41 protein-coding genes, 1 tRNA gene and 5 pseudogenes (1 of these 47 running past the window's edge) are annotated in these 57671 nt (G+C 62.9%); 26 read left to right on the top strand and 21 right to left on the bottom strand.

Going from position 1 to position 57671, the window contains the following annotated elements:
* Positions 1-731 carry the 5' portion of a LysR family transcriptional regulator gene (locus tag OR16_RS08125; RefSeq protein WP_006157490.1) on the bottom strand. The gene continues 196 nt to the left of window position 1, outside the view, so only the first 731 of its 927 coding nucleotides appear in the window; its start codon is at positions 729-731; its stop codon lies beyond the left edge, outside the window.
* A 132-nt stretch (positions 732-863) separates the two neighbouring features.
* Here OR16_RS08125 and OR16_RS08120 point away from each other — a divergent pair, with 132 nt between their 5' ends.
* The 3 genes from OR16_RS08120 (at position 864) to OR16_RS08110 (ending at position 2792) form a co-directional block, all read left to right on the top strand.
* Positions 864-1835: a pyridoxal-phosphate dependent enzyme gene (locus OR16_RS08120; RefSeq protein WP_006157489.1), complete on the top strand. Its 972-nt coding sequence runs from the start codon at positions 864-866 to the stop codon at positions 1833-1835.
* Positions 1836-2122: 287 nt separating this feature from the next.
* Positions 2123-2473 carry a hypothetical protein gene (locus tag OR16_RS08115; protein WP_006157488.1) on the top strand — a complete coding sequence of 117 codons (351 nt, stop codon included), beginning with the start codon at positions 2123-2125 and terminating at the stop codon, positions 2471-2473.
* Between the two features lie 118 nt (positions 2474-2591).
* Entirely contained in the window at positions 2592-2792 is a 201-nt protein-coding gene (locus OR16_RS08110) for a hypothetical protein (RefSeq protein WP_006157487.1), read from the top strand.
* Positions 2793-2836: 44 nt separating this feature from the next.
* Here OR16_RS08110 and purU read toward each other — a convergent pair whose 3' ends face one another.
* The 4 genes and pseudogenes from purU to OR16_RS08090 all read right to left on the bottom strand — a co-directional run bounded on the left by purU (position 2837) and on the right by OR16_RS08090 (position 7174).
* Entirely contained in the window at positions 2837-3742 is a 906-nt protein-coding gene (gene purU / locus OR16_RS08105; protein ID WP_006157485.1) for a formyltetrahydrofolate deformylase, read from the bottom strand.
* Positions 3742-6248 (bottom strand): annotated as a pseudogene (locus OR16_RS08100) (GcvT family protein). Before OR16_RS08100 ends, purU begins: the two are co-directional and overlap by 1 nt.
* Positions 6249-6396: 148 nt before the next feature.
* A complete protein-coding gene (locus OR16_RS08095) occupies positions 6397-6828 on the bottom strand; it encodes a VOC family protein (RefSeq protein WP_006157484.1) in 432 nt (143 codons plus the stop codon).
* Between the two features lie 34 nt (positions 6829-6862).
* Complete coding sequence (locus OR16_RS08090; RefSeq protein WP_006157482.1) at positions 6863-7174, bottom strand: YybH family protein; 312 nt, start codon at positions 7172-7174, stop codon at positions 6863-6865.
* Between the two features lie 236 nt (positions 7175-7410).
* Between OR16_RS08090 and OR16_RS08085 the strand changes: the two are divergent.
* Positions 7411-8066 (top strand): annotated as a pseudogene (locus OR16_RS08085) (TetR/AcrR family transcriptional regulator).
* Positions 8067-8271: 205 nt separating this feature from the next.
* On the top strand, positions 8272-9303 hold the full coding sequence (locus OR16_RS08080; RefSeq protein ID WP_043418964.1) for a patatin-like phospholipase family protein: 1032 nt from the start codon (positions 8272-8274) through the stop codon (positions 9301-9303).
* On the opposite strand, the gene OR16_RS08075 is transcribed toward OR16_RS08080, so the two are convergent.
* Together OR16_RS08075 and OR16_RS08070 are read right to left on the bottom strand one after the other, a co-directional pair.
* Entirely contained in the window at positions 9284-9931 is a 648-nt protein-coding gene (locus tag OR16_RS08075) for an HD domain-containing protein (RefSeq protein ID WP_006157479.1), read from the bottom strand. The two genes, OR16_RS08080 and OR16_RS08075, sit on opposite strands and share 20 nt — an antisense overlap.
* A 37-nt stretch (positions 9932-9968) precedes the next feature.
* Complete coding sequence (locus OR16_RS08070; protein ID WP_050982918.1) at positions 9969-13433, bottom strand: adenylate/guanylate cyclase domain-containing protein; 3465 nt, start codon at positions 13431-13433, stop codon at positions 9969-9971.
* Positions 13434-14240: 807 nt separating this feature from the next.
* Between OR16_RS08070 and OR16_RS08065 the strand changes: the two genes are divergently transcribed.
* A complete protein-coding gene (locus tag OR16_RS08065; RefSeq protein WP_006157477.1) occupies positions 14241-14876 on the top strand; it encodes a response regulator transcription factor in 636 nt (211 codons plus the stop codon).
* A gap of 76 nt (positions 14877-14952) precedes the next feature.
* On the opposite strand, the gene OR16_RS48150 is transcribed toward OR16_RS08065, so the two are convergent.
* Positions 14953-15543, bottom strand: coding sequence for a response regulator (locus OR16_RS48150; RefSeq protein WP_081488718.1), 591 nt, complete (start codon positions 15541-15543; stop codon positions 14953-14955).
* 945 nt (positions 15544-16488) lie between these two features.
* Between OR16_RS48150 and OR16_RS08060 the strand changes: the two genes are divergently transcribed.
* The 5 genes from OR16_RS08060 (at position 16489) to OR16_RS08040 (ending at position 22163) form a co-directional block, all read left to right on the top strand.
* Complete coding sequence (locus OR16_RS08060; protein ID WP_006157476.1) at positions 16489-16854, top strand: response regulator; 366 nt, start codon at positions 16489-16491, stop codon at positions 16852-16854.
* A 232-nt stretch (positions 16855-17086) separates the two neighbouring features.
* The gene (locus tag OR16_RS08055) at positions 17087-17479 is read left to right on the top strand and encodes a YtcA family lipoprotein (protein ID WP_337459819.1); all 393 of its coding nucleotides are present in this window, start codon (positions 17087-17089) and stop codon (positions 17477-17479) included.
* 22 nt (positions 17480-17501) lie between these two features.
* On the top strand, positions 17502-18557 hold the full coding sequence (gene mdtN, locus OR16_RS08050) for a multidrug transporter subunit MdtN (RefSeq protein WP_006157474.1): 1056 nt from the start codon (positions 17502-17504) through the stop codon (positions 18555-18557).
* Between the two features lie 22 nt (positions 18558-18579).
* Positions 18580-20685, top strand: a complete 2106-nt coding sequence (locus tag OR16_RS08045; RefSeq protein ID WP_006157473.1) for an FUSC family protein — start codon at positions 18580-18582, stop codon at positions 20683-20685.
* Positions 20682-22163: an MdtP family multidrug efflux transporter outer membrane subunit gene (locus OR16_RS08040; RefSeq protein WP_081488717.1), complete on the top strand. Its 1482-nt coding sequence runs from the start codon at positions 20682-20684 to the stop codon at positions 22161-22163. Before OR16_RS08045 ends, OR16_RS08040 begins: the two co-directional genes overlap by 4 nt.
* Before the next feature lie 110 nt (positions 22164-22273).
* Here OR16_RS08040 and OR16_RS39590 read toward each other — a convergent pair whose 3' ends face one another.
* Both OR16_RS39590 and OR16_RS08030 read right to left on the bottom strand, forming a co-directional pair.
* Positions 22274-29389 (bottom strand): PAS domain S-box protein, encoded by a 7116-nt coding sequence (locus OR16_RS39590; RefSeq protein ID WP_006157470.1) that lies wholly within the window; start codon positions 29387-29389, stop codon positions 22274-22276.
* Between the two features lie 565 nt (positions 29390-29954).
* Positions 29955-30437 (bottom strand): MEKHLA domain-containing protein, encoded by a 483-nt coding sequence (locus OR16_RS08030; protein WP_006157469.1) that lies wholly within the window; start codon positions 30435-30437, stop codon positions 29955-29957.
* A gap of 1045 nt (positions 30438-31482) precedes the next feature.
* On the opposite strand from OR16_RS08030, the gene OR16_RS08025 reads away from it, so the two are divergent.
* From OR16_RS08025 to OR16_RS07970, 13 genes and pseudogenes are all read left to right on the top strand, one after another.
* Positions 31483-32871 carry a cytochrome ubiquinol oxidase subunit I gene (locus OR16_RS08025; RefSeq protein ID WP_006157466.1) on the top strand — a complete coding sequence of 463 codons (1389 nt, stop codon included), beginning with the start codon at positions 31483-31485 and terminating at the stop codon, positions 32869-32871.
* 80 nt (positions 32872-32951) lie between these two features.
* Positions 32952-33194, top strand: a complete 243-nt coding sequence (locus OR16_RS48145) for a heterodisulfide reductase-related iron-sulfur binding cluster (protein ID WP_006157465.1) — start codon at positions 32952-32954, stop codon at positions 33192-33194.
* 274 nt (positions 33195-33468) lie between these two features.
* Positions 33469-33681: a hypothetical protein gene (locus tag OR16_RS08015; protein ID WP_141639856.1), complete on the top strand. Its 213-nt coding sequence runs from the start codon at positions 33469-33471 to the stop codon at positions 33679-33681.
* 85 nt (positions 33682-33766) lie between these two features.
* Positions 33767-34996 carry a CaiB/BaiF CoA transferase family protein gene (locus OR16_RS08010; protein ID WP_043418958.1) on the top strand — a complete coding sequence of 410 codons (1230 nt, stop codon included), beginning with the start codon at positions 33767-33769 and terminating at the stop codon, positions 34994-34996.
* An 87-nt stretch (positions 34997-35083) separates the two neighbouring features.
* Positions 35084-35839 carry an acetoacetate decarboxylase gene (locus OR16_RS08005; RefSeq protein WP_006157461.1) on the top strand — a complete coding sequence of 252 codons (756 nt, stop codon included), beginning with the start codon at positions 35084-35086 and terminating at the stop codon, positions 35837-35839.
* A 23-nt stretch (positions 35840-35862) separates the two neighbouring features.
* The gene (locus tag OR16_RS08000; protein ID WP_006157459.1) at positions 35863-37068 is read left to right on the top strand and encodes an acyl-CoA dehydrogenase family protein; all 1206 of its coding nucleotides are present in this window, start codon (positions 35863-35865) and stop codon (positions 37066-37068) included.
* Positions 37069-37089: 21 nt separating this feature from the next.
* Entirely contained in the window at positions 37090-38022 is a 933-nt protein-coding gene (locus OR16_RS07995; RefSeq protein WP_006157457.1) for a 3-hydroxyacyl-CoA dehydrogenase NAD-binding domain-containing protein, read from the top strand.
* Positions 38023-38212: 190 nt separating this feature from the next.
* Positions 38213-39037 carry an enoyl-CoA hydratase-related protein gene (locus OR16_RS07990; protein WP_006157455.1) on the top strand — a complete coding sequence of 275 codons (825 nt, stop codon included), beginning with the start codon at positions 38213-38215 and terminating at the stop codon, positions 39035-39037.
* 303 nt (positions 39038-39340) lie between these two features.
* Positions 39341-40636, top strand: a complete 1296-nt coding sequence (locus OR16_RS07985; protein ID WP_006157454.1) for an NAD(P)/FAD-dependent oxidoreductase — start codon at positions 39341-39343, stop codon at positions 40634-40636.
* Positions 40637-40691: 55 nt separating this feature from the next.
* A complete protein-coding gene (gene cydB, locus OR16_RS07980) occupies positions 40692-41690 on the top strand; it encodes a cytochrome d ubiquinol oxidase subunit II (protein ID WP_006157453.1) in 999 nt (332 codons plus the stop codon).
* Positions 41691-41922: 232 nt separating this feature from the next.
* A pseudogene (locus tag OR16_RS48140) lies at positions 41923-42131 on the top strand (hypothetical protein); the annotation flags it as partial.
* A 127-nt stretch (positions 42132-42258) separates the two neighbouring features.
* The gene (locus OR16_RS07975; RefSeq protein WP_006157452.1) at positions 42259-42813 is read left to right on the top strand and encodes a cysteine hydrolase family protein; all 555 of its coding nucleotides are present in this window, start codon (positions 42259-42261) and stop codon (positions 42811-42813) included.
* Between the two features lie 100 nt (positions 42814-42913).
* The gene (locus OR16_RS07970; protein ID WP_006157451.1) at positions 42914-43219 is read left to right on the top strand and encodes an NIPSNAP family protein; all 306 of its coding nucleotides are present in this window, start codon (positions 42914-42916) and stop codon (positions 43217-43219) included.
* A gap of 46 nt (positions 43220-43265) precedes the next feature.
* Here the strand turns inward: OR16_RS07970 and OR16_RS07965 are convergent.
* From OR16_RS07965 to xsc, 7 genes and pseudogenes are all read right to left on the bottom strand, one after another.
* Positions 43266-44793: pseudogene (locus OR16_RS07965) on the bottom strand (PLP-dependent aminotransferase family protein).
* A gap of 148 nt (positions 44794-44941) precedes the next feature.
* Positions 44942-45601 carry a c-type cytochrome gene (locus tag OR16_RS07960; protein WP_158001336.1) on the bottom strand — a complete coding sequence of 220 codons (660 nt, stop codon included), beginning with the start codon at positions 45599-45601 and terminating at the stop codon, positions 44942-44944.
* A gap of 11 nt (positions 45602-45612) precedes the next feature.
* Positions 45613-46869, bottom strand: coding sequence for a molybdopterin-dependent oxidoreductase (locus OR16_RS07955; protein ID WP_006157447.1), 1257 nt, complete (start codon positions 46867-46869; stop codon positions 45613-45615).
* Between the two features lie 110 nt (positions 46870-46979).
* Positions 46980-48353, bottom strand: a complete 1374-nt coding sequence (locus tag OR16_RS07950) for an NAD(P)/FAD-dependent oxidoreductase (protein ID WP_237716990.1) — start codon at positions 48351-48353, stop codon at positions 46980-46982.
* Positions 48350-48760, bottom strand: coding sequence for a nuclear transport factor 2 family protein (locus tag OR16_RS07945; RefSeq protein WP_006157445.1), 411 nt, complete (start codon positions 48758-48760; stop codon positions 48350-48352). Before OR16_RS07945 ends, OR16_RS07950 begins: the two co-directional genes overlap by 4 nt.
* Positions 48761-49026: 266 nt before the next feature.
* Positions 49027-50388, bottom strand: a complete 1362-nt coding sequence (locus OR16_RS07940; RefSeq protein ID WP_192816414.1) for an amino acid permease — start codon at positions 50386-50388, stop codon at positions 49027-49029.
* A gap of 282 nt (positions 50389-50670) precedes the next feature.
* On the bottom strand, positions 50671-52503 hold the full coding sequence (xsc, locus tag OR16_RS07935) for a sulfoacetaldehyde acetyltransferase (protein ID WP_006157443.1): 1833 nt from the start codon (positions 52501-52503) through the stop codon (positions 50671-50673).
* A gap of 195 nt (positions 52504-52698) precedes the next feature.
* On the opposite strand from xsc, the gene OR16_RS07930 reads away from it, so the two are divergent.
* A complete protein-coding gene (locus OR16_RS07930) occupies positions 52699-53676 on the top strand; it encodes an AAA family ATPase (RefSeq protein WP_006157442.1) in 978 nt (325 codons plus the stop codon).
* Positions 53676-55252 (top strand): annotated as a pseudogene (locus tag OR16_RS07925) (cobaltochelatase CobT-related protein). Before OR16_RS07930 ends, OR16_RS07925 begins: the two are co-directional and overlap by 1 nt.
* A 79-nt stretch (positions 55253-55331) precedes the next feature.
* Here the strand turns inward: OR16_RS07925 and OR16_RS07920 are convergent.
* The 4 genes from OR16_RS07920 to OR16_RS07905 all read right to left on the bottom strand — a co-directional run.
* Positions 55332-55408 (bottom strand) — tRNA-Arg (locus OR16_RS07920).
* 84 nt (positions 55409-55492) lie between these two features.
* Positions 55493-56254 (bottom strand): sulfite exporter TauE/SafE family protein, encoded by a 762-nt coding sequence (locus OR16_RS07915; RefSeq protein ID WP_006157441.1) that lies wholly within the window; start codon positions 56252-56254, stop codon positions 55493-55495.
* Complete coding sequence (gene pta / locus OR16_RS07910; protein ID WP_006157440.1) at positions 56251-57300, bottom strand: phosphate acetyltransferase; 1050 nt, start codon at positions 57298-57300, stop codon at positions 56251-56253. The genes OR16_RS07915 and pta overlap by 4 nt, the downstream gene beginning before the upstream one ends.
* 77 nt (positions 57301-57377) lie before the next feature.
* A partial coding sequence (locus OR16_RS07905; RefSeq protein ID WP_006157439.1) for a thiamine pyrophosphate-dependent enzyme occupies positions 57378-57671 on the bottom strand: 294 nt, incomplete at its 5' end.

Below are 57671 nucleotides of genomic sequence, written 5' to 3'. Positions count from 1 at the left end.
CAACCCATGCCGGCGGCGACCAGCCCCAGAATGGTTGGGGTGTCGGTGCCGATCTGGACGATGTGCGGCGTGAACCCGGCCTTGGCGCATGCGGCGATCAGCAGGTTGTGCTGCGCGCTTGACTTCTCTCGGTTGAACCACACAAAGCGTTCGCCTGCGATGTCGGCAAGCCGCCGCGCGCGCTTCGCCGGTGCTGACGGCTGGGCTGGCATCGCCAGCACAAAGCGCTCGTGGTACAGGGCGATGCCGTTCAGGCTGGCATCGTCCGGCGCGCGCCAGGCCATGATGCCGCCGTCCAGTTCCTCGCTGCGGATCGCCTGCGCCTGCTGCAATGACAACAGCGGCTCGATCGAGAGCAGTATCTCCGGGTTCTGTTCCCGGAAGTGCGCAAGGATTGCCAGCGTCACCGGGGAGGCCAGGTAGCTGGGCATGATGCCGAGCGTGAACGAGCCGGTCTGGCCCTGCGCAATACGGTGGGCCCGGTCGCGCGCCTGTTCAAGCTGCAGCAGCGATTGCCTTGCGTCCTGCAGGAAGCTCATGCCGGCATCGGTGAGTTGCACGCCCTTGGCATGCCGCTCGAACAATGGGACACCTATATTCGCCTCCAGATCCTGGATCTGCCGGGACAAGGCCGGTTGCGTGATGCTCAGCGCCCGGGAGGCCGCAATGATGCTGCCTTCTTGCGCGACGGCGATGAAGTAGCGCAGGTGCCGCGTTTCGATGTTGCGCATGCTTTGCGGATTGCCTCCTGAGTATTGCTATGCCTTGAGAGTATAGCTTTAAGGCTTGATAGGCATTTGACCGCATAACTGGCAGGCTTCTACCATTCGAGGTTCTTCATGCCAGAACCGAGATGCAACACCATGCCCCATGCTGACCCTGCACAGCCCGCCACCCTTGACCACGCGGTAAGCCTGCACATCGTCACGCCGCTGCTGCGGTCCACGTCCTACTCGGCGCGGCTGGGGCGTTCGGTGTGGTTCAAGATGGAGGCGCTGCAGCCACCGGGTTCATTCAAGGCGCGTGGTATCGGCCATGCGTGCCGGATCTACAAGGCGCGGGGGGCAACGCACTTCGTGTCCTCCTCGGGCGGCAATGCCGGCATTGCCGTCGCTTACGGCGGGCGGCTTCTTGGCGTGCCGGTGACCGTCGTGGTGCCGGAGACCACGTCGGCCGCGGCGCGCGAGCGCATCGCGGCGGAAGGCGCAGAGCTGGTCGTGCACGGGCGCGCATGGAGCGAGGCCAACGAGCACGCGCTCTCGCTGATGAAGCCGGACTACGCGTTTATCCACCCCTTTGACGATCCCCTGCTGTGGGAAGGCCACGCGACGATGATCGATGAGGTGGCTGCCGCCGGCGTCAAGCCGGGCGCGGTGGTGCTGTCGGTTGGCGGTGGCGGGTTGCTGTGCGGCGTGCTGGCCGGGATGGAGCGCAACGGCTGGCACGATGTGCCCGTCATTGCGGCCGAGACCGTTGGCGCGGATTCCTACGCCGCCTCGCTCGCGGCTGGCGCGCCGGTCGCGCTGCCGGCCATCACCAGCATTGCGACATCGCTGGGTGCCAAGAGCCCTTGCACCGAGGCGGTCGCGTGGTCTGCGCGGCATCCGATCGCCAGCGAGGTAGTCACGGACAAGCAAGCCGTGGGCGCGTGCCTGCGTTTCCTGGCCGAGCACCGGATCGTGGTGGAGCCGGCATGCGGCGCGGCGCTGGCCGCGCTGGAGCGCGAGCCGGCCGCGGTGATGGCGGCGAGCGATGTGCTGGTCATCGTTTGCGGCGGCGCCGGGGCGACCGCTGAACAGCTGCAGGCCTGGGATCGCGAAGCCTGCATGATTTAAGGTCGCGGCCCCGTCGGGTTTTGCATGCGCGAATGGCCGCCGCACAGCCACCCCTGCGCCATTCGCGGACTTCAGGTGTGAAAAAACCGACTGGAAGAGAGACGTTTAATTCATCACCGGAATGATTCGCCATGGCTACACTGTGTGCTGTACCGCGCTGCTGAACGACGCCAAGCACGTGGTGCAGCTCAAAAGGCGAAACAGACGACATGCGGGACGCAAGAATCCGCCTATCCCGCTCCACACCCAGTGGAAAGTGCCGCCCAATCTGGAATTAAGCAGCAATCATGAATAAGAAGCGCTTCACGACCCTTGTTTCCGCAGCCGCTTTCGGCGTCTGCCTTCTGGCCGCAACACAAGCCAGCGCAACGGGTCCGAAAGATAGCACCAACGCCGGCGACAAGTACGGCTACGCACTCCACAACGGCAAGCGCGACCCCTTCACCGACGGTGCCCGCGTTGGCGACCGCCGCGACCCCTTCACCGATGGCGCCCGCGTCGGCGATCGCCGCGACCCGTTCACGGACGGCGCGCACGGCAGCGCTGCCGCGGTGCTGGACCTCGCCGGGCGCGACCTGACCGGCGTGTCGGCCCCGCCGGCGCATAGCGCGGCAGCCAGCCGCCAGGCCAGCGCCTGATACAGCGCTGCCAGTCCGGCCCCGGGACCCCTCCACCCAGGGCCGGACTGGCAAGTATCAAGTCCCATCAAGCATCATCATTGCTATTAGTGTTTCAAGAAGTATTTCAAGACAAATCATGAAAACCATCATGCTGGCGCTGCTGAGCGTCACGGCCTTCGCTTGCTCGCTGCCCGCCTTTGCCGGCCCCGACTGGACCGTTATCGAGCGCGCGCGCGCCCAGAAGCAGACGCAGGCCAAGCAGCAGGCGCAGGCGTCCTGCGCACAGAAGTCGAATCAGGCAACGGCCACGTCCGGCGCCGGTGGCCAGCAAGGCTAAGCCTTACCTTGATCGCTTGCCCGCGGGCCGGTTCGGCGTGGTGTTCATCGGAACACCAGCGTCCGGCTCCCGTTGCGCAGCACGCGGTGCTCCGCGTGCCATTTCACCGCGCGTGCCAGCGCCACGCATTCCACGTCGCGCCCGATGGCGGCCAGTTGGTCCGCATCCATGGCATGGTCCACGCGCGACACTTCCTGCTCGATGATGGGCCCCTCGTCCAGCTCCGCCGTGACATAGTGCGCGGTGGCGCCGATCAGCTTCACGCCACGCTCATAGGCCTGGTGATACGGCCTGGCGCCTTTGAAGCTTGGCAGGAACGAGTGGTGGATATTGATCGCGCGCCCCTCCAGCCGGCGGCACAGGTCGTCTGACAGCACCTGCATGTAGCGCGCCAGCACCACCAGGTCGATCCGGTAGTCGCAGAACAAGTCCCACAAGCGCGCTTCCTGCGCCGCCTTGGTATCGCGCGTGGCTTGCAGCAGCGGCAGGTGGTGAAACGGAATGTCGTAGCTTGCGGCCAACCGATAGAAATCCTTGTGGTTGGACGCAATCGCCGCGATCTCGATCGGCAACTGGCCGGTGCGGTGGCGGAACAGCAGGTCGTTCAGGCAATGCCCGATGCGCGACACCAGCAGCATCACGCGCGGCCTGCGCGCCGCATCGTGCAGGGCCCATTCCATGTCATATTCCGTCCCCAAACCAGCAAAGGCCGTGCGCAGGCTTTCCAGGGCGTCGTCCGCAATGCAGCCCGCAGGCAAGGCGCGCCGGAAGTGCACGCGCATGAAGAATCGCGCGCTAGCCCGGTCGCCGAACTGGGCCGAGTCGAGGATGTTCGCGCCCGCCTCGCACAGCAGGCTGGCCACGGCGTGGACGATGCCCGGCCGGTCCGGGCACGACAGGGTCAGGATGTAGCTGGCGCTGTCGGGTGGGTTCTCGGTTGTGTTGCGCATCACGCCTTGGCCTTGGCGCTGGTCGGGTCGTAGGGCGCGCGCAGGTGCACGGTGGCGGGCAGCAGCTCGCCGGCCAGGTCGACGTGATACGTGCCTTCGGCAATCCACTGCGCATTGGCCGCGCCGTTTTCGCGTTGCAGCAGCGCCATGCCCACCGGGCAGCCCAGCGTATGCCCGAAGGCCGCCGAGGTGACGAAGCCCGCCGGGTGCGCGGCTCCATCCGGGCCGGTGCGCAGCACGGCTTCGCCGCCCCACAGCATGGCCTGGCTGGCGCCGTCGAGCGTCACTACGGCCACGCGGCGCTTCACCTGCGCGGCGCCGCCGGCTGCGCGCAGCTTTTGCAGCGCCTCACGCCCGCGAAAGGGGATCGGCTTGTCGAGCTTGCAGGCAAAGGACAGCCCCGCCTCGAACGGGTTGATGTCGGTGGTCAGCTCGCGGCTCCAGGCGCGGTAGCCTTTTTCAATGCGCAGGGATTCGATGGCGTAGTAGCCGGCGTTGGCCAGGCCAAGGGGTTTGCCCGCCGCCTGCAGCGTCTCGTAGACGCCCACGGCAAACTCGACTGGCACATACAGCTCCCAGCCAAGCTCGCCGACATAGGTCAGCCGCGTGGCCCGCACCGTGGCGTAGCCCAGGTCGATCTCGCGCGAGCTGCCGAACGGAAAAGCCTCGTTGGAGAAATCCGCGCGCGACACGCTCTGCAGCAACTCGCGCGAGCGCGGGCCCATCACCGCCAGCACGCTGTACTGGCCGGTGACATCGACGATGACGCAGTGCTGGTCGGCGGGGATCAGCCGCTCGATGTAGTTGAAGTCGCGCGTGGTTTGCGCCGAGCCAGTCACCAGCAGGTACTGGTCGTGCGCCAGCCGGGTCACGGTCAGGTCCGACTCATAGGTGCCGCGCTCGTTGAGCATGGCGGTGTACACGGTCTGGCCGGCGGGCACGGCCACGTCGTTGCTCATCAGTTGCTGCAGCACGGCCTCGGCATCGGCGCCCTTGACGATGTACTTGGAGAACGAACTCATGTCGAACAGCGCCACGCCCTCGCGGCAGGCGCGATGCTCGGCGCCGCTCCACGGCAGCCAGTTCTGCTGCCCGAAGGAATATGCGATCTCCGGCGCCTCGCCAGCGGGGGCAAAGAAGTTCGGCCGCTCCCAGCCCATCTTGCTGCCGAAGTTGGCGCGGGCATCGCGCAGGTGGGCATACAGCGGCGAGCGGCGGAATGGCCGCGCGGTATCCAGCTCGCGATTGGGCCAGGGCATGGCGTAGTGCAGGCCCAGGGTTTCCTTGACGCGGTCGTGCAGCCAGCTTTCGTTGCCGTTGAAGCCGGCAAAGCGGCGGATATCGACCGGCCACAGATCCATGGTGGGCTCGCCCGCCACGATCCATTCGGCCAGCGCCATGCCCGCGCCGCCGGCGGAGGCAATGCCCATGGAGTTGAAGCCCGCGCCCACATAGAAATTGCGCAGCTCGGGCGCCTCGCCCAGGATGAAGTTGTTGTCGGGCGTGAAGGATTCGGGGCCGTTGTAGAACTGCTTGACCTGCGCTGTTTCGAGCGCCGGCACGCGCTGCAGCGCGTTTTGCATCAGGATCTCGAACTGGTCCCAGTCGTCGGGCAGCAACTGGAACTCGAACGGCTCCGGAATGCCTTGCATGCCCCAGGGCTTGGCGTTGGGCTCGAAGCCGCCCATCACCAGTCCGCCCACTTCCTCCTTGAAGTAGATAAAGCCGTCCGGGTCGCGCATCACCGGCAGGTCGGGATGCACGCCGGCGATGCGCTCGGTGACAATGTAGTAGTGCTCGGCCGAATGCAGCGGCACCGTCACGCCGCACAGGCGGCCCACCTGCCTGGCCCACTGCCCCGCGCAATTGACCACGATCTCGGCGCTGATGGTGCCGTGGGCGCCGTCCTTGTCTTGCCAGCTGACGCCGCTGGCGCGGCCGTCCCGGGTATGGATGGCCGTGACCTTGGTGTCCTGCACGATCAGCGCCCCCGGGTGCGCGCGCCACGCGCCAGCGCCTGGGTGAGGTCGGTGGGATTGGCCTTGCCATCGCCCGGCAGCCACACCGCGCCGTGCAGGTCGTCGGTGCGCATCACCGGCCATAGCTCGCCTGCCTCGCGTGCCGAGATGACCTGGCAATCCACGCCGTAGGCGCGCGCCACCGCCGCGGTGCGCTTGATCTGCGTCATGCGCTCGGCCGTGCGCGCGACCGAGAGCGAGCCGCACTGCTTCCAGCCCGTGCCCAGCCCGGTTTCGGCCTCCAGCTCGCTGTACAGGCGCGTCGAGTAGCGGATCAGCTTGGTCATGCTCTCCTGCGCGCGCAGCTGCCCCACCAGCCCGGCCGCGTGCCAGGTGGTGCCGCACGAGAGCTGGCCCTGCTCGAGCAGGACGACGTCGTTCCAGCCCAGCTTGGTGAGGTGATAGGCCACGCTGCAGCCAATGATGCCGCCGCCGACGATGACGACGCGGGCATGCTTGGGAACGGGACGGCGGGGAGAGGCAGACATGGAGGCACCTATGGAAAAGCGCGCCGGGAGGCGCTGGGCTTGTTTGCCACAGTTTGCCAATAAAAAACACAAAATGCAACATAAAAGGAAGCAAAAAAGCCACGCCCAGGTGACTGGCGTGGCTTGGTGCCATGCAGCGTGGTGCGGCTCAGTGTTCCGGGACGATGACCATCCACATCACGCCGAAGCGGTCGGCCGTCATGCCAAAGCGAGGCGAGTAGAACGTCTTGCCCAGTGGCATCAGTACCTGGCCGCCCTCGGCCAGGGCATTGAACACGCGGTCGGCGCTGGCTGCATCGGGCACGGACACGGACAGCGAGAAGCCCTGGAAATCGGGCTTGCCCGTGCACCGGCCGTCGGACATCATCACCAAAGTTTCGCCGATGCGCATGGACATGTGCATGATCTTTTCTTCGGTGCCGGCCGTGGGCGCGCAAGCGCCTTCGGGCGGGGGAGACTCCGGCGGGGGCGCATCCTTGAAGCGCATCATCATGACCACTTCCGCGCCCACGGCGCGCTTGTAGAGCTCAGCCGCTTCCTCGCAACGGCCTTCAAAGAACAGGTAGGGTTGGACTAGCATCTTGTCTCCTTTCCACTTCCAGGGTTGAAACGCGTCAGGGGTTGAAACTCACCGGCATCGATGCGTGCTCATGCACCACCAGCCATCGGCCAGCGATCTTGCGAAAACAAACGGTGGCGCGCACCCAGGCTTCCTGGGGAGCGCCACCCTTGGGCGTGCTGCGGATCCGGCCGACTCGAACCACTGCTGCCAGCGCTCGCGGTCCGAAGATGACCACGTCTTCAGCATAGTTGCGCATCATGACAACGGCGTTTTTCGCGCGCACGGCGTTGGCCCAGGTGTCGACCAGGGCACGCACCTCGGCTTCGCTGCCAGGGTGCGACGAAGGCGGGGAGGTGCTCACCATCTTTGCTCCTTGCGCCGAGGCGGCCGCAGTGTCGTGGCGCCGCTCCGACGAATCATGTGTACACTGTCCACTAGAATAGTAAAGAAAATGGACGCTGTCCACATGGAGAAGAAATGACCGGCGCCAAGCGCTCTTCGCGCATCACGCGCGTCGCGAGACCGACGGAATCCGCCGACGCCGGTGGCACCGCTGTTCCGGCGGATTCGGTAGATTCGGCGGCGTCCACGAACCCCGCCATTCCCGCGCCGCGCAGCAGCTACCGGCACGGCGACCTGCGGCGCGCGCTGCTGGACGCCGGCATGGAACTGGCAAGCGACGGCGGCCCGGACGCTGTCGTGCTGCGCGAGGCCACGCGGCGCGCCGGGTCGTGCCCAACGCCGCGTACCGGCACTTCGCCAGCCGCCAGGACCTGCTGCAGGCGGTACGTGCCGCCGCGCTCGCGGCGCTGGCACAAGCCATCGAGACCGAACTCGCCGCGCTGGACGTTGCAGCGCCACCAGCGGATTTCGCCCGCGCCAGCCTGCGCGCGGTTGGCACCGGCTACATGCAGTTCGCACTCGCCGAGCCCGGCCTGTTCCGAACGGCATTCTCGGTGCCGGACGAACTGGAAGGCGTCCCGGTTCCCGACAAGGCTGGCGACAGCGGCCTGAACCCCTACCAATTGCTCGGTGCCGCGCTGGACAGGATGGTGGCGGCTGGTGTGCTGAGCGCCGCGCACAGGCCCGGCGCCGAGTATCTCGCGTGGTCCGCCGTGCATGGCTTGTCGATGCTGGTCATCGACGGGCCGCTGCGCATGGTGGCGACGTCACCAGGGCAGGCGCACGAGATCGGGCGGCGCTTGCTGGATATGGTGGAGAAGGGCTTGCAGGCGGCGGGCGACCCGCCGGGTTAGTTCGCCGCGGTCGATCGCATCCGGCCCGGCAGTCATTTCCGCCCCCTAAAAAGCGCTAACAAAATGAGCGTCAGGGGTGTTAACTTCAAGTATCTTTTCATGTGTCATTGTCGATTCCTCCCTTGTTCGTGCCGTGGCGGCGGGTGAGGAACAGGACCTGACCCCACCGATCACGCGTGGCCCAGTTTCCTAGGGGAGCATCGGTATGAGTCCAGATAACGGGCAGCAGAAGGCTGTAGCCCTTGCGTTGCAGGGCGGGGGCATGCACGGCGCGTTTACATGGGGGGTCCTCGACCGGTTGCTCGAGGATGGACGACTCGGCATCGAGGGTGTCAGCGCGACGAGTGCCGGCGCCATGAATGCCACCGTGCTGGCTTATGGGTTGTTGCAGGGCGGGTGCGACGGCGCGCGCCAGGCGCTGCACGACTTCTGGCTCGCAATCGCCCAATCGGCTGAAAAATACAGTCCATTGCGCTGGGTGCCGTGGCTCAAGGGAACCCATACCCTGGGCCTGAACCATTCTCCGCTGTATGCGATGGCCGACATCGTTCTCCGTCTCCTGTCACCCTACCAGTTCAATCCCAACAACATGAATCCGCTGCGGGATGTGATGGCCAAGCAGGTGGATTTCGAGGCGTTACGCCAGCACTGCCCCATTCATCTTTACCTGTGCGCGACCAATATCGAGACCGGAAGGATACGCATCTTTTCAGGCGAGGATCTGTGCATCGACGCGGTACTGGCATCAGCTTGCGTGCCAACGCTATTCCAGGCAGTGGCCATCGATGGCCAGCACTATTGGGATGGCGGCTATGTTGGCAACCCGGCAATTTTCCCGCTGATTTATCACTGCAATACCCACGATGTCGTGATCGTGCACATCAATCCGATCGTGCGCCGCGGCGTACCGACCAGTGCCGCGGACATCCTCAACCGTGTCAGCGAAGTCAGCTTCAACTCCTCCCTCATCCGAGAGATGCGCGCCATCGCATTCGTGACTTCGCTGATCCAGCAAGGCAAGATCGACCGGAGTGAAATGAAGGAGATGATGATCCACTCCATCCGCTCCGATGAGACGATGGCCGCGCTGGGCGTGTCCAGCAAGTACAACGCCGACTGGGCCTTCCTTTGTTCGCTGCGTGACAAGGGACGGACTGCGGCCGGGACGTGGCTGGAGGAGCACTACGAACACATTGGCCAGCGCTCGACCATTGATATCAAAGGGGAATATCTCTGAAGGAAGACGAGGCCCAGAATGGCGTCGGCTGCGCAAGCCGCCACGCCAGGTTGCGGCGTGCGCGAGCCTCATAGCGCGCATGGAACAGATCGGTCTGATAGATGCGAGGGCGGGCAAGCAGGGCGCGCAGGAAAGCCCGCTCGGCGGCATCATAGGCAAGCGCGTCAAGGTCAGGACGCTCGGCCCGCAAGTGCGCGCCGTTCTGGCGAAAGCGCGCGCGGGCGCAACCCAGGACGGCAAGGTCGATGTCGGCGGTAAATTGCCCTGCCAGGCTCGCAGGAACGCCGGCATGCGAGGTGTACAGGATCATCCCTGCGACGCGCTCCGTTGCGGCAATCCGGTCTCTGGCCCAGTATCTGAGCCACTCCGCGCTGCGTTGCTCATTGTCTGCCGCCCCGGGAATATAGATGACGTCGTGGCACCAGAGCGCCAGCTCGACGGCGTCGGTATCGGGTATCGCGCTGCGCGCCCAGTCCAGATCGCGCAGGCAGCGGCGGACATGGTGGAGCGTGTGATAGTGCCGCGCCGGCTCAGCATAGTAGCGGGCAAGATCCACATAGACCTGTTCTGCCTGAATGCCACCCGAACGCGACCAAAGTGCCAGGAAGCGGGCTTGCATCTGGGTCATTCGGGCGTCTTCCGGCATTGGCTTAGTCGGTCTGGTTTCATTCGGGAGAAGGCAACGGGGCAGTGCCATCCTGCCGCGTCAGATCATCCAGCAGGGCTTTGGCCTGTTGCCAGTCGGCGGTATCGGAGCCCTCGCGGAAGCTGCCATGGATCGCAGCCAGTGCATGGCGCGCTGCGTTCAGCTTCCCTTGTTGCCGCCATAGCCCGGCCAGGCTCAGCACGGCTTGCAGTTCCAGTGAGCTGGCGCCCTGGCCGTGGGCGACTGCGATCGCTTTTTGAAAGCACGCTTCGGCTTCATCGCTGCTGTTGGACGGGAAGGGCGCCACGCTTGACTGCCGGAGTATCAGTTCCCCCTTGAGGCGATACAGCGTCGCTTCGTCAAGCCGTTCTCCCGTCTCTTCTGCCAAGGCTAGCGCCTCGGCCAGCGAATCCAGTCCGGCTTGGGTTTGCCCCGCCTTTCCGTAGGCATCCGCGAGCAGGGCCAGTAGATTCGGCTGTCCCAGTGCCGCGCCGGTCTCCAGGTAGGCGGCCAGGCCCCGCTGTATCAGGGCTATCCCCTTCTCATGATCGCCCTGTTCGGTCAGTACCCAGCCTAGCAGGACGGTTCCCCACGCCAGATAGATCGGGAATCCCTGCTCGCCCGAGACCGCGATGGCGGCCTCCGCGTACTCGCGGGTCAGTTGCACCTCCCTTCGGCACAGGTGCACTTCGGCCGCAAAGACAAGGCAAAGCGCGAGGTTAAAGGCGTCCGGGCGTGTCCTGGCCATTGCCAGGGCCTCCTCACTGCGCGCGCGGGCCTGATCCGGCATGCCCAGGTACCACAGGATCCAGCCTAGTGTGCTTGTGGCATGGACGGCCGGATCCCGCCCGTAACCCATCAGGAAGTCGTACACCGGCGGGTCCGGGCGTTGCAAGGCCAGCACCTGTTCTACATGGCTGCGGGCCAAGTCCAGCTGGCCAAGACGGAATACCGTGGCGCCGATCGCGCGATGCGCCTCGGCCAGCTGCCCAGGCTTCTGTGTTTCCTGGGCGAGGCCAAGCAGCCGTTCCCCAAGGGGGTGTGCAATCTTGAACTGCGCGCGCAGTTGATAGAACGCCCACAGTCCCAGCTGAGCCGAGAAGGCATACGGCGTTTGCCTCCCTTGCTCGCACAAGGCCAGCGCGCGCTTGTAGTTTGCCTCCACCTCCGGCGAGGCCTGACCGCGAGCGGCCATCAGGGCCGGGCCGAGGGTGAGCAGCAGCGTGAGTTCCTGGCGCGTGCGTTCGGGGTTGTCTGGCATCCGCATGAGCAGTTCGACGGCGGTACTCAGGTGCCGGATCGCTTCAGTCTGGGCTGAACGCTGGAGGGCCTGCTGGCCAGCGCAGTGCAGATATGCGACAGCCTTCGGGATATTGCCGCTATGGCTGTAGTGGTGCGCGAGCTCGCTGCAGTAATCTTTCAGCCGACCATGGAAGAGCGTCTCGATGGCCTGGGCCGTACTCTCATGCAGTGCGCTACGCCGCTCGGTAAGCAGCGAATTGCCGGCAACCTCCTGCGTCAGGGCGTGCTTGAAGGCGTACTCGACCTCCGGGAATGCGGGCCGCTCGTAAATGAAATCCGCCGCCTGCAGGTCGGACAGAAGGCGGCGCAGCTCGCCTTCGGCCAGACTGGTGACGTGCAGGATGAGACTCAATGGAAACTCCTTGCCGATCACGGCCAGGGTCTGCAGCAGTTCTTTCTGGGCAAGCGGCAGCCGGTCGATACGGGCCGCGAGCACACCTTGGACGGTGGTCGGGATGTGCAGCAAGGCGGGCGCCTTCTCGACGCGGTAGCAGCCGGGTTGGCCGAGCAAGGCGGCCTCCTCGACCAGAGTCTGGACCACCTCCTCCATGAAAAAAGGATTGCCTTCCGTCTTGTCCAGGATGAGCCGTTTCAGGGGCACCAGGCTGCGATCATCGCCGAGCAGCGCGGTGAGCAGTCCCTGGGCTTCGGTCGGGCCCAATGGTTGCAGACTCAGCTGGGCGTAATTGTCCCTGGGGCCCCAGTCATGGGAGTACTCCGGGCGGTAATTGACGAGCAGGACGATCCTTGCACCCGGCACATGGTCGATCAGCAGATTGAGGAAGGCCTCGGTTTCGCTGTCCAGCCATTGCAGATCCTCGAAAATGACCTCGAGGGGCTGATTGCGGCTTTCACGGACCAGCAGGCAAGCAATCGCTTCGAAGGTTCGCTGACGTCGGATCGAAGCGTCCATGGTCGGCAGCGCCGAGCCGGGTTCGATGCTCCCTAGCAGATAGAGCAAGTAGGGCAGATGACCTTCCAGAGAACGCTCCAGGGTGAGCAGCTTGCCAGTCACCTTTTCGCGGCAGCTTCGGTCGCCGTCCTGCGCCGAGATCTGAAAATAGTTTTTCAAGAGCTCGATCAACGGTAAATAGGCGAAGGCCTTGCCGTGCGAAACCGAGAAGGTCTCCAGCGCCAGGCAGTTTTCCTGTGATCTCGCCTTGAACTCGTGGAACAGCCGGGATTTCCCGACGCCTGCCTCGCCAACCACCGCGACGACCTGCCCCTGGCCCGCCTTGGCCAGCTCCAGCGCGTTGTGCAACCGCTCCAATTCGGTCTGGCGGCCCACAAACCTGGCCAGACCACGGTGCGCCGCCACTTGCAGGCGCGTGCGCAATGCCCCGAGGCCAGCCACCTCATAGACCGCCAGCGCATCCCGGACGCCTTTGACATAGGTGGTGCCCAGGGCCTTGAACTCGAAATACCCCTCCGTCAGCTTATGGGTGGATTCGCTGACAAGGATGGACGCCGGCGTGGCGATACCTTCCATGCGCGAGGCGATATGGATCGTGTGCCCGACCGGATCGTAGTCCGTGTGCAAGTCATCCTTGCGAATCGAGCGCACCACGACCTCGCCGGTGTGGATGCCGATCCGGATCTGAAGCGGTATGCCTTGCTCCAGCCGGATCCGGTCACTGTGACGGCGCATCGCCTCCTGCATGCGCAGCGCTGCGTACAGGGCCCGCAGGGCATGGTCCTCGTGGGCAATGGGGGCACCAAACAGCGCCAGGATGCCGTCGCCAAGGAACTTGGCCACATAGCCTTCGTAGTGGTGCACGGCCTCCATCATCAACGTCACGACGGGGTCGATGAGGCGGCGCGTTTCCTCCGGGTCCAGGTCCTGGGTCAAGGCCGTCGAGCCCGCCATATCGGCGAACAGGGCCGTGATGGTCTTGCGCTCACCGGCCGTCCCGCCCCGGGCCTCCATTGCCGCCTGCTCAGCCAGGATGCGCTCGGCCAGATGGGGTGGCGTGTAGTGGACAGGGGCTGGGATTTCGGGCCTGGAAGGCAGGGGCGACCCCGAGGGGGAATCGGTAAGCGGAAAGCCACAAGCGCGGCAGAACTTGGCAACGGGGGTGGCCGCCTCGCCACACTGGGGGCAAACGCGCGCAAGCCGCGCCCCGCACGCCTCGCAGAAGTTGGCGCCTGCGAGGTTCACGTAGCCGCAATTCGTGCAGCGCATTTCGCCTCCTGACCGCCTTTGCCCACCCTGAATGATTAGACGCGTAATCGGCTCTTGTAGCAAGCCAGGCGTTTCGATGGATCAACATCCCGGGCCGTCTACCATTGGCCTTTTAAGGCGTCGAAGGTATATGAGCCTGGCGCGTTGCGCGGCTTTGCCGTACTGCTTGCACTGTTGGCCGCAGCAATCATGCACGCTGTCGAAGCTGCAGTGGGAAGATCCCACGCTACAGGCCAATATTTGCCAGTTCTTATAGTGATCCCAAAAAAATGGTGGCCGAGCCGAGGGTGGGGCCGGCAGACCAAAAAGGGCGGGGGCCGGGTCAGGGGATGACGCCGATACGCCGAAGGGCGGTGGCCGAGCACGGGAGGGGCTGCGGTGCACCGAGGCGGGTCTGCCGAAGCCGGAGCGGACGGGCTCCGCCACACCTGGGGAGGTGACCGCATTGCCAATGACAGCCTACCGAAACACCTTGCGAACGGATCGCAAACCGATGCCAGTCGATAGATTCAAATGATGCCTTTGGTGAGCTTCCTTCGGCCCGAACGGATTCAACCCCCACTCGTCCAAGATGACTGTGTTAAGGCACATTAGGCCGATTATCTGCGGCTACATCGTTTGCGTAGGTTGCGAAATTACATATTTATGTAGGCTAACTTACCCGCTCCAGGACTTCAGCCTGGTACTCGCCTGGCTATAATAAGCGCTGCATTTCTATTCAACGCGACAGCAATGTCTCGCGCCTCAATCGTTGCGGTGGTCCCAGTGCCGCGTCGGAGGAAGCTGACGCAAGATGGAGAACGTTCAATGGACTCGGTCAACGAATTTGTGTGCGTAGTAGACGACGATTCACGCGTCCGGGAAGCGCTTACAAGCCTGCTGCACGCTCATGGAAAAAGTGTGCGCTCGTTCAACTCAGGGCAGGAGTTTCTGGAAGAGACTCAGTGGGACACAGTGGCTTGCCTGATTCTCGATATGCGTATGCCGGGCATGAGCGGCCTGGAAGTCCAGGAGCGTGTTATTAATAATTCCCATGCTTCCATCGTTTTCATCACGGGAAGGAACGATGTGCCTTCCACGGTGCTGGCAATGAAGAGCGGGGCCGTCGATTTTCTGACGAAGCCCGTCAGTGAGGATGCCCTGCTCCGAGCCGTTGACACTGCAATTGCCACGACGCGAGCACAGCGCAGAGAGGCTGCGGAAGCTGCAGCGCTACGGGCGCTTTACGAAACCCTGACACCAAGAGAGCAAGAGATTCTCCCCTTGCTTGTCGGGGGTATGCTGAACAAGCAGGCAGCGGACGTACTTGGGATCACTGAGTACACCGTGCAGGTGCATCGCGGTCACATTATGAAGAAGATGCAAGCGCGCTCATTTGCCACACTCGTCAGGCAAGCAAGCCGGCTGGAGCTAGAGACACACCAGCCTGCCAGGGGCGGCTAGTGCCGGCGACTCGTCCGTTGCAGCGCGTTCCACGACTGGAGCAAGTGCACGGGGTGCATCCATTACCTGCCGCCGGCTAAGTGCCCGTTTGAAAATTCGCCGCGGACCGTTGCGGCAGCGAAGACGTAGTCAAAACCGCGCTCCGTGCGAATAATATCTCCCGCGAAGGGTCCATGCCCGGCTTTTTGCGGAGGCGCACAACTTGTGCGTCTCTATCGCACGCTCGTAGACTTCGTCGTTGTGCAGCGGGAAAGCTCAAGTAGTTGGGGCGCGACTCAGCACGCACTGCGGCGCGCTTAGAAATGCGGCCAGCAAGTTGAACTCGGCATTGGCGGATCAGACGACGTAATCGAACCGTCCAGCCATCGCCTGGAATGACACGATCCGCCTCGTCGGACCGACCGGCTAACATGATTATCGGCAAGTCGGAGTCATCCCGGAGTCGTTGGGTTAGTCGCATTCCGTCATCGCCGGGAGGCTTTACGGCAACGATCAACAGGTCGATGGTCTCGCGAGGCAGTGCATCCTCAACTCCGTGGGCATCCGGCAGCGATGTTACGCGTATATCATTGGTGCCAAGATAGTCGACGATCAGTTGGCGCATCCTAGGATAGTCGACGGCGACGATGATATGCACTGAATCAGTAGGCGAGGTTGCTGGTCTCATGTCCGTCGCAAGGTATTAACGATCGCAATACAGTTCATCGATGCCTATCTCGATGCGGGAGGTTGCCGCCATGCTTGGGGCGGCGTCGCGACCGTTTGGTTGGAAGGAGTCTCCATTGGATTCCCCGATTTCTGGAACTGCCTCCATTGCGGGAGAGTTCTAGCAAATTCGAAGTGCGGTAGAACTGTTCGCATAGATGTCCGGCCGCGATAATTCACTCGGGAACGTGCAGACAAAGGTGTCCATTTTCCCAGGTATGAGTGAAGGGTTAGCGCATGAAGCCGCGCCCCGTGATGCAAGGTGCCATCCGCTTCCCCGGGCCGCCAGTGAGCGTCGAGAGTCCACTAATCGAATACGTTGCCTGGATGATAGGCAGCCCCGTGACGCCTGGCAACTACATAAAGTTGGAATCCGATTCGCGGGATGTAGTGTGCGGCGGCCGGGACTTGTTCGTCGATATGACGTCGTTCAGTCGCCCAGGGGCACAAGGTGAATATAAATGCTCTACAACAATCATGTTATTGGAATCGGGAGGCTCGCCTTCTAGTATCCCTAGTCGCGGAATCTCCATCGCTGGGGAAAGCCCGCCACACGTAAAGGGCCACCTGCGCGAGCGTCCCGGTGGAACGGTCGCGGAAAGCAGTTCGGCGAGATGGCACCGTGACGTATGGTGCGGTGCCATCTTGTACCCGGGATCGGACATGCGACACTACATATTCATGTATGTCTACCATTGAGCAGTTGCGCATTACTGCCCATCCTTTCGCTTCGAGTGAGGAATCATCGCTGTGCCGCCTTGAGATCGTAGCTGCCGCATAGTCGGCCATATCCGTCGAGGCGAGCTCTCGCTCAGCGCTGGTCATGCATGTGGTCGAAGAGGCCGCTAAGTGTCCGGAAGCGGCTATATTGTTCTATACCGTGCGGTCGAAGGGAGGCTTTGCATAGATGCTGTCCCGAAATGCAAAAGACATCGCAGTCGTCGATGACGACCGCAGGGTACTGAATTCGCTCGCGAACCTTCTCGCATCCTGCGGCTATGAAACTCAGCTTTTCATTTCAGCGGAGCTGTTTCTGGCTGCGGATATGTCCGACTTCTTATGTGTAATTACCGATCTCGGGATGAGGCCGATCGATGGTCTGGATGTGCTCCGTCGTGTCCGAAGTCGGCCAGATGCGCTACCGGTAATTGTCATCACCGGGAAGCCCGGCGATCGCCCTGAGTCGTTCTATCTGGACCACGGTGCAGTGGGCTTCTTTCGCAAGCCGGTCGATGGAGATGCGCTTATCGCGCTCATCGACCAATTACGGTGACCCCGTCGGTGGACGGAGTGTTCAAGAAATCCAATCCCGGCAGCAATTTCTACGTCGCTTTTTTGCGCTACCGCTTCTAAGGGAGGGCATGGCGTGCTCCCTGGGATGGCCGGCCAGAGCTCCCTATCGGCTGCACACGCGCAGTCACGCGAGAAGGGACGTCCGGTTGCCTGACAGCTTGATCGGTACAACATAAATATGTAATACCCGGTACAGGTAACGTCCCGTTACGATGATTGCGAGTAATTCTTCCTCCATCGCCTGGCCTCTGCGCGGGCGATGGACAACGCTTGTCGCTCTACCTGGAAATAATGGTGACGTCGTCATGGCTTGTAGCGAGAAAGAAGGGATTCGATACGACGGCGTGGCTCACAGGCCAAAGTTCGCGAGGGTGGCGTGGACCCTTGGCCTGCTGCATGGCTGCAGCCGGTCCCCGTCACAAAGCGTGCTCGGGGCGTATTACCCCGATTGGCTCTTCTGCATCGTCGGTGCCGTTGTGGCTGCGGTTCTGATTCGGCTGCTGTTGCTGCACGGCGGGCTCAACGACTGGGTCGACTCGCCAGCCATTGCTTACCCAGCTCTCGTGGCGCTGCTGGCGTTCGGGGGGTGGCTGTTGTTCTTCTGACGTCTATCGGGGGCGGAAACACATGGAAGGCAGCGCGCACAGCCAAAAGAAGAAGTGGTTGACCATTCTCCTTCTGGTGACGGCTATCGGATTAGGGATCCTTGTTATCTGGCGCGTGAATACAGAGCCGCGAACCGATGATGCGTTCGTGTATGCCGATACGATCAATGTGGTTCCCGAGGTGTCGGGTCGGATCGTGAACCTCGCAGTTCGAGACAATCAGCGTGTAAAGAAAGGCGATCTCCTGTTCGAGCTGGACCGGCGCTCCTTTCAGGATTTGTTGGACAAGGCCCGTGCTTCCCTGGTTCAGTTGGACCAGCAGATCATGCTGGCGCAGCGTTCGGTCAACGCACAGGTATTGAATGCGTCTGGGGCCCGAGCCGGCGTCGATCGCGCTCGGTCTGCTGCAAAGCAGGCGGCAGACACACTGCGTCGGATGGAGCCTCTTGTCGAGAAGGGTTATGTGTCTGCCGACGAGCTGGACAGGGCGCGGACATCGGCGCGCAGCACCGCGGCGGAACTCGAGGCAGCGGAGCTAAAGGCGCGCGAGGCGACGGCCGCGGTCAGCGGCGTGGACGCATTGCTGGCTCAACGCGTGGTCGTGCAGGCGGAGATTGCATCCGCGGAGCTAAACCTTGAATTCGCCACGGTGAGGGCACCATTCGACGGTGTCGTGGTCTCGCTTCGAACCACACGCGGCCAGTTTGCGTCGGCATCTTCGCCTGTGTTCACGCTCATCGACACGACAAAATGGTATGTCATAGCGAACCTGCGCGAGACAGAGCTGGCCAGTATCAGGCCCGGCACTCGGACCACGGTGTACCTCATGAGCAAGACTGCAGTTCATTTCGAGGGGGAAGTCGACTCCATTGGATATGGCGTGGCTCCCGACGATGGCGGGAGCCTGGCGCAAGGGTTGCCGAAAGTCCAACGCAGCCTGAATTGGGTTCATGTGTCACAACGGTTTCCGGTGAGGATTCGGATTAAAGACCCGAATCCGGATCTCTTTCGAGTGGGAACTTCCGCGGTGGCGACATTCCACCCAACCGACCGGGGTGACCGGCGAATTGCGGAGTGAGAATACACAGGCGTGCTGAGACATGAATCGCTTTCTACAATTTCTGCGTGACGAGCTTACCCCGTTCCCCGGCCGGACGAACGTCACGCTACGCTGCGTCGCCAGCGCCGTCATTGTGATCGTCATTTCCATGACGCTGCAGGCGCCGTTTCTGGCGCTGTCGCTTCTCGTGACATTCTTTGCAACACAGTCGAATGTCGTCATCACTAGGATAACGGGAATCCTGTTTCTTGCAGGGACCACACTTGCATTGAGCAGCACGATTCTGTTGCTCAAGTTTACCTTCGACTATCCGCTGCTACGAATCGTATTTGCCAGCCTGATATTATTTTGCTGTGTCTATGCAATGCGGGTCTTCCAGCTTGGCATTGTCTTCTTCATTGGCGCTATCGTAACCATCTACGTCCAGTCGTTGGTCGACGTGGCGCCGAATGCGGAAGCGCTCATCAGGGGAATCCTTTGGGTGTGGGTATCGGTGTGCTACCCGATAGCCCTCACGCTCATCATCAACACGTTACTTTTGCCGGCTGAACCCCGACACCAGTTGCGTCAAATGTTGGTTTCGAAGCTCACAGTAGTCCAGGCGAGATTGGGTGCATTGCTTGGCTGTGCATCCGGACCCAGATCCATTACTGCGCTGGACGTAGAGGGCACAACGACTGCTCTCCAGAAGCTGCTGAGATTTACGGCAATGCGTGGCAGGCGCGATGAAATTGCCGAGGCGCGTGATCTTGCGACTGTCACAACGGTTTCGAACCTCTATGTCGCCGCATCGAACTTGCGTCAGCCTTCGTCCGTCTCCAAGACCGTCGGGGATAGAGTCAGGATTTTGCACGAGGCGTGCGGAGCATTGGCCGACGCCATCGGAAAGGACGAACCGTTTTCCATTGCGGAAGCGCGGAGTGACTGCGCCGTTCGCTCGACATCTACCGCTGGACTTCCCTGGGCCTTGGTGGCGATGGATCGCGCTTTACTGGAGCTCGACGCCTTCACGGCGGCACAGGGCAACGCCATGAACAAGTCGCCGAGACAGCCCGTACTGGCGGCGGATGCTTTTAGTAACCCTGTATACGCAGAGTTTGCACTCAAGACCTCGCTGGCTGTGCTTGTGTGCTACCTCTTCTACAATTCCACCGACTGGCAAGGTGCGCATACCGTGATGCTGACGTGTCTGATTGTGGCCCAGCCCAGTCTCGGTGCGTCAAGCCGGCGGTCATTGCTGCGCTTTTGGGGAGCCGCTATTGGCAGTCTGCTCGCGCTGTTCGAAATTGTCTTCATTCTCCCAAGAATTGACGGCATTGTGGCGCTGATTGTGAACGTTCTTCCGGTATTGTTAATCGGAGCATGGGTGGCAGCTGGCTCGGAACGCATTAGCTACGCGGGCGTGCAGATATGGTTCACATTCTCGCTGGCGTTCCTGGAGCAATTCACCCCCACGTCTGATCTGACAGAGATTCGGGACCGTATGGTTGGCATCTTTCTGGGCATAGTAATCGCCACCTTTGTGCAGATGAGCCTCTGGCCGGAAGGTGAGGCAGCCTTGCTCAGGCGCCGGCTCTCGGCCAGTCTCCTTTCAACGGCCAGGCTGCTGCAGAGTCTCGGGCATCCGACAGTCGCCGAAGATAGCCCGGATATTGGAAAGCAGCGAATGGCGGCATGGGCTGCGCTCAACGACTGCGAGGGTATGTTATTGAGGGTCGCGCTTGAGCCAACCTGGCGTGAAGGCGAAGAAGAGCGCGTCGCGTTGCGCGCAAACTCTGTGCTTGTGGCCGCGCGAGAGTTTCTGCTTGCCGCGGACGCCCTGCGGAGCGCCATTGATGTCGCCGGTGACAGGATACCTACGCCTCTCAGCGATGCCGCGCGCGACTTCGCTTCGAGCGCCGGCTCGGCAATCATGGCGTATGCAACGGGGCTGGAGGAACCGACGCCCTGCGCAAGGCCTCCCAAGCTGACGGCCCCGAAGGCATACCTGGTCGGGAGCGGACTGGAAGAGGGCGCTGAGGGCAACGTCGCGGAGTTGCGTGCCGAGGTCAATCGCGTACTGCAAGCGGTGTCGGGCTTACCAGAGTGGGTTGGGGAGGCCGGCTCTCGCGTGCCGGGTCTTCCAGCCAGCGTGCGTGCACAATGATGGATTCCATGTCGCCGGCCCCACGGGGCAGTCTCTCTCGTCATTTGTGTTGTCTTGCCATGGCAAGCGTTACGGTATTGGCCGGCTGCGCGTTGATTCATCACGACAGCGCTCCGGTTCAGCAGGTGGATGCGGCGCAGGTCGAGGTCCCGCAACAACTGGACTTGACCGCAGGCGATTGGCCGTCCGAGAAATGGTGGCTGCAATATGATGACCAGCAACTGACTGCCTTCATCGATCGCGCACTATCGGCCTCACCGACGATGGCGTTAGCACATCAGCGTGTGGCACAGGCTCAAGCGCGGGCGGAACTGGTGGCAGCTGCATCCGGACCGCAGGTCAGCGCCATTGGGTCTATCGACCGTGAGCGCGTCTCATCCCACGGTTTCCTGAGCGCATATTCAGGATTCGAACCGGCTATCGGAGCGAACGGCCCCTGGTATACGACGGGGCTCATCGGATTAGGGGGCGCGTGGGACCTGGACATCTGGGGGCGGCATCGAGCGGAGATTGCCGCGGCCATTGGCGTTGAAAACGCACGGAAAGCAGAGACAGCACAGGTTGCGCTCGAACTGTCGACGGGTATCGGGAGACTCTACTATTCTGTGCAGACTGCGCTGTCTGCCATCGATCTGCTGAAACGGGAGCGCGACGCCATCGCCATTGAGGTCGATGCCCACCGTTCGAAGATTGCGCGCGGGCTTGAGCCCAAGACTACCGCCAAACAAGCGGAGGCTAAGCTACTCTCTGTAGAACAGAAGATCTCGCAGGTATCTGATGAGGTGACAAACGGACAGGAGGCAATGCGTGCCTTGATTGGCGCGAATTCACGCGAACCCGTGGACATTGCGCCCAAGACGCTCCCTGTTGTGGCAACGGGAGTACCGTCAAGTCTCGGCTTTCAGCTCCTTGCGCGCCGCCCCGATCTGCAGGCGCTGCATTGGTATGTCGTCTCATCCTTGAAACAGGTAGATGCGGCAAAAGCGGCGTTTTATCCGAGTTTTGACATCAAAGCCTTCTTCGGATTCAACGCCCTGGACCTTTCCCAACTCTTTCTACATGCAAGCCAGCAAATCAACATTGCACCCGGCCTTTACCTCCCGGTGTTCGATGGCGGTCGCCTCAACGCCAATCTGAGGGGAGAGAGAGCGGCGAGTGATGCCGTCATTCTGCAATATAACCAGGCCGTATTGAATGCGGTTCGCGATGTGGCACAAACAGGAAGCGCACTCAAAGATCTGGGTGAGCGCTCCGCCATGCAGCAGAGGAAACTTCAAGCGGTGCAGTTCACGCTGGACAGCGCATCAGCTCAATACGTACGGGGGCTGGCCAACAGGATGCAAGTGGAGCAGGCACGCGAGATAGAGATACAGGAGCAGTTGGCGATGCTTCAACTGACAGCCCAAAGTCTCCAGAAATCCATCGTGCTGACAAGAACACTGGGCGGCGGCTACCAGGCGGAGGGAGATATGCGTTGAGTTGGCACGGGATGAAGGCTGGCGTAAAGGTTTTTTTTGGAGCTGCGATGCGGGGTCTGTCTTCAGCGACGTGACCAACGCCTTGGAGATTTCATTGGGTCCACAGGGCTTCATGTTGCATCCGAAGTCTCACTCGGCAGGCTGAAGCTGAAGGTCACGCCCCGGACCTTATTGCGGACGACCCAAATGCGGCCGGCGTGTGCTTCGACGATCGACCGACAGATCGCCAGCCCCATGCCCATGCCCGTTTCCTTTGTGGTGATAAATGGCTCAAATACCGTCCCCAGATTCGCCAGCCCCACGCCTTCATCCTGAACGTTGACCACCACCACGTTGTCCCCGTCGCGCCGAGAGCAGATCAAGAGCGACTTCGGTAGTTCCACCGTCGCTGACAATGCCTCGATGGCGTTGCGCACAAGGTTGACGATCACCTGCTGAATCTGCACCGCATCGGCTCTGATCAAAGGCACGTCTTGGGCTAGCTGAGTCTCGAGCGAGATCACGTTCGCCTGAATGTCGACAGCCATCAGAGTGCAGACCTGAAGTATCAACTGATTGATGTCAAGTTCGACCTTTGCTGGAGCCGTGCGCTTGAACAGCGCCCGAATGCGGCTTATCACCTCCGCCGTGGCTTTTCCGTCATGGACGATGGCTTCGGCGCTGAGTCGGGCTTTGTCGATGTCGGGCGGCGTAGCAGCGAGCCAGCGCCGGCACGCTTGCCCATGGGCCACGACGGCCTGCAGCGGTTGATTGATTTCGTGGGCGATGGACGCAGACAACTCGGCCACTGTCGCCATTCGTGACGCCTGCGCAAGCTCTTCCCGCGCATGTCGCAGCGCGTCTTCCGCTCGCGTGCGCTCGATGAATTGCCCGACCTGGCAGCCGACGGCGGTCATCATCTGCAAGAACTCGGGATCGGCGTCGCGGACCTCGCGGCTGAAGAATTCGATCACGCCCACTACGCCGCTCTTGAGCGTGATCGGGAAGGCGGAGGCCGCGTGGAGCCCTCCCTTCGCGGCAGATTCTGTCCGCTGGAACTCCCGATTGAGAGCCATGTCGGGTATGCATATTGGTGCGCCGCTCAGCCATACTTGCCCGGGGAGCCCCATGCCGAGGCCGGTCGTCCTCGACACCAACTCGGAACCAGCCCGCGCGAAGGTGGCCGAGGGCCATGTTTGCACGCACGCAAGGACGCCCGCTTCCGGATCGACGCGCCAGTACGCGCCACAATCCCACTCGAGTGCCTCACACGTTTCGCGCAGAATGCGGGGTACAGCCTCCTCGAGCGAGCCGGCTTCCGACAGCGTGTGCGCGACGCGGAATTCCGCGAGCAGGCGCTGCTCGCGGCGCCTGCGATCGGTGATGTCGCTGACGAGCGCGATGGCGAAAAGGCGCCCACCGCGGTTGAACGCCCGAGCACGCACCTCGACCGGAAAGAGACTTCCGTCTTTTCGCTGGTGGCGGCCATTGAACGTCACACTTCCGACTTCCTGCAGCCGCTTCTTGATCCACTGGCTCTTTTCCGACGTGATGTCGCAGTCGAACTGACAGGTGTGCCTGCCGATGAGCTCTTCGCGCGTATAACCCAGCGCCTCGCACGCCTGACCGTTCACGTCGAGCACGATGCCCTCCTGGTCGTACAGGAAAATGGCATCCGTTGCGTGGTCGACCAGGGTTCGGAAGCGTTCCTCACTCGTGCGCAGCGCGTCCTCGCTTACGAGCAGGTTGCGGTGCGCGAGCGCGCTCGTCAACGCATCTTCCAGGCGTCTGCCAATCTCCTCGAACAGCCGCCGCTCCACGGTGGTCCAGGAGCGCAAATGCGAGCACTGATGCAGCCCGAACAGGTACGGCCTTTCGCCCCTGGGGCGAACCGCGATCGCGATCGTCGACAAGATGTTGAATCGGTGGCGAATCTCCGGCGGGATGCCTGGATCCACCACCGCCCCTGGGGCGTGCAGCATGTCGTGCAGGGATTCCGCCGCCCGGGCATCCACCGGCAGTTCCTGGCCGAGCGCGAAGGCGCCCGGATAGTCCGGATGCGTATGCTCCATCACCGCGCGACACGTCGGCGCATCGGGATCGCAGGGATATACCAGCCAGGCCCGATCGCAATTGAAGATCGCCAGCGCCTCCTCAAGCACGCCGCGCGTCATGCCCTCGACCTCGTTCGTTCGCTGCATGGCGCGGTTGATGCGGTCCATGCACTCAAGGAACCATAGGTGTTCCTCGCGCTCCTCCTCTGCGCGCTTCTGCTCCGTGACGTCTATGACGGTGCCAATGTATTCGACCAGGTCGCCGGAGGCTGCCAGCACGGGATGCGCCAGGATGCGGATGTAGCGCACGTTGCCGCCTGGCAAGAGCAGGCGGCACTCGACTTCGAACTCCACTCCGTCGCGCACGTATCGGACCAGCTTTTCCAGGATTCCGGGCCGGTCCTCTGGATGAAAGCGTTCGAGGGCGGAGGCGAATGAAGGCATCCCTTGCGCCGGGTAGTACCCGAGAATGCGATAGCACTCCTCCGACCAGTACAGCATGGCTTTCGAGGCGGGGCACCATGCCCAGCTTCCGGTGTGGCTGACTTTCTGCGCCTCCGCCAGGTACTGGCGGCTGCGTCGCAGTTCGTCCTCCGCTCGCTTACGCTCGGTCATGTCGACGACAAAAGCCACGCCACGCCGGTGTTCGTCGTCAAATGCGGCCGCCCCGACGAGCACTGGAACGCGGTGACCATCCTTATGGATATACTCCTTTTCGAAGGGTTGCACGCTGCCGGTCAGCTCGAGCTGCGGCAAGATTTGTTCGCGTTCATGGGCGAGTGATTCGGGAGGTGTCAGGTCGGTCCACCGCAACCGACCCGAAACGAGATCCTCGCGCTGGTACCCGACAATGCGCAGGAACGCGTCATTGGCCTCAAGAATCCGACCTTCCCGGTCCACCATCAGGATCCCGACGATGTTAGCGTCGACCAGGCGGCGGATCTCCGCCTCCCGCTTCTGAAGCTCGCGGTACAGGCCGCTGTTTTCGAGCGAAATTGCCGCCTGGGAAGCAAGTACCTTCAGGACAGCAATCCTGCCGGGCGTAAAAAAGCCTGGAGCAAGCCTGTTTTCCAGGTACAGCAGCCCAACCAGCGCACCCTGCTTCATCAACGGCAGGCAGAGTACCGATCGGACGCCCTGAGCACCGATGTACGCATCGTTGGAATGCGGACTCGGGACTGAAGTATCGTCGAGAATCACGATCTCCCGGGTACGCGCGGCATAACGTACCACCGACTCGGGAAGGGCGTCCGCGGAAATTGGCGTCTCTCGCAGGTTGACCGTCACGGAGTTGCCGCAAGTCTTCGCTTCCGCCTGGATCAGGAATTCGCTGTCACGAGGGCGAATCAGCAGCCCACGTTCCGCGCCGGCGTGCTCGATGGCCGTACGCAACAGCGATTCGATGAGCTTTTCCGGGACGATCTCGCTCGATACTGCCTGCGACACTTTGATCACAGTGGCGAGATCCAGATCTTCAACCGGCGCGTCGATCGTGCCGGCGGGGCCCGGGGCACGATCGTCCTGCCTGTCCTGCCTTAGTCCCGGAAAGAGCTGATCGAGTTGTCGCACCTTCCCATAGGCTCCCCACCGCAGATAGGCACGCCGTGCGTTTCCCAGGTAGAGATGCGCAATTTCCTCAAGGCCGCGCGCCGCGTAGCAGCGGGCAGCCAGTTCGTAGGACAGCGCCTCGTTCTGAACGAAACCATTCGAACGCGCAGAGCGAATGGCTCGCTCGTACAGATCCATTGCGTCGGGCAGGCGCCCCTTGATGCGCGCAATCTCCGCGCCGACCAACAATGCACGATCCTCGAAGTTCTGAGGGCAGTTTTCCGCCCATGCCCGGAGTTGTCGGTCATGTGTCGACAGCGCGTCTCGATATTTCGCATAGGGATCGGGGCCCATGGGTTCGCAGCAGGCGGCCCGGGAGAGGGCGGCATAGAAATGGTAGTCCGCCCTCTCCAACAGCATGACCGAAAGCGACGCTGACGTCGAAAAACATCGTTCCGCCTTTTCCGCGGCATCGATAGCCGATGCGTAGTCGCCAGCGAAGAAGCCCGCCTGCAGCTTTCGGATCCAGTAGAAACATTCAGGCAAGGCCAGAGCGGGGTGACCGGTGAGGCGCGCCTCGAACGAGCGCTCTGTGAACGGGCCAACCTCGAGCGAGCCGAATTTCGCGGTTTCGCCACGGAGCGTGCGGACGAGCGCGAGCGGGGCGAAGATCATGTCGGCAGCGTATTCAAAACCCACCGTGCGCGCAAACTCCAAGCCGTGCTCGGCTTCACGCTCAACCCGATCGAGTGGATCACCCAAAGCGAGAAGAATGGGACTGATTTTGCGGCAGGCGTATGCAGCAAACGTCGGGTCGCCTTGTTCGTTCGCCATCTGAAAGGCACGTCGAGCCGGGTCGACACTTTCCCGGAGCGGTCGTGTCCAAGGTACCAAGAGCGCGAAGACCGAATAGGTCTTCCCTCCCAAGCGCCTCAATCCGCGGCGTTCGGTCAGATCGCAGGCCATCTTTCCAAGTCGATAACCTGCGTCGTAATGGCCGAAGCGGTCGCCGGCGATAAGCCCGACCGCGGCGTAATGCGCAGGTGCGGCGTCGCTGTTGCCACGCTCCAGGCTGAGATTCACCGCCCTGCAGGTGGTGAGCGCGTACAAATTCTCGTCGGTGTGTAACGTTGGCGGTCCAAGCGTGGTGAGCACGTCGAGCGTAGCAAGAGACTCTGGATCCTTCATCAGCGGGAGGTCGATGAGATCCTCGATCGCCCGCCTTCCCACCAGCGTCCAGATCCGATCGTACTCGCGACACGCTTCCAGTTGGGTGGGATGCGCTGCCCAATCGATGCCCACATGCCGGAGGTATTCCAAACCGACGGCGACCGCGCGGTCGCTAGCCCCGAGCATCGTGTAAAGATCCACGCGCCGGCTCGCGACGGCCGCACGTTGGACCGTGTCGGCAGCGCGCGTTGCAAGCGCCGCGAGACGTTCCTCCGCGGACGGCAGTGCGCCCGTCCAGAGCTCGCAGTCGGCCCCATGCAGTTCCAGGGCGAAGGCAAGCTCCTGCCGGCGCTCCCACGAATCCTCCCCTATCAGCACCGTGCCGGCGCTGAGATACGTCAGCGCAGAGGCGTAGGCAGACGAGGCCTTCGCGCGCTTGCCGGCGATCAGGTTCAGCTCGGCGAGCCTCTCGCGCTCGTCCTGTGACGTGATGAGGGGTGCGCCGCGGTTAAGCTGGTTGACGATCTCGAAGATCATCTCCGGCAGCTTTTCCGGCGGCAAGCAGGCAGTGAGTAACCTGCCTATCCGGAGATGGATCTGTGCGCGCGCGTCTTCCGGGATGAGCGAGTACGCCGCCTCCTGAACCCGGTCGTGGACAAAGCTGCAGGAATCTTCCGTGCAGGAAATGAGACCTGCTCGAATTGCTTCCTGGAGCCGTTTCTGGAATTCGCCTCTCGGCCGCTGGGATACCGTCTCCAGCAGGACGAGTGCCGCGTCGTTACCCAAGCATGCAAGCGTTTGCAGTACTTGCTGTGTTCCTATGGGCAGGCGATTCAGCTTGCCGACCATGAGCTCCACCACATTGTCGGTATAGCCCTTCGTATGGATGCGATCTAGGTCCCAGGACCAGCGCGCCGCATCGTGATCGAAGCTAAGCATTCCCTCTTCGGCAAGCGAAGAAATGAACTGAATAGCGAAGAATGGATTGCCGGCGGTCTTGTCCAGCACCAGTTGCGCGAGCGGGGTGGCACGCTCTGGCCCGCAGCGAAGCGCGTCCGCGATCAACTGCTCAAGATGGTCCTGCGCAAGCGGCGCCAACTTGATCTCCACCAACGCTCCGCCGGCGGTCTTGATGGCATCGAGCTTGCACGTCAGCGGATGCGCGGAATTGACTTCGTTATCGCGATAGGCGCCGATTAGCATGAGGTTCTGCGGACGGGACCGGGTCAACAGGTCCTCCAGCAGGTCGAGCGTCGCCGCGTCGATCCATTGCAAGTCATCGAGGAAGAGCACCAGCGGATGTTCTGGCCGGGCGAAAACGCCGATAAACCGACTGAGCGCTAGCTGAACTCGGCGTTGCGCGTCTCGCGGAGGCAAATCCGGGACTGGCGGCTGCGCTCCGATGATGAGCTCCACTTCGGGAACGAGATCCACGACAAGTCCTGCATTCGATCCCAGCGCCTCGCGAAGAGCGTCACGCCAGGGTCCCAGCTCCGCCTCGCTTTTGCCAAGCAGCGGCCGTAACAGACTCCGAAAGGCTTGCGCTAGCGTCGAATATGGCATGTCGCGTTTGTACTGGTCGAACTTGCCCGCCGCGAAAAGCCCCCGCGACGGTACCAGCGCCTGGTGCAGTTCGTTGACGATGGCGGACTTGCCGATTCCGGAATATCCCGAGACCAGCACCAGCTCAGGCGCCCCGTTTTCGACGATGTGCTCGAAGGCGGCGAGCAGGGTCTCGACCTCGCGCGATCGCCCGTACAGTTTCTCCGGAATCATCAACTGGTCCGGCATGTCGCGCTCGCCGAGCGGGAATTCGCCGATGCGTCGCTCGGTTTCCCATTGCGCAAGACAGCGTCGCAGGTCCGCTTCAACGCCTGCCGCGGTCTGATAGCGCTCCTCCGCCGTTTTGGCGAGCAGCTTCATCACGATCGCTGAGAGGACTGGCGCCACGTGGTCCACGCGCTCTTGCGGTGGCACTGCCTCTCTTGCGATGTGGCAGTGTATCCATTCCATCGGATCGGCGGCAGCGAAGGGCAGATATCCCGTGAGCATCTGGTAGAGCGTCACACCGAACGCGTAGAGATCGCTGCGGGAGTCGACCGAACGACTCATCCGCCCTGTCTGCTCGGGCGCCATATAGGCGAGCGTACCGGCGATGGACTCGGGCGGTTCGGATCGTTGACGCTCTCGCGCAAGGCGCGAGGCGAGGCCGAAGCCCGTGAGCCGGACTTCACCACTGTCGGGATTCACCAGGATGTTGGCGGGCTTGACGTCCCTGTGCACGAGCCCGCCCTGGTGGACTTCGCCCAATGCCGACGCTATGCCAATAGCGAGGCGTAGGAATATCCCCGAATACATCGGTGCATCGAGGAGACTCTCGAGGGGCTTGCAGCCGTCATCTTCGGGAGCAAGGGCTATTCGGTCGCGCTCGTGGAGGCACGGGGCGTGAACCGCATCGAGTTCAATCGGGTTCATGGTATGCCGGTCGATTCTAGTCCTTGCCCGAGCCGTGAGCGGCCGGCCTGGGACACCTTCAAGAGTGAGGTCATTTATGTGCCCCACGAAAGCGCTGGAAGGTTGCGCGCGGCCAGGTTGGCTGGCGACGATCGAGCACCTGCTATCGACTCGTTACTGCTGTCGAAACAAGCATCAGAGAATACGATATGAGCCATCCAAAGTACACTCATGTCGGTTGGCACCACCGGGTTTCACATCTTATCTCCCTAAATTGCGTGTCGATTGCGATGCCGGTTTCGTCATGATTACTGTGACGGCCGCTATTTTGATAGCGGCATCGTGCTCCAACAAGAATCATTATTAGACCGATGGTGCTGCCAAGATCGGATTGCGCAATGATGGTGCGCCGCGCCCGCAAATGGTGCTTTTTTATTCCATGCGCCGGTCATCGCGGAAGTTCGCAGGGGTCATGGATCTGAATATGAATCCCTGCTGTTGTTCGCCATCTCCGCTTCAGATCAGCCGTTGCTAACCCTCCTTTACCTGTGCTTTAGGCCAGACACAGAATCAGCCGGAATGCCGGTCAGATGTCGCGCGTTCGCGGGATGATGACCGCCTGGCCGTGCACCTTCCCATCCGTGCCCAGGAGTTGCCACAGCGTGGCCTCTTCGATCATGAAGCGTCGGCCGGATTTGGTGATGCGCACGCCCCCGTAGCCAGCTTCGTAGCCGATGTGTTGTACACGCGCGAGGAACCGCTGCCGCTCCTCGCGATTCTGTGGCTCGGCTGAGAGGCGCGACGGCAGGCGGGTGATTTCATCCCAGCTATATTCGAAGCGGCGCTGAGCGCTCTTATTGCCGTAGATGAAGAGCGGGTCGGGATCGGTATTGTGCGCGAGCACCGCGAACGGGGCGCACTCATAGAGCCATTTGGTAGCCTCGGGCACCGGCATGCCCTGCGGAACAAGCGGTTGACAGAGCAGCCGGGCGTAGCTGTCGGCGAGGAGTTCGTAGAACGCCGGGTTGCTGTGGAGTGGGACTATCTGAGACATTGCAACGGAAATCATGGGGGGCTTCGTAAGACCATAACGCTGACGATACTGCATCTGCCGTGATGACACTCGCTTCAACCCACCCTCGGGCAACCGGGGAATCGGCGGGTAGACCCTTGAGAAAGTTGATCTGGGGCCGAGTTGCTTTCTTTGTCTGGACAACAGTTAGCGCAGACCGGCTTTGAGGGTAGCCGGCAGGAGGTCGGAATGCTATTACATGAAACTGGAGTCAATTCCGTATTCGTCAACCGGGCTTGGGACGTAACGTGGCGCGGGTTCGCGCAGTGGACCAAGCCGTGCCTTGCCTAGAACCGATGCCGCATGCCGGTGCCGAACGTGTCGGCATGCGGCCGCCCGGTCACGCGGTCGTAAAAGTACGCGGCGTACAGGTCCGTTCGCTTCAACAGGTTGTGCTTCCGCCTCGGAAACCGGTTCGGTTAGGGGTTGGCTTCTCATTCTATCTCAATTTTTAGACTATGCGTGGAGCCCGGGATCGCAATCAATGTCGCGGCGCAGTACCGAGCTGGCGTCGTCTCGTCGCTCGTCAACGGCACGAGTTGGGCTAGTGGTACAGCCTGGCGATCCACGCCGGCGCCTGCGCGGCCAACCCCGGCGTCTTCTGCGCCTTGGCGACGTCGAAGAAGCGTCGCGCAGGAAGGTATATCGACGGCGTCACGGCAGATGAAAGCCTGGACATCGCCGGTGATCAGCAACACCTCGCCGCTTCGCCGTCAGTTCTGTTTGACGAAACCAGAATCGACTACAGCTTTATGTACTAGCCGCCCATGCTTCCAATGCATACCATCAATGCAAAGGTAGGACACTGAAGCCCCCCGGAGTTATCCGTGGCGCGTTGGGACAGATGTCGACACGCTGAAACGGGCCTGAGCTTAGCTGTCGTCCCCGTTTAGAGACAGGTACGGGTCTCATGCGCGCGGGCGCCGCGTTATCCACCCTCGATCACCCTTTAGATCTAAAACCGACCTTTCTTCTAAGGTAATCCGTTTCCCTTCATGCAGCAGGGCGCTTGGTGGTCGAGCGTTCATCGAGGTGACTCACGATGGAATTGAATGCACTTGATCTGTCCAGGCTTCAGTTTGCCTTCACTGTGTCTTTCCACATCATCTTCCCGGCAATGAGCATCGGGCTGGCGAGTTTCATCGCTGTGCTCGAAGGCGCGTGGCTCAAGACGGGAAAGCTCCATTACAAAGTGCTGTGCATCTACTGGTCAAAGGTCTTCGCTCTCGGATTCGGCATGGGCGTGGTCTCCGGCGTGGTGATGGCCTACCAGTTCGGGACGAACTGGGCGCGCTTTTCCGCGTTCGCGGGACCGATAACGGGACCCCTTCTGACCTATGAAGTCATGACCGCCTTCTTCCTGGAGGCGGGATTCCTGGGCGTGATGTTGTTCGGTTGGGAGAAGGTAGGCCGAAGTGCACACTTCGGTGCCACAGTGCTGGTAGCGATGGGCACCTTGATCTCGACGTTCTGGATCCTGGCGTCCAATAGCTGGATGCAAACACCGCAAGGATTCAGCATTTCAGACGGTCATGTAGTACCGGTCGACTGGTTCAAGATCGTTTTCAATCCGTCCTTTCCCTATCGGCTTGCCCACATGTCCATCGCAGCGTTCATCGTGGCGGCGTTGCTCGTGTCCGGAACCGGTGGATGGCACCTGCTTAAAGGCAGACGCGATCCTATGGTCAAGACTATGTTCTCGATGGCCTTGTGGATGCTGTTGATTCTGGCGCCAGTGCAGATGGTGGTTGGCGACCAGCATGGGCTCAATACCCGTAAGTATCAGCCGGCAAAGATTGCCGCGATCGAGGGTCTATGGGAAACGGAGAAGGGGGGCACGGCGCTCAACCTCATTGGGTTCCCGGACATGAACGACGAAGTGACCAAATACGCAATCCAGATACCGCGTCTGGGAAGCCTCATTCTGACCCATACCTGGGATGGCGAAATCAAAGGGCTCAAGGAATTTCCGAAAGAGGACCGGCCTGATTCGTCCATCATTTTCTGGGCGTTTCGCCTGATGGCGGGTCTTGGCATGCTGATGGTGTTGCTGGCATTGACCGGCCTGTTGTTGCGTCGCAAGGGGAGAATTTTCGAGAATCGACTCTTCCACCGATTTTCGGTTGCGATGGGCCCGGCTGGATTCATAGCGCTGATCGCCGGCTGGATCACGACGGAGGTCGGCCGCCAACCGTTCGTGGTCTATGGCTATCTTCGGACGGCCCAGGCGGTGTCTCCCGTCACGAGCCAGAGCGTCAGCATTTCGTTGATGATCTTCGTGCTGGTCTACTGCGCGGTCTTCGGCACGGGCATCTATTACATCTTCAAGTTACTTGCTGCGGGGCCTTCAGTCGAGGCAGTGCCTGGGTTTGCGCAGGGTCTTGGGGCCAGTGCAAGCAGTGGGCCACGGCCCCTGGTCGCAGCAGATTGATCCGCTCAATGCCTGAACCCGGCGGCCGCAGCCACGCCGGGCCTGCGGTCTGAACCCGCATCTGGAGGCGTACTTCGAGGATGTCGGAGCTCGACGAGCCGTTCTTCTCGAGGCCACTGTCGCTGCTGCAGAAGGTGATAGACATCGAGTTCACCACCCCGGCGCGGCCGGACGAATGCTGCGGATTCGGCGGCACCTTCTACCTAACCGAAGAGCCGGTCTCGGCGCGGATGGGCTACGACAAAGCGCAATTCTCGCAAGTCTGCGCGCCGCGCCGCGCAGATCATCAAACGCCTGGCTTACGCTACCGTGACGTGACGTGACGTGACGTGACGTGACGTGACGTGACGTGACGAGGCTCATACTCATTCGAGCTTCGATGAAGCGGTTTTGTTAGCGGCTCCTGGCTCCATTGAAGAAGTGCGGAACTCGCGTACTTTTTATTGCCTCACCTTGCTCTGCCCAAGTTCCCATTCGACGCGCGCGGGCCACGTAGACCCCTTGTACTGGATTTATGTAATAGGCGTATTTCACTCGTGCCAGCTACCATCAATGCACGGTAACCATGTTGAGGCCGATGCCGTTCAGGAGACAAACGTGGGCAAGAAAGTTGCGGAAGTCATCATCGAAGTCCCCGAGCAAGCGGGGGTCAAGCGCTGCTACGGCATCGTGGGCGACACACTCAATCTGATCGCCGACAACTCCCCGGAAGGGAAACTTTTCGCTCCATGCGCCGCGGCCGAGGACAACAAGGGAGCACCGCCTTTCTCGAGAAGCGCCCGCCGAAGTCCCAGGGTCGCTGAGACGTGACGGCTCTTCGCTGTTCCGGCTCGCGACCCGGACGAGCTTCCACTTGCATAGAGTTCAAACCTAAAACCGAATCGAGAGCACTCTCATGATTGACGGACAACACGTTTTTTCAGGTCTCAAGGTGCTCGATCTCGCGAGCTACATTGCGGGCCCCGCAGCCACGACGATTCTGGCCGACTTCGGCGCAGACGTCATCAAGATCGAGCCGCCGGGTACGGGCGATGTCTACCGCCTCTTCTCGACCATGCCGCCGAACCCGGTGGCCAACACAAACTACGCCTGGCAGTTGACGAACCGCAACAAACGCAGCATCGCCATCGACCTCAAGTCCAGTGAAGCCAGAGAAGTACTGGTGCGGCTTGTTCAGTGGGCAGATGTTGTGGTCGTCAACTTCCCGCCACGCGTGAAGGCCTCTTTGGGCGTGACCTACGCGGCCCTTTCGCCGCTCAACCCAAAGCTGATCTACGCAGACATTACCGGCTATGGTTCCGAGGGGCCCGAGGCCGACACCCCGGGTTTCGATGTCACGGCCTATTGGGCACGCTCCGGCCTCATGGAGGTCACCCACGATGCCGGCAGCCCGCCGACGCTTCCCATTCCCGGGATTGGCGACCACGCTACAGCAACGACACTCTATGCCGCGATCGTCACGGCGCTCTATGTGCGCGCCACGACCGGAAAAGGCAGCCATGTGTCGACTTCTCTGATCGCCAATGGTATCTGGGCAGCAGCGGCATGGGTCGAGGGCGGTCTCAATGGCGGTCGGTTCTTCGCCCAGCACGATCGAAAGAATCCGCCCAACGCGCTGCTCAACCCTTATCAGACAGCCGACGGGCGCTGGATCCTGCTGGTCGCGGCCCAACGCAAGGACTGGCCTGTCTTCACCCGCGCCATTGGCATGCCCGAGCTTCTGGAGGACCTGCGCTTTACCGATGACCGGCGTACCGACAACGCGGCGGCACTGGTCGAAATTCTCGACCCGTTGTTCGCCAGCCAGCCTCTTGCCTTCTGGAAGCAGACACTCACCGCCGCACGCGTGATTTTTGGTGTCGTGCAGGTTGCCGAGGAGATCATTCACGACCCCCAGTTGGCGGCCAATGGGATAGTCGTGCCGCTCGAAGTGCCGGGCAAGCCCGCCATGCGAACGGTCAGCAATCCGATCCAGATCATGGGAGAGCAGAAGGTCAAGCCGTGCGCCGCGCCGCAACTTGGCGAACACGGCGCGGAGATCCTGAAAGAGATGGGCTTCAACGAGAGCGAAATCGCACGCCTTCACGACGCGGGCGTAGTCGCGCGCTTCGAAGACTCGGTCTGAATCTGCTCGCGTTTAACGATTTGAACGAACACCTCTGGCGGCAAGCCACTGACGGGCTACAGCCCCACCGCACACTCGGAGCTTTCCATGACTGAAGACGAAATCCGCGACCGCGCTTACGCGATGCCGATCAGCAGCCCAGCCTATCCCAAATTTCCTTTCCGGTTCGTCGATCGCGAAACGATCATCATTACCTATCGTACCGATCCAAAAGCGCTTGCCGGCTTTGTGCCTGCGCCGCTGCTTCCGGCCGAGCCTATTGTCAAATACGAGTTCATCAGCATGCCCGATTCTAGTGGGCTAGGTTCCTATACCGAGACCGGTCAAGTCGTTCCGGTGACGTTCAACGGCGTGTCCGGCGGCTTCACCCACGCCATGTACCTCGACAATGAAGCCGGCATCGCTTCCGGCCGTGAGTTGCTCGGCTTTCCGAAAGTGCTCGCGCAACCGAAGCTCGAAATCCGCAACGATGCGCTGGTGGGAACCCTCGACTACAACGGCGTGCGGGTTGTGACCGCAACCATGGCTTACAAATACGAGCAGCTGGATCTCGCCGCCGTCAAGAAGACGCTCGAGGCACCGGGCTTCCTGCTGAAAATCCTGCCTCACGTCGATGGGTCGGCCCGGGTCTGCGAACTGGTCAAGTATTACGTGACCGACATCACGGTGAAAGGAGCCTGGACCGGGCCTGCCTCTCTGGAACTGCATCCTCATTGTTTCGCGCCCGTCGCAAAGCTGCCTGTGCTCGAGGTTCTATCCGCAATCCATATCCTGACCGATCTGACGATCGCGGGCGCAGAAGTCGTTCACGACTATCTGCGCGCCCCCTCGAACGCATCCTGATCAACGCCCTTGAGGAAATCATCATGACTGCTAGCGCGAAGCCAAACCACCCGCTTCCGGCCCCCGACAGCGACTTCTATCTGATTCACGAGCTCCTGAGTGATACCGAACAAGCCCAGCTAAAGCAGGTGCGTGCCTTCATGGAGAACCGGGTCGCTCCCGTGATTAACAAATTTTGGGCCGATGACGCGTTCCCGTTCGAGCTCATTCCCGGGATCCGGGATCTCAATATTGTCGGCGTCGGCTTCGAAGGCTACGGCTGCCCTGGCGGCAGCACGCTTCTCGATGGATTTATCGCCATGGAATTGGCGCGCGTCGACTCGTCCATCGCGACCTTCTATGGGGTCCATAGCGGGCTGGCGATGGGATCGATCTATCTCGGCGGTTCGGAAGAGCAGAAGCAGAAATGGTTGCCGCCCATGGCGCGATTGGAGAAAGTCGGCTGCTTCGGATTGACCGAACCGCTGGTGGGATCGGGCGCCGGCGGGGGCCTACTGACAACGGCCAAGCGAGAAGGTGATACTTGGGTCATCAATGGTCAGAAGCGGTGGATAGGCAATTCGCCCTGGTGTGACCTGTCGATTATCTGGGCGCGCGATGTCGATGACAATCAGGTCAAGGGTTTCATCGTCGAGAACAAAACCACCGCGGGTTTTTCCGTAGAAAAAATCGAGAACAAGATCGCACTGCGAGTCGTGCAGAACGGTGTCATCACGCTTGACCATTGCCGCGTACCCGAAGAGAACCGCCTCCAGGGAGATCTATCCTTCCGCGATACGGCGCGGGTTCTTCGGCTTACCCGTCAATACGTCGCATGGGAATCCGTCGGCTGCAGCATGGGCGCTTACGAACATGCGCTGCGCTACGCGCAGACCCGCGAGCAGTTCGGCAAACCGATCGCGTCATTCCAGATGGTGCAGGACCTCCTCGCCAAAATGCTCGGCAACATCACCGCGTCGCAATGCATGGTCGCACGGCTTGCGCAATTGCAGGACCAGGGCAAGCTGCTGGACGAGCATGCATCGCTTGCCAAGGCCTTCTGCACGGTGCGCATGCGCGAAACGGTGGCGTCAGCTCGGGAGATTTTGGGCGGCAACGGTATTGTGCTCGACTATAACGTTGCGCGCTTCTTTGCTGATTCCGAGGCGCTGTATTCCTATGAAGGCACCCGCGAAATGAACTCGCTGATCGTCGGCAAGGCAATCAGCGGCTTCAGTGCGTTTGTTTGAATTTACCGGAGATCATCTGTCATGTCCAAGCCAATCAAGCGAGTCACGATCATTGGGACGGGCGTTATCGGCGCGAGCTGGGCTGCGCTGTTTCTTGCGAAAGGGCTGGAGGTGGTCGCCACCGATATCGCCCCGGACGCAAAGAAGAAGCTCGACGACTTCATCTCGGCCGCCTGGCCTGCACTGGAGCAACTGGGCCTCGCGTCCGGAGCTGCGCCGTCGAAGCTGGAATTCACCGACAACCTCGACGCCGCCCTCGCCGGTAGCGATCTGATTCAGGAAAACGGCCCGGAGCGAATCGACTTCAAGAAAGATCTCTATCGGCGTCTCGATGAGGCCTTGGCGCAGGACGTGATCATTGCATCGAGTTCGTCGGGCCTCACGATGAGCGAGATCCAGTCGGCCTGCCCGAACCATCCTGAGCGGTGCGTGATCGGCCATCCATTCAATCCGCCGCATCTCATTCCGCTTGTCGAGATCGTCGGCGGCGCGAAGACATCGGAAGAGACGATAGAACGCGTCAGCGCTTTCTATCGTGGGCTGGGCAAGAGGACGATTCGCCTGCGCAAAGAGGTTCCGGGCCACGTTGCCAATCGACTGCAGGCGGCGCTCTTTCGCGAGATGATCCATCTGATCGCGGAGGGTGTGGTGAGCGTTGCCGATGCGGACACCGCGGTGTGCTGGGGCCCGGGCTTGCGTTGGGGCGCGATGGGCCCGACGTTACTGTTCCACCTCGCAGGGGGGCAAGGGGGCATCGACCATTTCTTCGATCAGTTCACGGTGCCCATGAACGGCTGGTGGAAAGTTCTGGGGTCTCCACAGATCGATGCCAATGTCCGCAAAGCCGTCGTTGCTGGCGTCCTCGACGAAGCCGGCAAACGTTCGCTCGACGACCTGACGGCGCAACGCGATCGCGTTCTACTCGGCTTACTCGCGCTGCGGGCAAGCGAATAGTGAAATCCGGTTGCAAGGGTGAGAGATGGATCCTAAGAAATGCATGCAGTACTTTGCGCACCTGGCTGGAACATCTGAAAGTTGGCCTCTCCGATATCAGCCATGACAATCCGCCAGCTCCTGCAGATATGAGCGCCATGCCCCGCGGCACTCTGTACGTTGCGTGACCCATTCTTGTTTTGAGGCAAACATGCAGCTTGTTACAACCCGTCATCAAGGTTCAGCCACCATGCCCATTCTTCAGAATCTCACCTATGAGAAGAAGGCGTCTATCGCCTACGTCACCATCAATCGCCCGAAGTTTCTGAACGCACTCAGTTTTGCCACCATGGTAGAAATACGATCCGTCATGGAGGACGCCCGCGCCGATGATGCGATTCGAGGCGTCATCATCACGGGGGCCGGAGACAAAGCGTTCGCAGCTGGCGCTGACATCACGGAAATCGCATCCATCTCTGCAGTCGAGGCGGAGACATTCACGCGAAGTGGCCAGGCCGCTCTCGACGCAATCGAGCACCTTGGCAAGCCCGTCGTAGCGGCAGTGAATGGTCTCGCCCTTGGCGGTGGATGCGAAATCGCCCTGGCTTGCACGCTGCGCTTGGCGACGGAAAACGCAAAGTTCGGTCAACCCGAGGTCAAACTCGGCGTCATCCCTGGTTTCGGGGGGACGCAGCGGTTGCCGCGACTGGTCGGCAAGGGTCGCGCACTGCAGATCATCCTTACTGCGGAAGCGATCGACGCCCAGGAGGCGCATCGCATTGGCCTTGTCAACGAGGTAGTCAGGGCGGATCGCCTGATGGTACGTGCCGAGGAGATTTTGGATCGGATTGCCGCCAATTCGCCCCTGGCGGTGCGGCTAGCCATGCGGGCCGTGCATTGCGGCCTGGATAGTGACCAAGCGGAAGGTCTGTCGCTCGAAAGCGCTTACTTCAGTGTTTGCGCCTCCTCAGAAGACAAGCGGGAAGGAACGTCGGCATTTTTGGAAAAGCGGGCACCTCGGTTCATCGCACGCTAGGCGCTTGCATGTCCTCCACGCCTCAAGTACGCGAACTAAAGTCGGAGGCGAGCTGAGGTGCGACTCGCCGACATGACACTCCGCCTTTTCTGCGCCACCGTGCGCCGCATCCAGGGTCACTGAGGCGGTTGGAAAGCGCCTGGCGTTACGCTCCGCTAAGCCTCGGCTGCGAGTCTAAGCCGCAATGTCCGACGCAGCGGTGACGATTGTTGATTGATTGCGACTATTTGCAGCGAGGTATCTCATGAGCCGTCTAAAGACACAGGCTATCGGAAGTCGTCCATCATTCGTTGAGTGTTTGCAATGAGAAAGCCAACTCGTATCGTGATCGTAGGTGGGGGAATCGCTGGGATTCTACTTGCGACCAGGCTCGGCGACCGGTTAGGCCTGCCGGGTGATGCTACAGTCACGTTGATCGACCGCAGCCCAACGCATATATGGAAACCGATGCTGCACACGATTGCGGCCGGTACGCGTGACGTGAACCAGCAGCGGGTAGTTTATCTCGCGCACGCGAGCCGCCACGGTTTCACGTATCAACCGGGAGAGATGTGCGGACTTGACCGGCAACTGCGCGAGGTGCAGCTTGACGCGATAAGGATGCAGGACGGTAAGTTGGTGCTTGAGCCGCGAACGGTTCCTTACGATGTGCTGGTCCTGTCTCTAGGCAGTCGCGCGAACGATTTTGGCGTGCTGGGTGTAAAGGAGCATTGCCATCTCATCGACAGCCAACAGCAAGCAGAGACGTTCAACGCCGCGTTGCGCGCACGCGCTGTTCGCAGCGTCGTCAAGGGTGAGGAGCTGAGAGTTGCGATTGTCGGCGCCGGCGCGACCGGCGTCGAGTTATCGGCCGAGCTGAGCCGTCTTTTCGAACTCGCTGCCGGCTATGGCGATACCACCATCAGGGACAGGCTGAGTCTGACTCTTCTTGAGAGCGGGCCGCGCGTGCTGCCTGCCTTCCCACCGGAGATTTCTGCATCTAGCCAGCAACGACTCGAAAACATCGGCTTTCGCGTACTGACCTCGACTGCGGTCACATCGGCGGAACCAGGAGGTTTTCGGTATGGGGACGGGAAGCTCGCCGAAGCGGATTTGATGGTATGGGCTGCCGGTGTCAAAGCGCCAGATTTCATGAACAGCCTCGCTGGTCTGGAGACAAACCGTGCGAACCAGATCGTGGTGTCGAGGACGCTTCAGGCCTTGCACGATGAGCAGATCTTCGCTCTTGGCGATTGTGCGAGCCTGACGCCGGAAGGCGCGCAGCGTCCGCTTCCTCCCACCGCGCAGGTAGCCACTCAGCAGGCGGATTATTTGGCGCGTCACCTGCCGGGATGGCTCCGCCAAAGCAAGCCGCTTCCCGGCTTCGTATTCCGGGATTTTGGATCGCTCGTGTCATTGAGCGACTACGATGCATTCGGCACGCTAGGGCGCTTTGGCTTCTTTTCGGGTGGTCTCATTCGGGGTCGCCTTGCCCAGTTCAGCCACGTGATGTTGTACCGGCGTCATCAGCAGGCGCTGCATGGGTTTCGCAAAGCGACACTGCTCTGGACGGCGGAACAGATCAACGGACTGGTTCAACCAAACATTCGCCTTGCCTGAGGCTGCGGCAGATTGACCAGTGCGCGACAGCTCAATCAGGAATCGGAGGGCCGGAATGGACATCACTGTAGTTTGGGCGGCGATCATTGCGCTGGGCGTCTTCATGTACGTCGTGCTCGATGGGTTCGACCTCGGAGTCGGCATCCTATTTCCGTTTTTCCCGGATACCGGCGAACGTGACCGAATGATGTTGACGCTTGCCCCAATCTGGGACGGCAACGAGACATGGCTGGTGTTGGGCGGAGCAGCCCTGTTCGCGGCATTTCCCGTGGTCTATTCCATTGCGCTCGCAGCGCTTTACCTGCCCATTGTACTGATGCTTGTCTGCCTCATCTTCCGTGGGGTTTCGTTCGAGATCCGTGGCAAGGCGAGAAGGACGAAGAATCTGTGGAGTCTCGCTTTCATGTTCGGCTCCGCGGGTGCAACGTTCATGCAGGGCGTGATTCTCGCCTCGTATCTGCAGGGAATTCCGGTGGCGAACCGGGAATTCTCGGGCGATGCGTTCTTTTGGATCACGCCATTCAGCCTGCTTACGGGACTCGGTCTGATCGCGACCTATGCGTTGCTGGGTGCATGTTGGCTTGTGATGAAAGTCGATGGTGATCTGCAGCGCAGGTTGCATCGTCTCGTGTCGCCTCTGACGATCGTGCTGCTCGCATTCATCGTTGCCGTCTCGATATGGACTCCGTTATCGGACCCGGCGATCGCCAGGCGCTGGTTCGAGTCTGGACTCCTGTATCGGCTGCTTCCCATACCGGCTCTGGTGGCCGGCGCCGCTGTGCTGATGTTCGGCGTCGCGCGAAAGCGTCGCGGCTATCTTTCGTTTCTCCTGGCTCTCGTCTTGGTCACCCTTGGATACATTGGCCTGCTAGTCAGCATCTGGCCTTATGCGATACCTGGCGCGCTGAACCTCTGGGACGCGGCCGCTCCGCGTTCGAGTCAGCTATTCGCGCTGGTCGGAGTGGTCATCATCATTCCAATCATCCTCGTTTATACGACAGCGGGGTATTGGGTGTTTCGCGGCAAGGTCACTCACGATGCCGCTTATGACTGAGCGAGACGAACGCGGCCAAGCGTCAAAAAAACCGGGGTTGCCGCTCCAATCAATTTATAAGGAGTCCATATGAATCGGTCTTTCATTCGGCATGGCGTGTGGTTTTTCGCCTTGTGGTGCATCGGTGTATCCGGTGCGGCACTTGTGGCATTGCCATTCCGGATCCTTGCAAGGATGGCAATGCAGTCGATGCATTGAGTAGCCTGACGCAGGCAGTTTGCACGGGCTGGGTATGGATGCCGTGGCGCGATGTGCCAGTGGCCGGCGAGAATTTGAAGCGTATCACGAGAGAGGATCAAATTATGACGGGGAGGTTGGGGCCTTCGCCGCCGGCGCCGACGCGGCGACAAGCGGAAACCAGCCGTCTGCGCGGGCGGTTGCGGCACCGGTAATCTGCACCTCATCAACGGACTGTTCGACTGTCACCGAAATCAGCCACTACCGGGCTATGGCGGAGGCCATCGATCTGGGCTTGTTGCGGTAGGCCGGCGCGTTCCTTGCGGTTGTGCGGGCAGTCGCTTATGCTGGCGGCTGTCCAGCCAGCCAGAGGCCATCGGCCCTTCGTTCGATGCAAACCGCCCTGATCGTGATTGACGTACAACGTGGCCTGTTCGACGCCGCACCCCGCCCGGGCGATGCCGATCTCGTCCTTGGCCGCATCAACGGCCTGACCGCGCGGGCGCGCGCGGCTGGCGCGCCGGTGGTGTTCGTCCAGCATGAGGCGTCCGGCGGCACGATGCCGTTCGGCTCGCCCGCATGGGATCTGGAGCGGACCCTGGCGGTCCTCGAGGACGACCACCGCGTGCGCAAGACCACGCCCGACTCCTTCCTGCATACCGAGCTTGCCGCGCTGCTTGAGCGCCTGCAGGCCAGGCACCTGGTGATCTGCGGCTATGCCACCGAGTTCTGCGTGGACACCACCGTGCGCCGCGCCGCCGGGCTGGGCTACGCCATCACGCTCGCCGCCGACGCGCACACCACGCACGACAAGCCGCACGCCAGCGCCGAACTGATCCGGCGCCACCACAACGCCACGCTGTCGGCCATTACCAGCTTCGGCCGGCCTATCCGGGCGCTGGCGTCGGAAGTCATCGGGTTTGGCGGCGGCGCGGCAGGTGGCTGAGGCAAGAGACAGAGAATGGGAAAGAGACGGCCGCATCGTCAACGCCAAGGCAACGCCAAGGCCAGGCAAAGCAAGACCAACCTATGACAACCACCTCACCATGATCACCTGCTACCTGCGCTATATCGTCGACCCCAACAAGCTCAAGGAATTCGAGCACTACGGCAAGCTGTGGATTCCGCTGGTCGAGAAATTCGGCGGCCAGCATCACGGCTACTTCCTGCCATCCGAAGGCGCCAACAACGTGGCGCTGGCCTTGTTCTCCTTCCCCAGCCTCGCGCTGTACGAGGCGTATCGCCACCAGTCCTTCGACGATCCGGAGTGCCAGGCAGCGTTCCGCTACGCGCAGGAAACGCAATGCATCGTCAGCTACGAGCGTAGTTTCTTCCGGCCGGTGTTCGAGTAAGGCGGAGCAAACCAAGGCATCGCGCGCGCCGCCGCGATGTGCGTCTTCACCGCACCATCGCCTGCCCAATCAACTGTCCCAGCAGCTTCACCCCTTCCTCGATCCGCTCTTCCGCAATGGCCGTATAGCCCATGCGAAAGTGCGGCGACGGCGCATCGGTGGAAAAGAACACGTCGCCCGGCTCGATGATGACGCCGTGCGTGAGCGCGATCGCGGCCAGCTTGCGGGCGTCGAGTCCGGGCGGGCCTTCCACCCAGAACGACGATGCGCCGGGCGAGTTGTGGGCGCGCGCCTGCGGCAGGTGGCGCGCCAGCATGTCGCGCAGGATCTCGGCGCGGCGCTGGAAGATGGGCGCCACGCGCCGCAGCAGCGCGTCGTGGTGGCCCAGCGAGATGAACAGGGCGGTGGCGCGCTGGTTGTTGGCGGGCGGGTGGCGCAGCATGAAGCGGCGCAGCGCGCGCGCCTGGCGGATCACGGCGGCGGGAGCCACGATGTAGCCGAGCCGGATGCCGGGCACGAAGGATTTGGACAGGCTGCCCACATAGATCACGCGGCCGTCGCGGTCCAGGCTTTTCAGCGCGGGGATGGGCTGGGTCAGCGCTGGGTTCTCGGTGTCGTAGTCGTCCTCGATCAGCACCACGTCGTGGCGGCGGGCTTCGCGCAGCAGCGTCTCGCGCCGTTCCAGCGGCATGGTGACCGTGGTGGGGCACTGGTAGCTGGGCGTGATGAAGGCGTAGTCGCACTGGGCCAGCGCGTCGTCGGGGCACAGGCCGGATCCGTCCACCGCCAGCGGCACTACCTCGCGCGCGCGCATGCCGAAGATGTGGCGCGCATCGTTATAGCCCGGCTCTTCCAGGCCGACCCGCGCGCCTTGCATCAGCAAGTCGGCCAGCAGGTAGAGCGCGTTCTGCGCGCCCATGGTGACCATGATCTCATCGGGGTTGGCCCACACGCCCCGGCGCGGCAGGATGTGCTTCTGCAACTGCTCGATCAGCAGCGGATCATCGCGGTCGATCAGGTCCGAAGCCCAGCCGCGGATCTCCAGCACGGCCAGCGCCATGCGCGAGCATTCGCGCCAGTCGGCGGTGCCAGTCGGCGGTGGGAAACAGCGCCGGGTCGAACTGGCCGTAGATGAAGGGGTAGGGATAGTTCTGCCACTCGGTGGGTTTGACGATGGCGCGCCTGCCTGTCATGTCCGGCAGGCGCGCGCCCCAGTCCGGGATGCCTTCGCCCGCGTCTTCGGGGGCGGCTGCGCCAATGGCCCGGGCCTGCGCTGAGCCAGGCTTGGCGGCGCTGGGCAACTGTTCCACCACGAAGTAGCCGCGCCGCGGCTTGGTCTCCAGGAAGCGTTCCTCGACCAGTTGCTGGAAGGCCAGGATCACCGTGTTGCGGGCGATGCCCAGCGTGGCCGCCAGCTCGCGGCTGGAGGGCAGGGCGCTGCCCTCCGGCAGCTGCCGGGCGAGGATGGCCGACACCAGTTGCTGGCGCAACTGCGCCTGCAGGCTGACGCCGGAATCGGAGGAAAGCTGCAGCAGCCGGTTCCAGAAAGTGTTTGCCTTGCCTACGCTTGCCATGCCGCTCCCGTTGCTGTGGCCGATGCTGTGGACACCCTTGTGAACGCCCCCGTGGACGCACGCCGGTCCGTGGCCGTGAGCGGCAGATTATGGGCGAAGCCGCGCGCCGGGGAAATGCGGGTTGCCCGCAGTCCGGCGCCAGGGCTTCTCAGCGGCCGAGGATCCACCCCGCCAGGCTTTGCAGGTCTTCCTTGGAGAGCGTGGCATAGGCTGGCATTGGCACCTGCCCCCACTTGCCCGCGCCGCCCGCGCGGATGTTCTGCGCCACCAGTGCCGCGGCGCCCGGCTGGTTCGCGTATTTTGCCGCGACCTCCTTGAACGCCGGCCCCACCACCTTCTTGTCGACGGCGTGGCAGGCGGTGCAGCCATTGGCCGTGAGCAAGGCCTGGGGATCGTGGCTGCCGGCGGCCGTGGCAGGGGCAGCCGGCGCTGGCGCACTGCCTTGCGCCGCGGGCGCGGCGGCGTAGGCCGTGCGCTCCGCGCCATAGGTCTTGGTCAGGTAGTCGACCATGGCGGGGATGTCTTCATCCGCGAACGGCGCGCCGAAGGGCTTTTTCATCTTCTTGACCGTCGCCTCCCAGTAGCCGCGCGGCGACGATGGCGGTTGCGTCAGCACGTACTGCGCGGAGTGGCAGGCCATGCAGTTCTGCTGCACCAGGCGATAGCCGGGCAGGTCGCTCGGCGTGTAGCGCGCGGTCTCCGGGGGCAGCGTGATTTCCAGTGCCTGCGCGGCGCTTGCCATGCCGGCAGCGCACAGAGCAAGGGCGAGCAATCCGCGATGGCGGCGCAAGGGCTTGGCGAGTTGCATGGCGGCCTCCTTCATGCTGCTACCACGCGCGTGGTTTCCACCACATTGCGCATATAGCCGGCGGGGTTCCACAGCGCGGTGAGCGGCTGGCTCTGCCCGATGCGGTTGCTGGCGCGCACCTTCAGTTCGTACTCGCCCTTCTTTGGCGGCGTGAATGGCGCCGTCCATTCGCGAAAGGAGTAGCGGCCCAGGTCCTTGCCCAGTTGCGCGGCGCGCCAGGTGCGCCCGCCGTCCGTCGACAGGGCCACCTCGTCAACGCCATAGCCACCGTCGAAGGCGATGCCGCGCAGCACGGTCTGGCGGCCGGCTTGCACCTTGGCGCCATCGGCCAGGCTGGTGATGAAAGAGCGCACGTTGAAGCGGTTGATCGGCACCGTGCGCGCGGGCGCCGTGCCGGGCGCCACGCAGGCGCAGGGATTGTCGGGGATGCGATAGGCCGCGCTCATCCAGAATCCGTCGAACGGCTTGTCCAGCACCTGGATATCGGCCAGGTGCTTGACCCAGTAGGTGCCGTAGTAGCCAGGCACGATCAGGCGCAGCGGATAGCCGTTGAGCATGGGCAGGTCCGCGCCGTTCATGGCCCACGCGAGCATGACCTCGCCATCGAGCGCGTGGTCGATGGCCAGCGCCTTGAGAAAGTCCGGGCCGCCTTCCAGCGGCGGGTGGTCCAACCCGTCAAAGCTCACCTGCATGGCGCCGGCCTGCACGCCGGCCTTCTCCAGCAGGGCTTTCAGGGGCACGCCGGTCCAGCGCGCATTGCCCATGGCGCCGTTGCCGAGTTGCCCGCCGTTGGCGCGCGGCGAGAAAAATCCCCGGCTGTTGCCCGAGCACTGGTTGACCGCTACCAGGTCCACCGGGGTGGCCAGGCGCTTGATCTCGTCGAGCGAGAGCTCCAGCGGCGTATTGATCTTGCCGCCCACGCGCAGCCGGTAGGTTTGCGGGTCGATGCTGGTGGGGATGCCGCTCCAGTGGTAACGCACGAAGAAGGCATCGTTGGGGGTGATCGGGCCCTCGTTGAACACGCCGAACGGGGTCTCCAGCTGTGGCGGCCGGCTGGTCAGCAGGATCAGCGGGCGCTTCTGGGGGAAGGCCACCAGTTCGCGCTCGCCGTTCTCGAACGGCATCTCGATGCGCGCATCGTTGGCGGTGGCCGCCAGCGCTCGCAGCGCCGGGTGGCCCAGCGCGGCGCCGGCGCCCAGCGCGCCGAGCGAGCGCAGCACGCCGCGGCGGCCTGGCTGCGGGGGTACGGAATGATGGCCTCGGCCCATGCCTGGCTCCTCGTTTGTAGTGGGGATGGCGGTTCTTGGGGGATGCCGCCTTTATCAACCTTCAACCTTCAACCTTCAACCTTCAACTGTCAACCTGCAGCCTTCCCGGTTCAGATCACTTCATCCTTCATGTGATACCAGCGATACAGGAACCACTGCCCGAAGCGGCGGAACGGCGCGAACGCCTGTGCTTCCACCATCTCGCGCACATTCGGGAACGGCAGCGCCGAGCGGAAGATCGGCAGTTCCGGCCCCGCGCTCTTGCCCGCGATCAGCGCCGCCATGCGCTTGCCCGCCTGCGCGGAGTACATCACGCCGTTGCCGCCGTAACCCATCGCATAGTAAATGGTCTGGGCTGGGTCCGGCTGGAAAATGCGCGGCATCATGTCATGGCTCACATCGACCCAGCCCCACCAAGAATAGTCGATCTGGATGCCTTCGAGCGCAGGGAACTTGCGGTGCAGGTCGGCAATGAGCTTGTCCTTGTATTTATGCTGCGGCGCATCGTTACCGGTGATGGCGCTGCGGCTGCCAATCTGCAGGCGACCGTCCGGCATCAGGCGGTAGTAGTGCCGCAGGATGCGGGTATCGGTGATGACCTGCGTCGTGCGGAAATTGCACGCCGCGCGTTCCGTGGGCGTCAGCGGGCGCGTGACGATGGAGTTCGACAAGATCGGGAACAGCCGGTTCTTGAGCTGCGCATGCAGGCTCGGCGACGTGTAGCCGCCAGTGGCCACGCCCACCGCGCGGGCGCGCACGATGCCGCCCGGTGTCTTGAGGTAGTGCACCCCGCCACGCGTCTCCCAGCTCAGCACCGGGCTGGAGGGATGCACCTTGGCGCCCAGCGCGCGCGCGCGGCGCAGGTAGCCGAAGGCCAGCTTGCCAGCATGGATGCCGATGCCCTCAGGCTCGTGCATGGCGCCCGCGGCCTCCTTGTCGTCGACGTATTCGCGCTTGACGGTATCGGCGTCCAGGATGCGTGCGTCGTACTTGAACACGTCGCGCAGCACCTTGGCTTCCTTTTCCAGCGCGGGCATGACCTTGGCCCGGTGGGCGATATAGAGGTGGCCGCCCGGTTGCGGTTCGCAGTCGATGTCCTTGATCAGGCCCTTGAACGTCTCCATGCCGTCGCACACTTCCTCGTGCAGGCGCAGCGCGGTATCCAGGCCATAGCGCTGGATCCACTGCGAGCGCTTGAGCCGGCCCGAGGCGCACTGCGCCTGGCCGCCGTTGCGCGTGCTGCAGCCCCAGCTCACGCGGTTGGCTTCCAGCACCGTCGCCTTGATGCCGTGCTCCTGCGCAAGGAAGATCGCGCAGGTCAGGCGGTTGAGGCGGAAGCCGATGATCGCCACGTCCACGTCGATATCGTGCGTGATCGGGCCGTCGTCGGGCGGCGGCTCGCCGGCCGTGCCGATCCAGTAGGTGGGAGCGTGGGGTCGTAGGCCGGGTCGTACGGTTTCGAAGGCGGGCGGGGCTGGATTCAGTTGGCGGTGCTGGAGCCGGCGGCGGCAACGGGCGGACGGTCCTTGCGGTATGCGTTCTTCACCGCGATCTTGCCGTCGCGGAAGGTAAACACATCCACCATGCGTGCCTCGATGCGCGTGCCGTCCGCCTTGGTGCCGCGGAAGGTGGATTCGCTGACGCCGCGCTCGCCGGCAACGAAATGCTCGCCGTCGAGCCACGCGGCGTCGGGGAATGCCTGCCAGGCCAGCTGGAAACCTTCGCGCACCGCGGCGCGGCCCTCGAAGCTGCGGCCGAACAGTTCGCTGCCAGCCACGGCGTGGAACACACAGTCCTCGGCCATGAAGCGCATCAGCGCCTCGATGTCGTGACGGTTCCACGCGTCGCTGAAAGCTTGCAGGGTGGCAGCGGTTACCTGTGGGTTTGCCATTTGAGTCTCCTTGATGGTGTTGGTGATTCGGGCGCCTGACCTGCGCGGCCTATGACTGCAGCATAGAGAGGTGACGCGCAATGCTGTAGGGCCAGATCCCATGAATCGTTTGGGCCAGTGGCGCCCCCGCATGCCGCGCATCCGGTACATGGCCGGGCAGGCGCGGGCAGGCCGGCGCGGAGGATGGCCGCGGCGGCCTGCAAGGTGCTGGGAGGGAAGCCCGCGATGGCACGCATCGCGGATGGCCGGCTCAGGCGCTGGGCGTGTCAGTCAGCCCGCCGCACCTCGCCCAGTGGCGCGGCGGCGGCGTGCTTTCGGAGCTGCTGGCGTACGGCGTACGCCAGTACCAGGATGCCAAGGCTGGCCACGCCGAGCAGCAGCGGGGTACGCTGGTCGGGGATAAAGGCCATGGCGACCACGATCCCGACCATGCCGGCGATAGCGACCCAGGTCAGGTAGGGGAAGGCCCACATCCGCACCTTGAGCCGATGTGGCGCCTCGCGCTCCAGGCGGGCGCGCAGGCGCAGCTGCGAGATAGCGATCAGGATGTAGACAAAGATGGCGACGGTGCCATAGGAGTTGACCAGGAAGGCAAAGACCTTGTCCGGCGACACATAGGACATCACCACCGCGCCATAGCCGAACAGCGTGGCGAACAGGATGGCCTTGACCGGCACGCCGTTGCGGCTCAGCTTGGCCAGCGCCTGCGGCGCGTCCCCGCGCTTGGTCAGCGCGAACAGCATGCGCGATGAGGCGTACAGTCCGGAGTTCAGCGCCGACAGCACGGCGGTGAGCACGACGGCGTTCATGATCTGCGCCGCCGCGGGGATGCGCATGGCATTGAGCGCGCTGACATAGGGCGTGGCGATGCCAGCGGAGTTCCACGGCACCAGGCACACCACCAGCAGCACCGAGCCCACATAGAACACCAGCACGCGGGTGATGACCGAACTGGTGGCCTTGGCCACCGCCTTCTGCGGCTCGGCCGTTTCGGCCGCGGCGATGGTCACGATCTCGGCGCCGAAGTAGAACCCGGTCGCCGCTACCGCGCCCGTCAACACCGGCATGATCCCGTTAGGCGCAAAGCCGCCATGCACGGTGAGGTGCGCCACGCTGGCGGTAGCGCCCGGCCACATGCCGAGCACGAACAGCCCTGCCAGGAACAGGAACACCACAATGGCCGCCACCTTGATCGAGGCGAACCAGAACTCGAATTCGCCAAAGGACTTCACCGAGATCAGGTTGGTGAGCGTGAGCATCACCAGCAGCACCAGGCTGATGCTCCATGCGGGAACGCCCGGGAGCCAGAACTGCACCAGGCTGGCCCCGGCCACGGCCTCCAGCGCGACCACGATCACCCAGAAATACCAGTACATCCAGCCGGTCAGGAACCCGGCCAGCTCGCCCATGGCCGGGCGGTCGCTCCAGGCTTCGCGGGCATATTCGTAGAAGGAGCCCACGGTGGGCAGCGCGCACGCCATTTCGCCCAGCATGCGCATGACGAGCACCACCAGCAAGCCGGTGATGAGAAAGGAAATGACCGCCGCGGGGCCGGCCGACTTGATGACGACGCCACTGCCGACGAACAGGCCCGCGCCAATGACGCCGCCCAGCGCGATCATGGTCATGTGGCGCTGTTTCAGCCCGTGCTTCAGGCCGCCGGATTGCTGCTGATGGTGGATCACTTTGCTTGTCTCCTGCTAGGCCCAGGGGTCACGCGCCACAGCTTATATAGTAGGTCTTAGGTCGGCGAATGGCTCGCCGCCCGGGGCTGTGGTCGCGCTCGATGACACCGGAGCGGGTTGCGGCAGGCGGTGCGTATCGCATGCGCCGCCTGCCGCTGGGTTCGGATCATGCTCTGCCCGGCATGCCCGGGTCAAGCGATGGTCACGCGCTTGTCTGCTCAGCTCTCAAACGTAGTCCTTGTACTTGTCGAGCATGCGCACGGGCTTGGCCAACGCATCGCGGCGGAACGGGTCGCCGAGCTCGCGGGTGCACATGATCTCGATGATGGTGGTCTTGCCGTGGTTCATCTGCAGGTCGATGGCGCGCTTGAGCGCGGGGCCCACGTCCTCCAGCTTGTCCACCACGATGCCCTCGGCCCCCATGGCGCGGGCGATCTCGGCAAAGCTCTGGTTGTCCAGCTCGCCGGCGACGAAGCGGCGGTTGTAGAAGTCCACCTGGTTCTTCTTCTCCGCGCCCCACTGGCGGTTGTGGAACACCACGGCGGTGACCGGGATATTGTGGCGCACGGCGGTCATGGTCTCCATCAGGCTCATGCCCCAGGCGCCGTCACCGGCGTAGGACACGGCGGGGCGATGGGGCGCGGCGACCTTGGCGCCCATGATGGTGGGGAAGGCATAGCCGCAGTTGCCCCAGCTCATGGCGGCGAAGAAGCTGCGCGGCTTGTTGAAGCGCAGGTAGCTGTTGGCGACCGAGTTGATGTTGCCGATGTCGGTGGACACCATCACGTCTTCGGGCATGGCCTTTTCCAGCTCGCGCAGGACCTGGCGCGGGTGCAGGTAGTGGCCGCCGGTGGGCGTGCGCTCCTGCTTCTGCTCCTCGATCATGTCCAGGCTGTACGGGTCGCGCTCGTGGGTCCACTCGTCGAGCTCCTTCTCCCAGGCGGCTTTCTCGGCGGCGATCTGGCCGGCGCGGTCTTCGCGGGAGGCGTCGCAGGCCAGCGTGCGGCCGGCCAGGCGCTCGGTCAGCGCCACGGCGGCGGCCTTGGCATCGCCGCAGATGCCCACCGAGATCTTCTTCACCAGGCCGAGCATCTTGTGGTCGGCATCGATCTGGATGATCTTGGCGTGCTTGGGCCAGTAGTCCATGCCGTGCTGGGGCAGGGTGCCGAAGGGTCCGAGGCGCGAGCCGAGGGCGATGACGACGTCGGCGCGGGCGAGCAGCTTCATGGCCGCCTTGGAGCCCTGGTAGCCGAGCGGGCCGCACCACAGCGGATGGCTGGCGGGGAAGGAGTCGTTATGCAGGTAGCTGTTGACCACCGGGGCGCCCAGGCGCTCGGCCAGCGCCTGGCACTCGGCGATGGCATCGGCCATGACCACGCCGCCGCCGGAGATGATGACGGGGAACTTGGCCTTGGCGATCAGTTCGGCGGCTTCGTTCAGGCGCTGGTCGCCGCCGGGGCCACGGTCCAGGCGCTGGGGCAGGGGGATCTCGGCCTTGATCTGTCCGTAGAAGTAGTCGCGCGGGATATTGAGCTGGGTCGGGCCCATCTCGGCCATGGCGCGGTCAAAGCAGCGGCCGGTGAACTCGGCCATGCGGGCCGGGTGGGTGACGTGGCCCTGGTACTTGGTGAACTCCTGGAACATCGGCAACTGCTTGGCTTCCTGGAAGCCGCCCAGGCCAATGCCCATGGTGCCGGCCTCGGGGGTGACGATGACGACCGGGCTATGTGCCCAGTAAGCGGCGGCGATGGCGGTGACGCAGTTGCTGATGCCGGGGCCGTTCTGGCCGATGACGACGCCGTGGCGGCCGGAGACGCGGGCATAGCCGTCGGCCATATGGCCAGCGCCTTGCTCGTGGACCACGGGGATGAGGCGGATGCCGGCGGGGGCGAAGATGTCCATGGCGTCCATGAAGGCCGAACCCATGATGCCGAACATGTCGGTGACGCCGTTGGCGGCCAGGGTCTCGACGAAGGCTTCCGATGGGGTCATCTCCTGCGGGCCAGTGGTGGCGGGCAGCGCGGCGGTCTTGAGGGCTTCAGGCAGGTGTTCGCTCATGGCGTGTCTCCGATATGGTAGTCAAAAATGGTTATCAAAACGGAACTATATGTCCCGAAAATTATTGTTATTGGAAATGTAGGTCGACATCAGTCCAAGGTCAATAGGTGATTTCAATAAACGAGATGTTTTGTATCTAAAATTGAAACTGCTCTATCATGGCTGAAAGGGCAGCGCCCCAAGGAGACCGATGTGATGGATATCGTGACTGGCAAGCCGGACAAGATGGTCGCGGCACGCACCCTGTTTGGCATCGACTCCGGGCTGATGGTGCCGGCGTTCAGCGAGCGGGACGATCACGTTCCGGAAATCGACGAGGCCTACCGCTTCAATCCGGAAGTGACGCTGGCGATACTGGCCGGCTTTACGCGGGACCGCCGCGTGATGGTGCAGGGCCTGCACGGCACCGGCAAATCCACCCATATCGAACAGGTGGCGGCGCGGCTGAACTGGCCTTGTGTGCGGGTGAACCTGGACGGCCATATCAGCCGCCTGGACCTGGTCGGCAAGGACGCCATCGTGGTACGCGACGGCCGCCAGGTCACCGAGTTCCAGGAAGGCATCGTGCCGTGGGCGCTGCAGCGCCCGGTGGCGCTGATCTTCGACGAATACGATGCGGGACGCCCCGATGTGATGTTCGTGATCCAGCGCATGCTGGAGCGCGACGGCAAGTTCACGCTGCTCGACCAGAACCGCGTGATCCATCCCCATCCGGCGTTCCGCCTGTTCGCCACCACCAACACGGTGGGGCTTGGCAACCTGAACGGCCTGTACCACGGCACCCAGATGCTGAATCACGCGCAGATGGACCGCTGGAACGTGGTCGCCACGCTCAACTACCTGCCGCGCGCGGAAGAGGCCGGCATCGTGCTGGCCCGCGTGCCGGCGCTGGCGGATGACGCCGGCCGCGCGCTGATCGCATCGATGGTGAGCGTGGCCGAGCTCACGCGCAAGGGTTTTGCCACGGGCGACCTGTCCACGCTGATGTCGCCGCGCACGGTGATCAGCTGGGCGGAGAACTGCCAGATCTTCCGCGATCCGGCGCTGGCGTTCCGGCTGAGCTTTCTCAATAAATGCGATGACGCCGAGCGCCCGATCGTGGGCGAGTATTTTCAGCGCTGTTTTGGCCGGGAAGTGGAATCCGCGCTCGACGGCGCGCCGGAGCCGCGCTGATGCTGCCGCCCCGGCCGGCAGCCCGCCGCGGCCAGCAGCGCGAGGCCCTGTGCGCGGCGGTGGTGCGCGCGCTGACCGGCGACGGTGCGCTGCATTATCGTGACGGCCGCCTGTGCCGCGATCTGCGGCCGCTGCCGCTGCATGCGCCACACCTGCGCACCGACCCACAGGCGGACGACTTCGCTTGCCTGCGCGGCGCGGCGGATGGGGCGGCACTACGGCTCGCGCATTCGGACGCGGATCTGCACAAGCGGCTGTGCCCGGCAGATCCGGTGGAACGGCTGGTGTTCGAACTGCTGGAACAACTGCGCTGCGAGTCGCAACTGCCGGCCGGGATGCCCGGCCTGGCGCACAACCTGCGCCACCGCTTCGCGGCCTGGTCCCGCGCGTTCCATCGCAGCGGCCTGGCCGAGAGCCACCTTGGCATCCTGCTGTACACCGTAGCGCAGATCGCGTGGTCGCGCCTGTCCGGCTGGCCGGTGCTGGAAGACACCGAAGACCTGATCGAAGCCACGCGCGCAGCCATCGTGCCAGTGCTCGGCGTGCCGCTGGCGGGCTTGCGCCGGCACCGCGCGCAGCAGGGCGCGTTTGCGCTCCATGCCCTCGAGCTGGCACGTCTGGTGGGCGAGATGCTGCGTGCCACCCGCACGGACGGGGCGCAAGCCGATGACGAAGATCCGGATAACGAAGCCGTGCGCGTGGCGTTCTCACTGGCGCTCGGGTGCGAGGACGATGAGCTCGAAGCCATGGCCGTGGCCGCCACCGGCAACAGCCGTGTGCTGCAGGCATCCGGCCAGGGCTACCGCGCCTACACCACGCGCTACGACCGGGAAATCGCCCCCGGCACGCTGGCGCGCAAGGCGCTGCTGGCCGAGTACCGCGAACGTCTCGACCGGCGCATCGCCGAACAGGGCATCAACGTGGCACGGCTGGCGCGCGCGCTGACGGCATCGCTCGCCGTGCCGCAGCGCGATGGCTGGTCCTGATGAAAGCGCATATCGAGCCGGTCGCCATGATGGTCGACATCCTCGCGCGCGCGCTCGACCAAGCCGGCGTGGCCAGCGAGGTGCTGGGCTTCACCACCGGCGCGTGGAATGGCGGCCGCGCGCGGCTCGACTGGCTGGCCCACGGCCGGCCCGCGCATCCCGGGCGGCTGAATGAAACCTGCCACATGGTGTTCAAGGACGCCGCCACCAGCTGGCGGCGTGCCCGCGCGAACATCGCCGCGCTGTTCAAGGCCGACCTGTTCCGTGAAGGTGTCGACGGGGAAGCAGTCGAGTGGGCGTGCGCGCGGCTGCTGGCGCGCGCCGAGGCCCGCCGGATCCTGATCGTGGTCTCCGACGGCAGCCCGATGGACAGCGCCACGGGGCAAGCCAACGATGCGTTCTACCTGGACAACCACCTGAAGGAAGTGGTGGCGCGGCACGAAACGCTGCGCGACGTGGAGGTGCTGGGGCTTGGCGTGGGGCTCGACCTCAGTCCGTACTACCGCCGCTGCCTGGCGCTCGACTTGTCGGTGCCGATGGATATGCCGGTGTTTGGGGAGATTGTGCGGTGGATTGGGGGGCGGCGGTGAGGGCGCGCTCGTGCGGCAAAACGCAAAAACGGCTTAGAGATCAAATTTCTCTAAGCCGTTGTTTGCTACTCGTGTCAGGTGGTGCGGCTGGCAGGATTCGAACCCACGACCCCTTGGTTCGTAGCCAAGTACTCTATCCAACTGAGCTACAGCCGCACGCGAGGGCAGGACTATATCGCACCTGGCGAAAAATACAAGGGGTATGCGGATAAAAATTGGGGGCGGTCCCAGCTTGGCAAGCTAGGTCACCAGGTCAATCAACCCCGGCAGCATCAAATACCCGCCGATCACCACCAGCACCCCAAACGCGATCCGCCGCGTTGCCACCGCCGAAAGCGGCGGCGGAAAGCGCCGGGCCGCAATCGTGGTCAATGTCACAACCGGCACGGCGAGCGCCGCCTGCAGCCAGATCTCGGCACCGAGCTGCCCCTGCCACGCACTGAACAAGGTACGCGTCACCGAGGTCGCGGTGAACACAAGAATCAGCGCGCAGCGTATCTCCACCAGCGACAGCGGCTGGCGATAGAACTGAAAAATCAGCGGTGGCCCGGATACACCGAACATGCCGCTAAGCAAGCCGCCAAAGATGCCGCTGACAAAGAAGCTGCGGTCGCCGGAGCGCCGCAGCAGCGGCGCAGGGCGCAGCGCTGCGCTAAGGCCGCCGTAGAGCACCACCGCGCCCAGCAGCAATTGCAGGACGCCGGCGGCCGCGCTGCTCAGGTAGTCGAGGATCAGCACGCCGACCACCACCGAGGGCAGAATGCCGAGCGTGGCCGCGCCTACCGCGCGCCAGTCGATGTGATGCAGCTTGCCGGGCAGCGCCACGGCGCTGTTGGCCAGGGTCACCAGGCTCACCAGCGTGGCGACGGTGGCCACCGGCGCGAGGTCCAGCCCGCTGGTCGCGCCCATCACGATCATGCCGAGGCCGAACCCGGTTACCGTCTGGAAGTAGCTTGCCGCGCCCATCAGTGCGAGCAGCGGCAGCAAGTGGTCAGCGGTCATGGCAGTTGCGCGGCCATCGTGGGCATCGTGGCTTCCGTCTGCTCCTGCGCGGCGGCTTGCGCCTGCACCGCTGTCACGGCGATCACGTAGAACACATCGTCGGCGCTGCAGCCGCGCGACAGGTCGTTGGCCGGCTTTTGCAGCCCTTGCAGCAAGGGCCCGATCGCCTTGGCGCCGCCCACGCGCTCGGCCAGCTTGTAGCCGATATTGCCGGCTTCCAGGCTGGGAAAGACCAGCACATTGGCGCGGCCTTCCACCTTGGAGTGCTCGATCTTCTTCCTGGCGATCTCGGCCACGATGGCGGCGTCGAGCTGCACGTCGCCATCGATGGCGAGCGCCGGGCGCCGGGCCTGCACCAGGCGCGTGGCTTCCACCACTTTGTCGACGGCGGCATGCCGGGCGCTGCCGCTGGTGGAGAACGACAGCATGGCTACGCGCGGCGCATCCATCAGCAGGTTTTGCGCGCTATCGGCCGCTGCCATCGCGATCTCGGCCAGCTCGAAGGCGTCGGGGTCCACCACCAGCCCGCAATCGGAAAAGATCAGGCCGCCCTTCAAGGCGTGGAACGGCTCGCACAGCATCATCAGGAAGAAGCTCGACACCAGCTTGAATGCCGGGTGAATGCCGATGACCTGGATGGCGGTGCGGACCACGTCGGCGGTGGTGTGCACCGCGCCGGCCACCGAGCCGTCCGCATGGCCCAGGCGCACCATCAGGTTGGCGAAACACAGGGGCCTGAGCACTTCGCGCCTGGCTTCGTCCAGTGTCATGCCCTTTTTCGCGCGCAACGCGAACAGCTTCTGCGCCAGGGACGGCGTGAGCGCGGAGGTGGCGGGGTCGATCACGTCTATGCCGGCCAGGTCGATGTCCTCGCTGGCGGCGGCCTGGCGGATGCGCGCCGCGTCGCCCACCAGCACGATGCGCGCGATGCCCTCGCGGGTCGCGCGTTGCGCGCCCTGCAGGATGCGCGGGTCTTCGGCCTCGCACAGCACGATGCGCCTGGGTTCGGCGCGGGCGCGCTCGATGATGCGGTTGATCGCTTTCATGATGGGTTCGCTCAGAATGGAATATGGCCGGAAGCAGCGGGCGCCGCTTCCGGCCAAACGCCCGCCAGCTCACTGGCTCAAACGTAGTCCTTGTACTTGTCGAGCATGCGCACGGGCTTGGCCAACGCATCGCGGCGGAACGGGTCGCCGAGCTCGCGGGTGCACATGATCTCGATGATGGTGGTCTTGCCGTGGTTCATCTGCAGGTCGATGGCGCGCTTGAGCGCGGGGCCCACGTCCTCCAGCTTGTCCACCACGATGCCCTCGGCCCCCATGGCGCGGGCGATCTCGGCAAAGCTCTGGTTGTCCAGCTCGCCGGCGACGAAGCGGCGGTTGTAGAAGTCCACCTGGTTCTTCTTCTCCGCGCCCCA

This window comes from Cupriavidus basilensis OR16 (genome assembly GCF_000243095.1).
Lineage (GTDB): Bacteria > Pseudomonadota > Gammaproteobacteria > Burkholderiales > Burkholderiaceae > Cupriavidus > Cupriavidus basilensis_D.
The sequence above is the reverse complement of the archived record's forward strand: the minus strand, read 5'-3'. Positions and strand labels throughout refer to the sequence as shown.

Coding starts and splice junctions, on each gene's coding strand:
- OR16_RS08120 (WP_006157489.1), top strand. CDS start 864: ATGCCCCATGCTGACCCTGCACAGCCCGCCACCCTTGACCACGCGGTA.
- OR16_RS08115 (WP_006157488.1), top strand. CDS start 2,123: ATGAATAAGAAGCGCTTCACGACCCTTGTTTCCGCAGCCGCTTTCGGC.
- OR16_RS08110 (WP_006157487.1), top strand. CDS start 2,592: ATGAAAACCATCATGCTGGCGCTGCTGAGCGTCACGGCCTTCGCTTGC.
- purU (WP_006157485.1), bottom strand. CDS start 3,742: ATGCGCAACACAACCGAGAACCCACCCGACAGCGCCAGCTACATCCTG.
- OR16_RS08095 (WP_006157484.1), bottom strand. CDS start 6,828: ATGCTAGTCCAACCCTACCTGTTCTTTGAAGGCCGTTGCGAGGAAGCG.
- OR16_RS08090 (WP_006157482.1), bottom strand. CDS start 7,174: ATGGTGAGCACCTCCCCGCCTTCGTCGCACCCTGGCAGCGAAGCCGAG.
- OR16_RS08080 (WP_043418964.1), top strand. CDS start 8,272: ATGAGTCCAGATAACGGGCAGCAGAAGGCTGTAGCCCTTGCGTTGCAG.
- OR16_RS08075 (WP_006157479.1), bottom strand. CDS start 9,931: ATGACCCAGATGCAAGCCCGCTTCCTGGCACTTTGGTCGCGTTCGGGT.
- OR16_RS08070 (WP_050982918.1), bottom strand. CDS start 13,433: ATGCGCTGCACGAATTGCGGCTACGTGAACCTCGCAGGCGCCAACTTC.
- OR16_RS08065 (WP_006157477.1), top strand. CDS start 14,241: ATGGACTCGGTCAACGAATTTGTGTGCGTAGTAGACGACGATTCACGC.
- OR16_RS48150 (WP_081488718.1), bottom strand. CDS start 15,543: ATGAGACCAGCAACCTCGCCTACTGATTCAGTGCATATCATCGTCGCC.
- OR16_RS08060 (WP_006157476.1), top strand. CDS start 16,489: ATGCTGTCCCGAAATGCAAAAGACATCGCAGTCGTCGATGACGACCGC.
- OR16_RS08055 (WP_337459819.1), top strand. CDS start 17,087: ATGATTGCGAGTAATTCTTCCTCCATCGCCTGGCCTCTGCGCGGGCGA.
- mdtN (WP_006157474.1), top strand. CDS start 17,502: ATGGAAGGCAGCGCGCACAGCCAAAAGAAGAAGTGGTTGACCATTCTC.
- OR16_RS08045 (WP_006157473.1), top strand. CDS start 18,580: ATGAATCGCTTTCTACAATTTCTGCGTGACGAGCTTACCCCGTTCCCC.
- OR16_RS08040 (WP_081488717.1), top strand. CDS start 20,682: ATGATGGATTCCATGTCGCCGGCCCCACGGGGCAGTCTCTCTCGTCAT.
- OR16_RS39590 (WP_006157470.1), bottom strand. CDS start 29,389: ATGAACCCGATTGAACTCGATGCGGTTCACGCCCCGTGCCTCCACGAG.
- OR16_RS08030 (WP_006157469.1), bottom strand. CDS start 30,437: ATGATTTCCGTTGCAATGTCTCAGATAGTCCCACTCCACAGCAACCCG.
- OR16_RS08025 (WP_006157466.1), top strand. CDS start 31,483: ATGGAATTGAATGCACTTGATCTGTCCAGGCTTCAGTTTGCCTTCACT.
- OR16_RS48145 (WP_006157465.1), top strand. CDS start 32,952: ATGTCGGAGCTCGACGAGCCGTTCTTCTCGAGGCCACTGTCGCTGCTG.
- OR16_RS08010 (WP_043418958.1), top strand. CDS start 33,767: ATGATTGACGGACAACACGTTTTTTCAGGTCTCAAGGTGCTCGATCTC.
- OR16_RS08005 (WP_006157461.1), top strand. CDS start 35,084: ATGACTGAAGACGAAATCCGCGACCGCGCTTACGCGATGCCGATCAGC.
- OR16_RS08000 (WP_006157459.1), top strand. CDS start 35,863: ATGACTGCTAGCGCGAAGCCAAACCACCCGCTTCCGGCCCCCGACAGC.
- OR16_RS07995 (WP_006157457.1), top strand. CDS start 37,090: ATGTCCAAGCCAATCAAGCGAGTCACGATCATTGGGACGGGCGTTATC.
- OR16_RS07990 (WP_006157455.1), top strand. CDS start 38,213: ATGCAGCTTGTTACAACCCGTCATCAAGGTTCAGCCACCATGCCCATT.
- OR16_RS07985 (WP_006157454.1), top strand. CDS start 39,341: ATGAGAAAGCCAACTCGTATCGTGATCGTAGGTGGGGGAATCGCTGGG.
- cydB (WP_006157453.1), top strand. CDS start 40,692: ATGGACATCACTGTAGTTTGGGCGGCGATCATTGCGCTGGGCGTCTTC.
- OR16_RS07975 (WP_006157452.1), top strand. CDS start 42,259: ATGCAAACCGCCCTGATCGTGATTGACGTACAACGTGGCCTGTTCGAC.
- OR16_RS07970 (WP_006157451.1), top strand. CDS start 42,914: ATGATCACCTGCTACCTGCGCTATATCGTCGACCCCAACAAGCTCAAG.
- OR16_RS07960 (WP_158001336.1), bottom strand. CDS start 45,601: ATGCAACTCGCCAAGCCCTTGCGCCGCCATCGCGGATTGCTCGCCCTT.
- OR16_RS07955 (WP_006157447.1), bottom strand. CDS start 46,869: ATGGGCCGAGGCCATCATTCCGTACCCCCGCAGCCAGGCCGCCGCGGC.
- OR16_RS07945 (WP_006157445.1), bottom strand. CDS start 48,760: ATGGCAAACCCACAGGTAACCGCTGCCACCCTGCAAGCTTTCAGCGAC.
- OR16_RS07940 (WP_192816414.1), bottom strand. CDS start 50,388: ATGACCATGATCGCGCTGGGCGGCGTCATTGGCGCGGGCCTGTTCGTC.
- xsc (WP_006157443.1), bottom strand. CDS start 52,503: ATGAGCGAACACCTGCCTGAAGCCCTCAAGACCGCCGCGCTGCCCGCC.
- OR16_RS07930 (WP_006157442.1), top strand. CDS start 52,699: ATGGATATCGTGACTGGCAAGCCGGACAAGATGGTCGCGGCACGCACC.
- OR16_RS07915 (WP_006157441.1), bottom strand. CDS start 56,254: ATGACCGCTGACCACTTGCTGCCGCTGCTCGCACTGATGGGCGCGGCA.
- pta (WP_006157440.1), bottom strand. CDS start 57,300: ATGAAAGCGATCAACCGCATCATCGAGCGCGCCCGCGCCGAACCCAGG.